General features: G+C 56.9%; 40 protein-coding genes and 1 rRNA gene. 19 read left to right on the plus strand and 22 right to left on the minus strand.

The features are described 5' to 3' along the window. Positions 1-85, minus strand: a 16S ribosomal RNA gene (locus tag IDH45_RS30940); the annotation flags it as partial. Positions 86-679: 594 nt separating this feature from the next. Then, positions 680-1,531 (minus strand): MurR/RpiR family transcriptional regulator, encoded by an 852-nt coding sequence (locus IDH45_RS30945; protein WP_190932053.1) that lies wholly within the window; start codon positions 1,529-1,531, stop codon positions 680-682. A gap of 281 nt (positions 1,532-1,812) precedes the next feature. Here IDH45_RS30945 and IDH45_RS30950 point away from each other — a divergent pair, with 281 nt between their 5' ends. Together IDH45_RS30950 and IDH45_RS30955 are read left to right on the plus strand one after the other, a co-directional pair. Further along, complete coding sequence (locus IDH45_RS30950; RefSeq protein ID WP_190932018.1) at positions 1,813-2,397, plus strand: sigma-70 family RNA polymerase sigma factor; 585 nt, start codon at positions 1,813-1,815, stop codon at positions 2,395-2,397. After that, on the plus strand, positions 2,384-3,382 hold the full coding sequence (locus tag IDH45_RS30955; protein ID WP_190932019.1) for a hypothetical protein: 999 nt from the start codon (positions 2,384-2,386) through the stop codon (positions 3,380-3,382). Before IDH45_RS30950 ends, IDH45_RS30955 begins: the two co-directional genes overlap by 14 nt. 59 nt (positions 3,383-3,441) lie before the next feature. On the opposite strand, the gene IDH45_RS30960 is transcribed toward IDH45_RS30955, so the two are convergent. After that, the gene (locus tag IDH45_RS30960; protein WP_190932020.1) at positions 3,442-4,296 is read right to left on the minus strand and encodes an EcsC family protein; all 855 of its coding nucleotides are present in this window, start codon (positions 4,294-4,296) and stop codon (positions 3,442-3,444) included. Positions 4,297-4,451: 155 nt separating this feature from the next. Between IDH45_RS30960 and IDH45_RS30965 the strand changes: the two genes are divergently transcribed. After that, positions 4,452-5,555 carry an NAD(P)H-dependent flavin oxidoreductase gene (locus IDH45_RS30965; RefSeq protein ID WP_223837176.1) on the plus strand — a complete coding sequence of 368 codons (1,104 nt, stop codon included), beginning with the start codon at positions 4,452-4,454 and terminating at the stop codon, positions 5,553-5,555. A 195-nt stretch (positions 5,556-5,750) separates the two neighbouring features. Here the strand turns inward: IDH45_RS30965 and hisJ are convergent, their stop codons facing one another. The 3 genes from hisJ to IDH45_RS30980 form a co-directional block, all read right to left on the minus strand. Next, complete coding sequence (gene hisJ / locus IDH45_RS30970; RefSeq protein ID WP_190932021.1) at positions 5,751-6,569, minus strand: histidinol-phosphatase HisJ; 819 nt, start codon at positions 6,567-6,569, stop codon at positions 5,751-5,753. A gap of 240 nt (positions 6,570-6,809) precedes the next feature. Beyond that, positions 6,810-9,158 (minus strand): RNA polymerase recycling motor HelD, encoded by a 2,349-nt coding sequence (gene helD, locus IDH45_RS30975; protein WP_190932022.1) that lies wholly within the window; start codon positions 9,156-9,158, stop codon positions 6,810-6,812. 925 nt (positions 9,159-10,083) lie between these two features. Next, positions 10,084-11,637: a L,D-transpeptidase family protein gene (locus IDH45_RS30980; protein WP_190932023.1), complete on the minus strand. Its 1,554-nt coding sequence runs from the start codon at positions 11,635-11,637 to the stop codon at positions 10,084-10,086. 300 nt (positions 11,638-11,937) lie between these two features. Between IDH45_RS30980 and IDH45_RS30985 the strand changes: the two genes are divergently transcribed. From IDH45_RS30985 to def, 3 genes are all read left to right on the plus strand, one after another. Then, positions 11,938-12,528 (plus strand): TetR/AcrR family transcriptional regulator, encoded by a 591-nt coding sequence (locus IDH45_RS30985; RefSeq protein ID WP_190932024.1) that lies wholly within the window; start codon positions 11,938-11,940, stop codon positions 12,526-12,528. Between the two features lie 65 nt (positions 12,529-12,593). Next, positions 12,594-13,850, plus strand: a complete 1,257-nt coding sequence (locus tag IDH45_RS30990; protein ID WP_190932025.1) for an MFS transporter — start codon at positions 12,594-12,596, stop codon at positions 13,848-13,850. A gap of 86 nt (positions 13,851-13,936) precedes the next feature. Beyond that, positions 13,937-14,464: a peptide deformylase gene (gene def / locus IDH45_RS30995; RefSeq protein ID WP_190932026.1), complete on the plus strand. Its 528-nt coding sequence runs from the start codon at positions 13,937-13,939 to the stop codon at positions 14,462-14,464. Between the two features lie 151 nt (positions 14,465-14,615). On the opposite strand, the gene IDH45_RS31000 is transcribed toward def, so the two are convergent. After that, positions 14,616-15,233, minus strand: a complete 618-nt coding sequence (locus tag IDH45_RS31000) for a L,D-transpeptidase family protein (protein WP_190932027.1) — start codon at positions 15,231-15,233, stop codon at positions 14,616-14,618. Between the two features lie 246 nt (positions 15,234-15,479). Between IDH45_RS31000 and IDH45_RS31005 the strand changes: the two genes are divergently transcribed. Both IDH45_RS31005 and IDH45_RS31010 read left to right on the plus strand, forming a co-directional pair. Continuing rightward, positions 15,480-17,054 (plus strand): FAD-dependent oxidoreductase, encoded by a 1,575-nt coding sequence (locus IDH45_RS31005; protein WP_190932055.1) that lies wholly within the window; start codon positions 15,480-15,482, stop codon positions 17,052-17,054. Positions 17,055-17,101: 47 nt separating this feature from the next. After that, entirely contained in the window at positions 17,102-18,163 is a 1,062-nt protein-coding gene (locus IDH45_RS31010; RefSeq protein ID WP_190932028.1) for a Gfo/Idh/MocA family protein, read from the plus strand. Positions 18,164-18,299: 136 nt separating this feature from the next. Here the strand turns inward: IDH45_RS31010 and IDH45_RS31015 are convergent, their stop codons facing one another. From IDH45_RS31015 to IDH45_RS31030, 4 genes are all read right to left on the minus strand, one after another. After that, positions 18,300-18,455, minus strand: coding sequence for a DUF1540 domain-containing protein (locus IDH45_RS31015; protein WP_190932056.1), 156 nt, complete (start codon positions 18,453-18,455; stop codon positions 18,300-18,302). Positions 18,456-18,694: 239 nt separating this feature from the next. Further along, on the minus strand, positions 18,695-20,200 hold the full coding sequence (locus tag IDH45_RS31020) for a type 2 periplasmic-binding domain-containing protein (RefSeq protein WP_190932029.1): 1,506 nt from the start codon (positions 20,198-20,200) through the stop codon (positions 18,695-18,697). Between the two features lie 124 nt (positions 20,201-20,324). Beyond that, complete coding sequence (locus tag IDH45_RS31025; protein WP_190932030.1) at positions 20,325-21,263, minus strand: carbohydrate ABC transporter permease; 939 nt, start codon at positions 21,261-21,263, stop codon at positions 20,325-20,327. Between the two features lie 23 nt (positions 21,264-21,286). After that, on the minus strand, positions 21,287-22,243 hold the full coding sequence (locus tag IDH45_RS31030) for an ABC transporter permease (RefSeq protein ID WP_190932031.1): 957 nt from the start codon (positions 22,241-22,243) through the stop codon (positions 21,287-21,289). 375 nt (positions 22,244-22,618) lie between these two features. Here IDH45_RS31030 and IDH45_RS31035 point away from each other — a divergent pair, with 375 nt between their 5' ends. After that, a complete protein-coding gene (locus IDH45_RS31035) occupies positions 22,619-23,788 on the plus strand; it encodes a protein kinase family protein (RefSeq protein ID WP_190932032.1) in 1,170 nt (389 codons plus the stop codon). A gap of 119 nt (positions 23,789-23,907) precedes the next feature. Here the strand turns inward: IDH45_RS31035 and IDH45_RS31040 are convergent, their stop codons facing one another. From IDH45_RS31040 to IDH45_RS31050, 3 genes are all read right to left on the minus strand, one after another. After that, entirely contained in the window at positions 23,908-25,503 is a 1,596-nt protein-coding gene (locus IDH45_RS31040) for a response regulator transcription factor (RefSeq protein ID WP_190932033.1), read from the minus strand. 21 nt (positions 25,504-25,524) lie between these two features. Next, positions 25,525-27,303: a cache domain-containing sensor histidine kinase gene (locus IDH45_RS31045; RefSeq protein ID WP_190932034.1), complete on the minus strand. Its 1,779-nt coding sequence runs from the start codon at positions 27,301-27,303 to the stop codon at positions 25,525-25,527. A gap of 93 nt (positions 27,304-27,396) precedes the next feature. After that, complete coding sequence (locus IDH45_RS31050) at positions 27,397-28,917, minus strand: extracellular solute-binding protein (protein WP_190932035.1); 1,521 nt, start codon at positions 28,915-28,917, stop codon at positions 27,397-27,399. A gap of 251 nt (positions 28,918-29,168) precedes the next feature. Here IDH45_RS31050 and IDH45_RS31055 point away from each other — a divergent pair, with 251 nt between their 5' ends. Further along, positions 29,169-29,606 (plus strand): GNAT family N-acetyltransferase, encoded by a 438-nt coding sequence (locus tag IDH45_RS31055; RefSeq protein ID WP_190932036.1) that lies wholly within the window; start codon positions 29,169-29,171, stop codon positions 29,604-29,606. A 65-nt stretch (positions 29,607-29,671) separates the two neighbouring features. After that, a complete protein-coding gene (locus tag IDH45_RS31060; protein WP_190932057.1) occupies positions 29,672-29,932 on the plus strand; it encodes a YqkE family protein in 261 nt (86 codons plus the stop codon). A 648-nt stretch (positions 29,933-30,580) separates the two neighbouring features. On the opposite strand, the gene IDH45_RS31065 is transcribed toward IDH45_RS31060, so the two are convergent. Together IDH45_RS31065 and IDH45_RS31070 are read right to left on the minus strand one after the other, a co-directional pair. Then, positions 30,581-31,765 (minus strand): hypothetical protein, encoded by a 1,185-nt coding sequence (locus tag IDH45_RS31065; protein ID WP_190932037.1) that lies wholly within the window; start codon positions 31,763-31,765, stop codon positions 30,581-30,583. A gap of 88 nt (positions 31,766-31,853) precedes the next feature. Next, complete coding sequence (locus tag IDH45_RS31070) at positions 31,854-32,504, minus strand: TetR/AcrR family transcriptional regulator (protein WP_223837178.1); 651 nt, start codon at positions 32,502-32,504, stop codon at positions 31,854-31,856. A 229-nt stretch (positions 32,505-32,733) separates the two neighbouring features. Here IDH45_RS31070 and IDH45_RS31075 point away from each other — a divergent pair, with 229 nt between their 5' ends. The 3 genes from IDH45_RS31075 to IDH45_RS31085 all read left to right on the plus strand — a co-directional run bounded on the left by IDH45_RS31075 (position 32,734) and on the right by IDH45_RS31085 (position 35,857). After that, complete coding sequence (locus IDH45_RS31075; protein ID WP_190932039.1) at positions 32,734-33,516, plus strand: ABC transporter ATP-binding protein; 783 nt, start codon at positions 32,734-32,736, stop codon at positions 33,514-33,516. A 320-nt stretch (positions 33,517-33,836) separates the two neighbouring features. Then, positions 33,837-34,415, plus strand: a complete 579-nt coding sequence (locus IDH45_RS31080; RefSeq protein WP_190932040.1) for a sigma-70 family RNA polymerase sigma factor — start codon at positions 33,837-33,839, stop codon at positions 34,413-34,415. Next, positions 34,412-35,857, plus strand: coding sequence for a hypothetical protein (locus tag IDH45_RS31085; RefSeq protein WP_190932041.1), 1,446 nt, complete (start codon positions 34,412-34,414; stop codon positions 35,855-35,857). Before IDH45_RS31080 ends, IDH45_RS31085 begins: the two co-directional genes overlap by 4 nt. 15 nt (positions 35,858-35,872) lie before the next feature. Here the strand turns inward: IDH45_RS31085 and IDH45_RS31090 are convergent, their stop codons facing one another. Further along, positions 35,873-37,672, minus strand: a complete 1,800-nt coding sequence (locus tag IDH45_RS31090) for an ATP-binding cassette domain-containing protein (RefSeq protein ID WP_190932042.1) — start codon at positions 37,670-37,672, stop codon at positions 35,873-35,875. After that, the gene (locus tag IDH45_RS31095; RefSeq protein WP_190932043.1) at positions 37,663-38,502 is read right to left on the minus strand and encodes an energy-coupling factor ABC transporter ATP-binding protein; all 840 of its coding nucleotides are present in this window, start codon (positions 38,500-38,502) and stop codon (positions 37,663-37,665) included. Before IDH45_RS31095 ends, IDH45_RS31090 begins: the two co-directional genes overlap by 10 nt. Positions 38,503-38,610: 108 nt before the next feature. Between IDH45_RS31095 and IDH45_RS31100 the strand changes: the two genes are divergently transcribed. Beyond that, entirely contained in the window at positions 38,611-39,174 is a 564-nt protein-coding gene (locus IDH45_RS31100) for a biotin transporter BioY (protein ID WP_190932044.1), read from the plus strand. Here the strand turns inward: IDH45_RS31100 and IDH45_RS31105 are convergent. The 3 genes from IDH45_RS31105 to IDH45_RS31115 are packed head-to-tail and all read right to left on the minus strand — an operon-like array spanning position 39,161 to position 42,908. Continuing rightward, positions 39,161-40,297: a Ger(x)C family spore germination protein gene (locus IDH45_RS31105; RefSeq protein ID WP_190932045.1), complete on the minus strand. Its 1,137-nt coding sequence runs from the start codon at positions 40,295-40,297 to the stop codon at positions 39,161-39,163. The two genes, IDH45_RS31100 and IDH45_RS31105, sit on opposite strands and share 14 nt — an antisense overlap. Further along, positions 40,294-41,835 (minus strand): spore germination protein, encoded by a 1,542-nt coding sequence (locus tag IDH45_RS31110; protein ID WP_190932046.1) that lies wholly within the window; start codon positions 41,833-41,835, stop codon positions 40,294-40,296. Before IDH45_RS31110 ends, IDH45_RS31105 begins: the two co-directional genes overlap by 4 nt. Continuing rightward, positions 41,832-42,908, minus strand: coding sequence for an endospore germination permease (locus IDH45_RS31115; protein WP_190932047.1), 1,077 nt, complete (start codon positions 42,906-42,908; stop codon positions 41,832-41,834). The genes IDH45_RS31110 and IDH45_RS31115 overlap by 4 nt, the downstream gene beginning before the upstream one ends. Positions 42,909-43,178: 270 nt before the next feature. On the opposite strand from IDH45_RS31115, the gene IDH45_RS31120 reads away from it, so the two are divergent. Further along, positions 43,179-43,565, plus strand: coding sequence for a DUF2188 domain-containing protein (locus IDH45_RS31120; RefSeq protein ID WP_190932048.1), 387 nt, complete (start codon positions 43,179-43,181; stop codon positions 43,563-43,565). 413 nt (positions 43,566-43,978) lie between these two features. Here IDH45_RS31120 and IDH45_RS31125 read toward each other — a convergent pair whose 3' ends face one another. After that, the gene (locus tag IDH45_RS31125; protein WP_190932049.1) at positions 43,979-45,448 is read right to left on the minus strand and encodes an extracellular solute-binding protein; all 1,470 of its coding nucleotides are present in this window, start codon (positions 45,446-45,448) and stop codon (positions 43,979-43,981) included. Positions 45,449-45,738: 290 nt separating this feature from the next. On the opposite strand from IDH45_RS31125, the gene IDH45_RS35135 reads away from it, so the two are divergent. The 3 genes from IDH45_RS35135 to IDH45_RS31140 all read left to right on the plus strand — a co-directional run bounded on the left by IDH45_RS35135 (position 45,739) and on the right by IDH45_RS31140 (position 51,341). Then, positions 45,739-49,887 (plus strand): S-layer homology domain-containing protein, encoded by a 4,149-nt coding sequence (locus IDH45_RS35135; RefSeq protein WP_190932050.1) that lies wholly within the window; start codon positions 45,739-45,741, stop codon positions 49,885-49,887. Positions 49,888-50,034: 147 nt separating this feature from the next. Next, positions 50,035-50,766, plus strand: a complete 732-nt coding sequence (locus tag IDH45_RS31135) for an MBL fold metallo-hydrolase (RefSeq protein ID WP_190932051.1) — start codon at positions 50,035-50,037, stop codon at positions 50,764-50,766. A gap of 5 nt (positions 50,767-50,771) precedes the next feature. Further along, a complete protein-coding gene (locus tag IDH45_RS31140; RefSeq protein WP_190932052.1) occupies positions 50,772-51,341 on the plus strand; it encodes a TetR-like C-terminal domain-containing protein in 570 nt (189 codons plus the stop codon). Positions 51,342-51,499 lie beyond the last annotated feature (158 nt).

Consider the following 51,499-nt stretch of genomic DNA (forward strand, 5'->3'; position numbering starts at 1 on the left):
GCTAGCCCCGAAGGACTCGCTCGACTTGCATGTATTAGGCACGCCGCCAGCGTTCGTCCTGAGCCAGGATCAAACTCTCCAATAAGGTGCCTGTCCGAAGACCGGCTATTGTTAGAGCTGATTGCTCAATCCGTACTGACTTGTTTCAAAATCACGCGATTTGCATCGACGTAACTTCGAAGTGTTTGCTTCTCACTCGTTTTGCAGTTTTCAAAGAGCAATTCATTTTGTTGCGACAGCGAGATTTACTATACCACATCTCGTTATCACTTTGCAACCTCTTTTTTTGAAGATCCAAGAAGTTGGTTCTCCTTGTCGCGATTGGCTTATCAGCCTCATGCGACAGGAATCTCATCTTAACATGTCCAGTTCCAAAACGCAACCTCAAGTTTTTCCAAGCCAAGGTGCAATACCAAAGGCACAGAACCGCTTATTCATTTTTGTTCCGGTAAGACAACGAAATGTAATATACCATATCCATTCGAAGGATGCAAATGTTTTTCAAAAAAAAAGAAAGCTTCGGATCGAAGCCTTCTGAATCGTCTATGCTATTCGGCCCTAAACCGCACTCTGCTCTTATAACCGGAATGTCCCTCCAAACCAACCCTTTAATGAAGCTAATATTTACTGCCATTCATCGAAGGCCGGACAGAGGCCCGCCCTGCATCCGCCACGACCCCTACGTCCGCTTCGTGCGCCCTACGGCCAGCCGCGTTTTTTCCAGCATCGGAATGACTTTGTTCTGCTGACGGCTCGCGATCGTAATGAACAATATATCGACTACATTCAGCTGAGCGATCCTGGACGCCATCGCGCCGCTTCGGATGCTCTGCTCCACCGAGCTCGTAAACAGGCGAATATCGCCCAGATCGGCGACAGGCGAAGACCCGAATTTGGTCAGTGTAATAATCGTAGCCCCTTGCTTCTTCGCCTCCGTGAGCGACTGGATGATCTCGTCCGTCTGACCGGAATAGGAAATCCCGAAAGCGACGTCTTTGTTCGTCAGCGTAACGGCCGATGTCAGTTGAGCATGGAAATCCGAATACGCCTGACACCACCAGTTAATCCGGCTAAGCTTCTGATAGACGTCCTGAGCAATGACCGCAGACGCACCCATGCCGTACACGTCAATCTTCCGGGCTTTGGACAACACTTCCGCCGCCTTGCCCACCTCTTCTGAGGAGAGAACGGCTGTCGTATCCTGGATCGACTGCTTATTGTTATTGCTGACCGCCTGAATGATCGCCTCGACCGAAGCGCCCATCTTGATTTCTTCATAAGTACCGGCAGGCAGGCTGGAGCTTAGATCACCGGCGATGCGCAGCTTCAGCTCCTGGAACCCCTTCATATTCATCGTTTTGGATAAGCGGATGATCGTCGCCTCCGAAACGCCGCTGAATTCCGCCAGTTTCTGCACGGATAGCTTGACTACTTCCTTCGGATGTTTCAGTATATAGTCCGCCACTTTGCGCTCGGACGGTTTCAATTGATCCAGTATCGCCTTTAAGGCTACAAGTCCGCCGTTCATCATGTCACTCACTCGTTTCCCAGCGTCTCCACAGGACTACTGAACAGGTTAAACGGGTAAAAGCCCGCTAGAGCCGATTTTTCCGGATTCCGGAACTTTTCCCTACGTCTAGCTTAACCGATCCCGACTGCCGCTGTAAATAAAATTCCAGCCTCGCGAATGATGCTTTTCGCTCGCTTCTCCTTCAAACCCATATGTAGATACGGCAACCCATCCTAATTGGGCGCGTTAGTGAACCTTTTGCAGATTCGGAACCAATATAGCGTGAAGGAGGCCGGCCCCTGATGAACCAACAACCCACATACAAGCTGCTTAAAATGGTATGCGATGGAGACACCGAGTCGTTCGGACAGTTATACGCCTTAACCCGTCTCGATGTATACCGGACTGTCTATTTCCTGCTGAATGACAAACAAGACACTCCTGACGTAGTGAGCGAAGTGTATATGGAATTGCTTCACTGCCTAAAGGATTATAAGGAAGACAAACCGTTCCGGTCGTGGCTAAACGGCTTAACCGTCCGGCAGGCGCGCAATTGGAACCGGAAGCTGTGGCGCAAGTTCCGGCTGTCTGAGCGCAACAAAACTCTGGAGATCCGTCTGCCGGAGGTAGACGCCGCCCACGAAGTGCTGCGCAGCGAAAGCCGCAACGAACTATGGACTCGCATCGAGCAGTTGCCTTTCAAGTTGAAAGCCGTTATCGTCCTGCGGTACTACCAGGATTGTCCGCTCGAGGAGATTGCCGATATTTTGGGTATCCCGACAGGCACCGTCAAGAGCAGGCATCATCTGGCGTTAAAAAAACTGAGGCTCGCACTGCGCGAGCGGCCTGAATTCGCGAAGGAGGAATCCGTACATGCAAACGGATAAAGAGTTAAAAGCAGCTTTTCGCAAACGGGCGCAAACCATTCTGCTCCCTGCCGGTCTGGATCGGCAAATTGCCGGTATCTATGAAAGTTTCGTCCAAACTCAGTCGAGGCATCCTTCACGGCCAGGCACCTTGAGCCGTCTAAGAAGCGCCGCCGGACGCCGAACCGCGATCATCGCACTATGCTTCTGTCTGTTCTCCGGTATCGCTTATGCATCTAATGCGCTCTATAAAGTAAACACAAGCAACCTCAAATACGAAATGACGATCGACCCTAATATCGAGCTCCCCTCTTCGACAGCGGAGCAGATCCGCAACGTATTCGACGGGGTCCGCTCATCGCTCGGGGAAGACGAGAAGGTGTTCGTATTCTTCAGCCTGCTCGATCGGGAGAAGCTACCGGCATTCGCAAGTGTCTCGAACCCGCGGATCTACACGGATTTGGCGCAATGGAAACAAGTGGTTGGATACGATGCCGACTGGAGCTTGCCGGGGCAGCTGCCGGACGGGTATTCGATAGCCGGAGGACGGACGCAGTTGCCGGTCGAGGGGGGCACGCTGGAGTGGATGAAGAGATATGAGCGCACCCTGAAGGAAGAGGCCAAGCGAACCGGACAGCCTGCAGCCTGGACCAAGATCGACGCTTCCGACAATGCCGGCTCCACAGGCGTGTACGTTCCGAATATGCTGGTAACCAAGGAAGGCGGAGCGGAAATTACCGCTAGCTGGCAAGTCATCCCGGAAGGAACAAACGTCGAGATCCACGGCAAGTCGGGGAACGGGACGATGTCCGAGAAGGTGACCGTATCCGGTAAAGAGGCTGCGTATATGTACAGCTCAGACAATTTCCTCAGCCGGACCGGCTACGTCCAGCATTTGTCATGGGCCGATGAAGTAAACGGCAAGTCGATCCTGTACCAGTTGTCTTCCGAATCTGCCGACGTATCCAAGGAAGATCTGCTGTATATCGCCAATCATATGAAATAAGACGACAAAACTTCATGAAGAACCGTGCCGCGCATCAGAGCGCAGTGCGGTTCTTCTGTTTAAGGCGAGTTCTCCAGCTCCTGCAGCCGATGTTGAATCCGGCGTTTCCGGTACAGCATCCTCCCGGTTTCCGCCACATCGCCCACGGTGCCTTTGTTAAGCAACGCGCCGAACAGCATGCCTGCGACCGGCACGAGTTGGAACAGCTTCTTCCAACCGAAATTATCCCGGTAAGTCGCCACTACTTCGCGCCAGCCTTGGAGCTGCGAGGCTAGTTGACGATCGCCGGACGCGCCGTCATATTCCGCCAGTTCCTCCAGCACCGCCCGCTTGCCGACGATATCCGACGAGCTGAACTGCAAGCACTTGACGATAAATACCCGCTCCCGGGGATCGTCCGGATCGAAGCCGTAGCACAGAGCCATCTCCTGAAGAACCTTAAGGGATAACCCCAGCAACGCCGGAATGTCTACCGCGAGTGTAAACAAACCTCCGAATCCTGTCGTCGCACCTTGTACCACAGCAAGCTTCTTGCGGCTGTCCGTCAGTCCGGCCGCCGCCGAATCCATGACCGCCAGAGGCAGCAGCCCCGCCTGCTTAACGTTCCCGAGTCCTTCGCCCTGCCAGCCGGCTTCGCGGGCTGTTCGTCCCAGTGTATCCAGCACGGACTTCTGCGACACGAGATAACGCCCGCCGGTCTGCAAGTAACTGCCGAGCTCGTCGATCGCTTGTCCGATTTTGTTCCGTATCCCTTTCGGCGTCAGTTTGTCGAGCAGCATAAATGGCAGCCGCCCGAGTTTCTCCCAAAACCATAAATCTTTCTGGTCCTTCTCCCAGCGGACGATCGCGCCAAGCTCCTTCTCCAGCTGTTCCTTCGTCTCTTCCGGAAACCCGGGGTTATGGGAATCGCTCATGCTTATCACTCCCGTATCTCAATAGTATGTTATACGGAGCGAAAAGCATTCGGATGCAAGAAGCGTTGAAACACCCGGTTTGTCCTTTTTATTGGAGACCGGCTCCGAGTATAATGGAGACATCAAGCCAATGAACCGGAACAGGAGGGATTCGTTTGAACCGATACGAAGATCCGCTGTACACCCCGCTATGTCGGCTGCTCGGCATCGAGCTGCCCATGATCCAGGCCGGGATGGCCGGAGGGCCGACGACGCCGGAGCTGGTTGCGGCCGTCTCCGAAGCCGGGGGGCTGGGCACGCTGGGAGCCGCCTACATGGAGCCGGAGGCGATTCGCGAAGCGGTGCGCTCGATCCGGCGCCTGACGGCGAAGCCGTTCAGCGTCAATTTGTTCGTCGCGCCGATGCGCGACGACTATTCGCGGCTCGCCGAGGTGCAGCCGGTGCTCGACCGGCTCGGCGCAGAGCTCGGCGTCGCCTCCGGAGCGGAGCCGGCGCCGACGCCCGACAGGCTGGAGCGGCAGTTCGCCGTGCTGATGGAGGAGCAGGTCCCGATCATCAGCACGGCGTTCGGGCCGCTCCCCGAGCCGCTCGGGCGTACGGCGAGCGAAGCGGGCCGGCTGGTGACGACGATGGTGACGACGGTGGAGGAGGCGCTGGCCGCCGAAGCGGCAGGCTGCGACGTCCTCGTCGCCCAAGGCAGCGACGCAGGGGGCCACCGGGGCACGTTCGACAGCGAACGGCACCGGGACGGCTCCCTGGTAGGCACGTTCTCGCTCGTTCCGCAGGTGGCGGACCGGGCGAAAGTGCCTGTTGTCGCTGCCGGGGGCGTCATGGACGGCCGCGGCCTGGCCGCCGCGCTGCTCCTTGGGGCGCAAGGCGTGCAGCTCGGGACGCGGTTTCTGACCGCGGCCGAATCTGGCGCCCATGCCGCCTACAAGGAGGCGCTGCTCGCGGGCACGGAGGACGACACCGTCGTCACCCGCTGGTTCTCCGGGCGCCCCGCCAGGGGGCTCCGCAATCGCTTCATCGAAGAGGCGGAGCGTTCCGGCGTGCAGCCGATGCCGTTCCCGAGCCATAACACGGCAACGGGACCGATTCGGCAAGCGGCGGCGAAGCAGCACGACGCCCGCTACATGTCGCTGTGGGCCGGGCAGGCGCTCCGCCTGCTTACGCGGGACACGCCGGCTGCGGATATCGTCCGCGGCGTGGCCGAGCAGGCCCGCGGGCTGCTTGCGGCCGGACCGGTTTACCGGGAGTAGACGCGCTGCGAATACGGACCGGTAGCGGGATACCCGCCAAGTTAAAAGCTGCGTCCCCGGTTTGGGCTGCGGCCGTGCTGCACTCAAGAAACACGGGCAAACAGCTTTGGGCACGCTTTGCTGCCTGTATATAACCAAAAAGGCTGGCCGGCGGCGAATGTATCTTCGCCGTCAGCCAGCCTTTTGGTTATCCCGCTACCCTTGCACCGCCCGCTCGAAATAATCCCAGCCGAAGCCGACATGGTCCGGCTTGTGCGAATCGGAGCCGTATACGCACTCAACGCCTGCTTCCGTACACTTGCGGATAAACCATTCCGGCACGTATGCCTTGCCGCATGTAGGAACCCGCAGGCCGGCCGTGTTCACGTCCACGCCTACGCCCGACTTGACTAACAGCGGCAGCACGCGCTCCAGCCGTTCATGGATTAACCCCTCGTTGACCGGCGGCAGCGCCTGACGGAACTTTTCGATCAGTTCCAGATGGCCGATCCGCTTTCGGCCGGGAAGCCGGACGGCCGTTTCGATCGCCAGCTCGACGTGATCGAAATATTCGTTTACCACTTTTTCCATCGTGCCGTAATAGTTCAGCAAATGAACCTGAAAATCATCCGGCTTGTAGTCGATGCAGCGCATCCCACCACGCCCCGGTAAATAATGAACGGAAACGACGCAATCCTCCAACACATCCGCCCAAGGTTCCGCGATCCGTTCGGTAAACGCGAAGTTTTCATGCAAATAGTCAAACTCCAGCCCAATTGCAACGTCCAGACGCCCTTCATATTTGTTCTTGTATTCGCGCACATAGCCGAAGTAAGCCGGCATCTCCTCAAAACCCATAGCCAGCTCTGCCATCAGCTTCGGATCGTCGATCAGCCCTTCCGGCAGCGGAGGATGCTCCGTCACCGAATACCGCTCGAACCCGAGTTCGACCGCCCGGTCCAAGTAACGCTCCAATTCGTCCGGATTGCCGTGCTTGCAAAATTTCGTATGCGAATGCCCATCCCATTTGATCATCGCCCGATGTTCCTCCTCTATTGGTCCCATCGCCGCCTCCTGATTCGTCAAGACGGCTGTCTGCTGATCCGACAGTTAAGACCATTGTAGCAGTTCCTCGGCTTGACCGGAATAGAGGCGGCGGCCGGAATGGGATAGATGCTTTAGCGCTTATCCCTTCCTCCCATACATAGGCCCCAAACCATGCCTCTGGCGGGACAACCGGCACACCTCAGTACGCTCATCACATGCTAAGCCGAATTAACGCACCTCATACGTCTGCGGGTCGGCATTATTCATAAGCGGAGTCAACTCCCCGGTATAGAGCAGGTGAAGTTCATGCATCGCCCGCGTGCAGGCGGTGTAGAACAGTCTTCTTTCGCTTTCGTGCCCGTACCGCTCCCGGGAAACGTCGTACAACAGCACCGCGTCGAACTCCACCCCTTTTGCCAGGTAGGAAGGAATGACGACAACGCCTTTCTCGAATGTGCCGGTCCCGGTGCTGATCAGGTGCAGAGACGGAATTTCTTCCTGCAGCGCTGCGAAAGCTTCGCGGCTCTCTCCAGCCGTCTTGCAAATAACCGCAATCGACCGGTGCCCTTCCTTCTGAAGCTGCCCGATCCGTTCCGTAATTTGCCGATGAAGCGCACCGGTATCCTCCGCCTGGGTCAAGGTCGGCTTGCTGCCGCCCCGGTTAAACAGCTCGATCGCTTCTCCGCCTTCCACCAGACCTCGCGTAAATTCGACGATTTCCCGCGTAGACCGGTAGCTTCGCGTCAGCATGATCGTCTCCGTCTCCTCCGCCTCAAACAGCTGCTGCAGCGCGGCGAATCCGTTCTCGGAGGCTGCATGCGCATAGATCGCCTGGTTCAGGTCGCCAAGCACCGTCATCCTGGCCCGCGGGAACAGCCGCTTCAAGACGGCAAACTGAAACGCCGAATAGTCCTGAGCCTCGTCGATGAACACATGCCGTACCGAGTTATTGGTCTGGAACCCTTCCAGCCGCTCGACCAAGTACAGATAAGGGGTAGCGTCCTCGTAAGAAAGCTCCTTCCGGTCCAGCCGCTCGGCGGTATCCGAGCAAATATCGTCCCATCGCTCGAGAAGCGGCTCTTCCCCGGCCAGCAAGGACGCCAATTCCGGGTTTGAGAACAGCTGCCGGTACACAGCCGGAGCATCTATAAAGGTGAGTTTTTTGGCCCTTTTTCGCAGCACCTTGAATTTCTCCTGAACGACCATCATCGACAGCTGCTCCTGTTCCCGGTCGAAATCGTCGAACGTATCCGCGGAAAAGGTTTTTTTCTTGTGCAACTGCTCCAGCGCCTCTTGATACGTTTCCTTGTCCAGCAGTTCGATTTCGTCCAGCACCCACGCCTCGTTCATTTCCTTTTTGGCGAGCCGCCGCAGTTCCTTGAGCAGCCATTCCGATAGAGCCACCATTCGGTTCGGGATCGTCATCAAGCCGCTCAGCGTATAAAACTGCTCCTTCAGCTGTTCTCCGGAAACCAGAACCCGGTCGCGGAACACAACATCCCGGAATACCATTCCCCGTTCGCTTAAATAGCCGGCATACCGGTCCAATAAACGGAGAAATACGGCGGACGCCTTGTACTGAATTCCCGCCACTCTCGCCTCGTAGCCCGGTTCACTCATCGCCGATAACGTATATTCCATCTGCCCGAACGGATCTTCCACCGCAAATTCCCGGCCGAGCCGGTGATCGAGATACTGCTGGAACGTCGTCTGCTGCATGTTTTCTTCCCCAAGCTCGGGAAGCACGGTGGATACATAGCTGTTAAACATCGGGTTCGGGGAAAATAAGACGATTTGCTCGGCTTTAAGCGTCTCGCGGTACCGGTACAGCAAATAAGCGACGCGCTGCAGCGCAGCCGACGTTTTGCCGCTGCCCGCGGCCCCCTGGACGACAAGCAGCCTCGCTGTCTCGTTGCGGATAATCCGGTTCTGCTCGCGCTGGATCGTCGCCACGATGCTTCGCATCTGCGCATCGGACTGTTTGCCGAGCACCTCCTGCAGCAGCTCGTCTCCGATCGTCACGCCGGTATCGAACAGGCTGCGGATGCGCCCGTCCCGGATGATGAACTGGCGTTTCAGCTCCATCATGCCGGATATCTCTCCCCCGGGCGTCGTGTACCGGGCCGGCCCGGGGCCGTAATCGTAGTACAGGCTGGACACGGGAGCCCGCCAGTCGTATACGAGAAAGTCGAAACCGCTGTTGTCCATCAGGGAACTGGTGCCGATGTAGATGCTGGAGTGATCCCGCTCCCCGTCTTCCAGGAAGTCGATCCGTCCGAAATACGGCGTCTGCTTCAAGCGCAGCAGAGACTTGAGCTGACGCAACGCATGGCGGTGGTTACGCTCCCGCTCCGACATGACCTCCGCCTGCTGCTTCATGCTGGCATAGGTCTCGATCAGTTCGTCGGCATCCTCCAAGTTAACGGTCACGTCGTCCCAGAACGTATTACGGATGCTTACGATCTCCGACCTCAGAGTCCCGACCTGGCCCTCCACAACCTCAAGCCGCTCCTCGACTATGGAGATTACCTCATCTACCCTACGCTGCTCTTCCGGCCATCTTTGTTTCACGCTCATGCCACCGCTCCTTTTGGGTCCTTTTGGTTTCGATGATCCGATCGGCTTTGGCGTATTCCCTCCTCGTTCTGCAGCCGATCGGAAGCTGGATGAATACGAGTTGACAAACGTCTCGCCCTTGTGATATTATTGTTTTAGGAAAAGTTTAATATTAAAATCACATTTTTTGGGCGATGAAAATCACTCTTTATTTTAACATGGATTCTTATAGGATTCAACCGGTAACGCGAAGTATGGCTTTTGAAGCCTGCTTGGTGTTTTTTTGTTTTCTAACTTAAGTTGAGCCCCTGATAAGGCGATTTCGATTCCTCATTCCTCCGGAGCTTAAAGCTTCAAATTTTTGGGTTTGGGGTTTGAGTTGGTTCGGAATGATGAGATTGGCGGATGCTCCGAAATATTTCTGATGGAAGATCTTTCCGAGGCTAGCTTTCTGGTGGCCCCGGTTGGTCAAAAGCGCTTGCGCTTGAGGCCGGGTAATCATGCAGTCGTGGGTAATACATTTCAAACACCGGAACCCCTTGGGGCACAAGGGTTTCGGCGTTCTCATCTCCAGTAAGCAGGAAACTCCACTCCCGTCAACGCCTCCATTCTGAACGAAATGGGCCTGCCTTTCGCGTAATAAGGGTTGCTGGCAGTTTGCTGGCGGCTCTTTTTGCACGCTTCCCAGCCGTTTCATGCTCGATCGGCTGAAATAAGAGCTAGCAATCACCTCTATTTCCGCGAAGCGGGCTACTTTTGGCGGAATAAGAGTTCCCAGCAGCTCTTATTTGCACGATTCCCAGCCGTTTCACGCTCGACCGGCTGAAATAAGAGCTAGCAATCCCCTCTATTTCGACGAAATGGCTACTTTTGGCGGAATAAGAGTTCCCGGCCGCTCTTATATGCGCTCTTCACCGCCGTTTCGGGCCCGGTGCGACGCTAGTGCTCACCCCAGCCAGGCAAAGGTACGGTCCGCCGCTTCCCCGATTCCCGGCTTGGATGCGGGGACCAGCCTATGCAGCTCGACTGGCTCGGCCGCTCCTTCGGCGCCGGCGGCTTCTGCCGAGATCCGGACGCCCGTTCCTTTGGGCACGAACGGAAACAACTCGAGCACGTCCCCGTTGTCCATGCGGATGCAGCCGAGCGAGCGGTCCGCGCCGATGGAGGACGTATCGTCAGTGCCGTGAATCGCGATCTCCCCCAGTCCGAGGGCGCCGTCCCCGTAGGCCCGTGGGGCCGCTCCTTTCGGATCGAGCACCCGGTCCGCAACGACGAACTCGCCTTCCGGCGTCCGTCCGTTTTTGCCCAGTCCTACCGTCTTCGACGCGAGAACGACCGGACCGCTAACTACCTCCAGCATACGGTCTTGCTTGGAAATACGTACCGCAACCGGCTCGAAGGCGACATCGACCTCAGGCACATTGGGATAAAACATCCGTTCCGCCGTCGAAGCCGCCGCGTCGTAAACCCACCCGCCCTTGCCGTCAAACGACTGCGCCACCCCGTTGGATCTGGTATACGCTTCATTGGGCACGAAGCTGATATAGTTGGCGGGATAGTTCCCGAGCAGATCCGACAGCCGCTCCGGCGCTGTCCCCTTCTCGGCGATGTAAGCGCCAAGCGCGGTACGCACTACGTTCGCCGCGGCGTAGGTGAGCGAAAAGGCTCCCGCAGGGGGAGCCTTCTCGCTGTCCGTCCGAAAAAAGCGGATGCGCACCGCGGTGTCCGTGGACGGATTGTATTCGGCGGAAACAAACGACAGCTTCTTCTTCTCCTCTTCCGCTTCTGCGGAAAGAGGAACGAGCTTGCCGTAAGACGCCGGGTCCGCCGTGGAGATTCCGAACAGCGTTACCGTTTGCCGGCCGTCGCCGCCCGTCTCGACAGCCTTTTTGCGCAGCATCTCTTCGATTACCGGATTGCTGGCGTCGTAAGGGAGATAGAGGAGGTACGAGCGGCCGGTCGTCTCGTACACGACTTGCTTGCCTACGGAGCCGTTTCCGAGTTTGGCTACGAGCGTTTGGACCGGCTCGGCGGCGGCCATGCCGAGCAGAACGGCGGCAGCCAGCAGCATAGCGAGCGTCCAGAGCATCATCCGGTTGCGGAGGACATCCTGTCCGCTTCCGCCGCCCGACGTTGCGCCCGCTTCCCCCGCCGCTGCTGCTGCACCCGGTCTCCCCCCTCGCCCTCCCGCGCCGACGGCCCCTCTGATCCCGGGCTTCCCCGGCTCCAATCGCCGAATTCCGGCTTGCGCTTTCGAGTATTGGGGAGACGGATAGATTCGCGCCGCTTGGCGGTAATGATCGAGTGCCTTCTCCTGCTTGCCGAGCTCCTCGAACTTCTGGCCCAGCTTCAGATGGACCGCCGGCGAGGCGCTGTCGCCGTATCGGAGCATTTTCTCATAGGCGCTCGGATCGCTGGAGCTGACGTACAGATTTTTGTCCACTTTCACGAGATGACGGTGCAAATGATGGGGATACCGGCCCGGCTTGTCCGAATTCATTACGAAATTCTCCCTTCGCGTGGACCTTTTTTGATCCATTTTGTATCAATAACCTCAAACCTCTCTCCTGCCGTATGTTTTCTACAGCTTTTTTTTAAGCATTCATTTGACACCACTGTTGGAGAACCTAATCAACAAAATGATACTTTTTGTATCATTAATACTACAGGATTATGCCCGTTTTTTCAAGCTTGGCTTTACGCGGGAAGGACGCTGCCCGCCGCTATTGCAGTCCGCACCGGAATCAAGTATAGTGGATTTAATTAGACCGATTAGTCGGATTAAAAAAGGGGTGCCTGTATGAATCGCCGTCGCGGAGAAGCGGAGCAGACGAAAACGCAGATCGCCAGGAAGGCCAAAGATTTATTTTGCCTGAAAGGGTACGCCGCAACTTCGATGGACGATATTTGCAGGGCAGCCGAGGCGAGTAAAGGAAGTTTGTATTACCATTTCAAAAATAAAGAAGCGTTGTTCGTTTATATCCTGGAAACTCAAATGCACGAATGGATCGAACGCTGGGAGGTCCTCTCTCTTGATTGCGGCAGCGCCACCGAGAAGCTGTATAAGCTGGCCGAACATTATGCTTCCGACTTCCAAAGCCCGCTTACGAAAGTAAGCGAGGAATTTGCCGGCAGCCAGACGAGCGCGCCCGAGATGCTGGAGAAGCTGCTGGAGCTTACCCGGATGCACTATCCGATCTTCGAAGGGGTGCTGCAGGAAGGAATGGACAGCGGAGAATTTCGAAAAGGCGACGTTCAGGAGATGACGCTTATTGTAGCCGGCCTGCTGGGCGGTCTGGGTATTTCCTATTACGAGGTGGAGATGGAGAAGCTGTTCGAATTGTACCGGAAAGCGGTGCAGCTGCTGCTGGAGGGGCTTCAGACCCGTTAATTTTTTTTACTCATTAATTAAACCGGTCGGTCGGTTTAAGAGAAAAAGGATCAGGAGGAGCGCTTATGAAAAGTATATTTCGCAATCGCGTCATCTGGCTGCTGATCGGTAACGACATGCTGGACAATATGGCGATCTGGGTCCGCAATATGGCGATTTTGTTTTATGTGATGGAGCAGACAAACGGTGATCCGATTGCCGTCTCGCTGATTACGGTAGCGGAATACGTCCCGATCTTCCTCTTCTCGATGATCGGAGGCACGCTGGCCGACCGCTGGGAACCGCGGAGAACGATGCTGCTGGGCGGCGTGCTGAGCGCGGCCTCCGTTGCCGCAATCGGGTTTGCGATTATGCTCGGGGCGTGGGAAGCCGTCTTCTTCGCTACCGTCGTATCCGCCGTAGTCAGTCAATTCTCGCAGCCCTCCTCCTTCGTCATCATCAAGCGGCATCTGAAAGATGATGAAGTCGCCGCCGCAACCGGCCTCGCTCAAAGCATCGCCGCCCTGTTCCTGATCGGGGGACCGGTTCTCGGGACGTTCGTGTACTCCAAGCTCGGGATGGCAACGTCGCTGTTCGTGATAACCGCCTTGTTCTCGCTATCCACCCTGCTCGTCGCCTTCCTGCCGAAGGTGCAGCGTCAGCCGGATACGTCGCACCACGGCTTATGGAGCGAGATGGGTGAAGGCATCCGCTTCGTCTTCCGCGATGCGCGCCTGAAGACGCTGCTGCTCCTGTTCGCCTTGCTGGGCATCGGAATCGGCATTACGCAGCCGCTGGATATTTTTATCGTGACGGAACGATTGCAGCTGGAGAAGGAGCATACGCAATGGTTTCTGCTTGCCTCCGGCGTCGGGATGCTGGGAGGCGGCGTGCTGGCGGCAACCGTCGTATCGAAGACAAAGGAGCGAACGAACTGGGTGATTGCCCGAGGTCTCGCCTTTCTCGCCGTATCGCTGGTCGTGGAAGCCTGGTCCGTCTGGGTGCCGCTTACACTGCTGTTCCGGTTTCTCGTCGGCATCGCCATGGCCTTCATGCAAGCCGCTCTGTCCGCCATGATGATCCGGATGGTCGACGAAAATTACGTCGGCCGGATTAACGGGACGATTATGCCGATTATGACCGGCACGCTGCTGATCGGCACCGGAATGGCCGGACCGCTTATGAAATCGACCTCGCTGCTGACCGCCTACTTCCTGGCCGCATGTATCGTCATGGCCGCCGCCCTGATCGGTTCGCGGCTCCGGTCCGGCGGCTCGCCCGCGATGCCCGAGGGTGGTCCGCGCCAGCCTGCGCCGTCCGCCTCCGGGGACACGCACGCCTAGTCTGCGCCGATGGTTCAACTTCCGGCTCCCAAGTGATATATTGATTTTATACCGATTACTTCAAGATGACCTTGGGAGGGTAACGAATGACAGAGCGTTTGATACGAAAAATAGGCGACCCGGTCCTGAGGGAGAAATGCCAGCCGGTTCGCGAAGTGACGCCGAACATCGCAAGGCTGCTGGACGACTTGGCCGCAACGATCTATGGCGGCGACAACCGGGCCGGACTGGCCGCGCCCCAGGTCGGGATCGCGAAGCGGGTAGCGGTGCTCGATTATGACGGCTCCGGTCTGATCGAGCTGATCAACCCGGTCATCGTGGAACGCAGCGGCAAACAAAGCGGCCACGAGTCGTGCTTATCGATACCGGGCGCTTACGGGCTCGTGAAACGGTCGCAATATGTGAAGGTGATGACGTGGGACCGCCAAGGCAAAGAAACATTCGTCGAGGGCCGGGGCGATCTCGCCATCTGCCTGCAGCATGAGATCGACCATCTCGACGGTGTGCTGTATATCGACCACGTGAAGCCGGGAGAGCTGTTCAGCGAGCATGACAGCAAGCCGATGGACGTCTTCCAGATGATCCGTCTGTCCCGCTCCGGAAGCGGCCGTTAAACGGAATGCTTCTCCAGTTGATCCAACTTCCAGCTCTATAGCCCGATCCGCTGCCTGTAACGTCAAGCCGGCGCAAGCTGCCCCGAAGGCGGCCACGCCGGCTTTTCTTAACGACGATCCGCGTATCGTCCTAAGCGACACACACTACTTTTTACTGTACAGCAAACGGAGCCAGCCGGGTCAGCTCATACCGCGTCCCGATCGCGATAACGGGCTCCGCCTCCGGCTTCAGCCATTCCAGCACGCGGACTACATGTTCCTCCGCCACCGTTACACAGCCTGCCGAACCGATTCCCGGACCGCTCCATATATGAAAAAAGATCGCGCTGCCCCGCCCTTTGACCACCGGTTCCTCGTTGTACCGGATCACGGCGGCTTTCCGGTACAGCGGGATGTCGAGCCGCTCGTACGACTTCCACCGTCCCGCCGGATCTCCCGTATACCGGACCCACAAGTTGTACTCGGGCGATTCCGCATCGTCGACCCAATAATCGTCCCCGTCCGCGATCCGGTACGGCCACGAACCCGCCGGCGCGGGAGATTGACCGAAACCGGTCCCCATCCGGAAACGGCCCGCCGGCGTCTTCCCGTCCCCTTCCCGCTTCAGCACGGATAACCCGGCGCGTCCGATCGCTGCAGGGAACGCTTCCAACCGTCTCCAGCCATCCTGCTCCGCTTCCCATATAGTGAGAACCGAGCGTACGGAAGAGTAGTCTGCCGCCTCGAGGACCAGCATCTGACGGGTACGGTTGATTGTGCATGCTTCCAATTCCCATCTCTCCTTCTCCGCGTTTGCCGAATTGCATAATCCATCCATTATACGCATTTTTGTACCAAGGAAGAAGTCCTATCGCTCAAAAGACGTTCAAAGTACCAAAAAAGGTCATCGAGTTACATAGGATTCAAGCTCTACATTCTTTACAATAGACCTATCTATGCCTATCGCATATAGATATAATAGATTTTGTGGAGGGACAACATGGCAGACACATTTATCAACAAAGGAGTCGAACCGATGGACCGTCATCTTCATGCGGATATTGTTATTATCGGAGGGGGAACCGGCGGTACCGCCGCCGCGCTGGCCGCCGCCAAGATGGGCCGCACCGTCATTATGACCGAGGAAACCGATTGGATCGGCGGTCAATTAACGAGCCAGGCCGTGCCTCCGGACGAGCATCCGTGGATCGAGCAGTTTGGCTGCACCCGCAGCTATCGCCAGTTCCGCAATGGCGTACGCGCCTACTATCGCGATCATTTCCCGATGACGCCTGCCGCCCGTGCCAATGAGCGTCTGAACCCGGGAAGCGGCGGAGTAAGCCGGCTCTGTCATGAGCCTCGCACCGCGCTGGCCGTACTGAACCAGATGCTGGCCCCGTACGTGCACAGCGGCTTGCTGACGATCCTGAACCGTCATGCCGTCGAATCGACGGAAACCGAAGGCGACCGGATCGTGTCGGCCGTTGTCCTGAACCGCGACAACGGATCGCGCGTAACCTTAACGGCTCCTTACTTCCTGGATGCTACCGAGTGCGGCGACGTGCTTCCGCTTGCGGGAGTCGAGTACGTAACGGGCGCCGAATCCAAGGCGCAGACGGGCGAGCCTAACGCGCTGGACGGCGAAGCCGATCCGCTCGACATGCAAGGAATCACATATTGCTTCGCAATGGAGTATCTGGAAGGCGAAGACCATACTATCGAACGCCCGGAGCAATACGACTTCTGGCGCAACTATAAAGCCGACTTCTGGCCGGACAAAATGCTCAGCTGGTTCGGGGTTCGCCCGCATACGCTGGAGACCGTCCAGTATGAAATGTTCCCGGGAACGGACCGTTACTCGCTGTTCCATTACCGGCAAATCGTCGACAAGTCGCACTTCGAGCCGGGCACGTTCCGCGGCGATGTAACGCTCGTCAACTGGCCGCAAAATGACTACTGGCTCGGGCCTATATTCGGGGTAAGCGACGAAGAGCGCGAGAAGCACCTGGAAGGCGCTAGGCAGCTCAGCTTGTCTCTGCTGTACTGGCTCCAGACGGAAGCGCCTCGCCCGGACGGAGGCACAGGCTATCCGGGGCTGAAGCTGCGCAAAGATATCGTCGGCACCGAGGACGGCCTGGCCATGTATCCGTACATCCGCGAATCGCGCCGCATTCAAGCGGAATTCACCGTACTGGAGCAGCATGTGGCTACCGCATGCCGCCCGGACGGCAAAGCGGAAACGTTCGAGGATTCCGTCGGTATCGGCTGCTACCGGATCGACCTGCATCCGAGCACAAGCAACCGCCATTATATTGATATTTCGTCGCTGCCGTTCCAGATTCCGCTCGGCGCGCTGATCCCGGTTCGTGTGGACAACCTGCTCCCTGCATGTAAAAATCTCGGCGTCACCCACATTACGAACGGCTGCTACCGACTGCATCCGGTCGAGTGGAACATCGGGGAGGCCGCCGGTTATTTGGCCGCGTACTGCATCGAGCATGGCCTCACGCCGCGTGCCGTCCGCAACACGAAGTCCGAGCTGGAGAAATTCCAGCAGTTGCTTGTCCGTGAAGGCATCGAGCTTTCCTGGCCGGTTACCCGCCCTGTGTAAGGGCCAAACAGGCTTCCATCCCATAACAAATAGACGAGGTGTAATCGATGAGCAAAACGATCAAAATCGGCGTCGTCGGCGCCGGGTCCATTTCCGAAAGCCATCTGCGCTCCTATAAAGAAAACAGCCAGGCCGAGCTGTACGCCATCTGCGATCTGAACGAGGAACGGGCACGCGCAAAAGCGGAAAAGTACGGAATTCCGCACATCTATACCGACTACAACGAAATGCTGAAGGATGCGGCGATCGATGCCGTCAGCATCTGCACCTGGAACAATACGCACGCTCCGATCAGCATCGCGGCGCTGAACGCCGGCAAAAACGTGCTTTGCGAAAAGCCTTTGTGCAAAACGGTTGAGGAAGCGCTGGCCGTCGAAGAAGCGGTCCGCAAAAGCGGCAAGACGCTTCAGGTCGGCTTCGTCCGCCGTTATGCGTCGAACACCCGCATCGTCAAGCAGTTTATCGACAACGGCGACTTCGGCGAGATCTACTACGCGAAGGCCTCCTGCATTCGCCGTGTAGGCAATCCGGGCGGCTGGTTCTCCGATATCGAGCGCTCGGGCGGCGGTCCGCTGATCGACGTAGGCGTACACGTCATCGATCTGTGCTGGTACTTGATGGGACGCCCGAAAGTAAAAAGCGTCAGCGGCAATACGTACCGCAAGCTCGGCAATCGTTCCAACGTCAAAAACTTCGCCTTCTACCGGGCGGCCGACTATGACGCCAACCATAACGACGTAGAGGATATGGCCAATGCGGTCATCCGCTTCGAGAACGGCGCCTCCCTGGTCGTCGATGCGAGCTTCACCCTGCATGCCAAGAAGGAAGAACTGACGGTCAAGCTGTTCGGCGAAAAAGGCGGCATCGAGGTAGAGCCCGAGCTGTCGATCATTACCGAGAAGTATGACACGATCTTGAATGTGACTCCGCAAATCAACAACCTGTCGTTCGACTTCGTCAAAGGGTTCCAGGACGAGATCGACCATTTCGTAGGCGTCTGCCTCGGTGAGCGCGAGACGCTGAGCCCGGTCGAAGACGGCGTAGAGATGATGAAAATTCTTTGCGGCATTTACGAATCCGCGGAGAAGGGCGAAGAAATTCGCTTCTAATGTACAAAGGGGCTGTCCGAAATTCGGACAACCTCTTTTTTACATGTTGATTGATAATAATTATCATTCTTGGCAACAATAAAGAAGGTAGACATACGAAGAAGGGAGATTGCAGCTCCCCTCTTGTAGACAAACCTTAAATTTTTGCTTCAAACGTCTTGCAGTCTGTCTCTTCGGAATTTCTCGCGTGATTGCCGCGGTGGCTGACCACATAAATCGAAGAAGCGTTGCATTTGTTGCCGTTAGCCCAATATTTGCACGAATTAACCTCGCACAATACGTCCTTTGCCATGCTCATCTCACCTCCCTTCCTCCTATTAAGGGTCGGCCTAACGAGCATGGTTTTATACTCGTTCCGGCGTTTTTTTCTTGTGCGCTCCGCAAATACATCGCACCATACCAATAACAGCCTGATCCTTCCTATATCCTCGGACAGCGCCCGATTCCGGACACGAAAAAACCGCCGTCGCATACGCGAACAGCGGTTTTTTTCGATTCTCCTTCTCCTGCTACCCTTATTAAAGCTGTTTCTTATTTCTTGTTAGCTGCGTACCACTCGTTAGCCGCTTTCGTCATATCGTCGCCGCCTTCTGCTTTCCATTGAGTGACGAATTTGTCGAAGTTGGCAACCGGCTCGGCACCAGTAATGTACTTGATAAGCGTATCTTCCATCAGCTTGTTCAGCTTTTGAGCATTTTTGGCGATAGCATCGATCGGCGGTGCGAACGCCAGCGGATCGGTTACCATGCTGCCTTTGGCATTCTCTTGTAGCTTGGTGAAGGCGTTGGTCAGGATAGGGTCCTTACGAACGCGGGCTTGCCAGTAGATCGGATAGTTTTTCTCGTCAACGCCGGTCAGGAAGGAGCTTGCATTGTTCCACTCGTCGTTGAATTTAGGCAGAATCGGAATATAGTTACCGTTTTCCAATTTGTGGTGAACGCCTTCTTCACCGATAGCCGCACCTTTGAAAATGTCTTTCTCCAGCTTCAGATCCAGATACTTCAGCACTTCTTCCTTGTTCTCCGCCCACTTCGGAATCGCTGCATAATAAGCGATGGAAGCGGAGCCTACTGCTGCGGCTTTGCCGTTGTCGCCTTTAACCAGCGGCAAGATATCCATCTTGGCGTTCGGGAAGTTTTTGAGCAGCGCGTTTTGGATCGATGGCGCATTGTAGTATCCGTTCGGCATCATAGCCGCTTTACCGCTCGTGAAGTTCTCGATGACTTTGTTCGATTGGTTGATGGACCATTCGGTATCGATCAGCTTCTCGTCATAGAGCTTTTTCATGAACTCTACATAAGCCTTCATATTCGGATGCTCGGCCATATGCGTGACTTTGCCGTTTGCTTCGTTCCAGGTCGTCGTAATGCCGAACGTTGTAGCGATTTGCTCAACCATCGGAGCTTTACCGCCAGTGAGCGGGATGACGTTCTTTTTCTCTCTAATCGTCTTCAAGAACGTATACAGCTCGTCACGGTTCGTCGGAGCTTTCAAGCCGAGCTCGTCAACCCAGTCCTGACGTACGAACAGACCGAGGTTGGCGATGACGCCGGAGCCTGTTTGCGGGATACCGAACGTTTTTCCGTTCAGCTTCGCACCGTTCCAGGAAGCTTGGCTGATGACGCTTTTCAGGTTCGTTCCGTTTTTGGCAACCATCTCGTCGATCGGTTCCAATGCGCCGGAAGCGGCAAGCTTCGCATATTGAGTCGCATTCAGAATGAGGAACGAGTACGGCTCTTTGTTAGCCATAAGCAGGTTCAGCTTCTCGTCGGCGTTCTCAACCGGAAGCATTTCGTACGTTACTTTGTAACCAGTTTTTTCGTTCAAATATTTGGCAACCGGCTCAGCATTCGGATCGAAGCGGCCGTATTGGATCAGCGCTTTGAATTCCGGCTTCGGTTTGTTAGCGTCAACTTTATTTCCTTCTGCCGGAGCCGGCGTGCTGCCCCCGGACGTTTTTGGATCTCCGCCGCCGCAAGCCGCCAGCGAGACCGCCAAAGTGGCGATGGATACAACGGACAATGTTTTTTTGAACATGGATGAACCTCCCTTTTAGCTGTGCAAATCCGTTATCGATTCATGCAATACCTCATGATAATGCCTTCAGAGCCCATTTCCGTTTTCCCCAACCACCCCCCTTCATATACAGAGCACCTGCTTGTTATCCCTTGACGGAGCCGACAAGAACGCCCTTCACGAAATACTTTTGCAGGAACGGGTATACGATTAGGATCGGCAGCGTAGCCAGTATGATCGAAGCGGCCTGGATCGCTTGAGGCGATGCGTTCATCGCGGCGTCGATATTAATATCTTGACCCGAACGAAGGAAGGTGTCGCTGGAAGACACGAACAGCTCTTTCAAGTACAGCTGCAGCGGCTTCAGATTCGCCGAGTTGATATAGATGAGTGACGCGAAGTAATCGTTCCAGAACGCTACCGCATAGAACAGTGCGATCGTAGCCAGAACCGGCATAGACAGCGGAAGCATAATCCGGAACAAAATCGTCAGGTTGCTCGCTCCGTCCAGCTTGGCCGATTCCTCCAGGCTGTCCGGCAGACTCTCAAAGTAGTTTTTGATAATAAGCATGTTATAAACGCTGACCATCGACGGAAGGAACAACACCCACAACGTGTTGATCAAGTTCAGCTTCTGCATAAGCAGGTAGGTCGGAATGAGACCGCCGCTGAACAACATCGTGAAGATAAACATCAGGATGAACCATTTGCGCCCGCGGAGCCTCGGCTTCGACAGCGGATAAGCGACCAGTGTCGTCATAAACAGACCGAGCGCCGTACCGACAACCGTTACGGTTATCGACACTTTAAAAGCATTCATGAACAACGAATTTTGAACGACGTACTTATACGTTCCGATCTGGAAGTCGACCGGCCACAACGATACGATACCCGAGACGACAGCCGCCTCGCTGCTGAATGATTTCGCGATCAGATTAAGAAACGGAAAGATCGTCGTAATCGCAAGCAGTACAAAAAAGGTATGGTTGAATACGGAAAACACTTTCTCGCCAAATGATGCTTTGATGCCGCCGCCGGACTTTTTGGGTGCCTTCGCGACGTTAGACGCTTCGCTAGTAGTCATAGCTGATCCCCCTTCATAATCCGTCACCAGATCCCACGCTGCAAATATTTTCGGCTTAGCGCGTTACCCGAGATAATCAGGACGAAGGCGATAACCGAATCGAACAAGCCTACAGCGGTGGAGAAGCTGTAATCCTGATCGCCTAACCCGATCCGGTACACGTAGGTGCCGATAACGTCAGAGACGTTGTAGACGCTCGGATTGTACATAACGAGAATTTGCTCGGTGCCGGCCTCCAGAATGTTGCCGAGACGAAGAATGAACATGAGCAAAATAATAGGAATAAGTCCCGGAAGCGTAATGTGCAGCACCTGCTGCCACTTGCTCGCTCCGTCGATTTTCGCAGCCTCATACAGCTGCGGATCGATGCTGGTTAATGCCGCCAAGTATACGATCGTACTCCAGCCGACCTCTTTCCAACCGGCCGACGAGATCAGGACGGAACGGAATATATCGCTGTCGAGGAAGAAGCGGATCGGCTCTCCTCCAAGCGCGACGATCATCCGGTTGACGATACCGCCGTTCGTGGACAAAATGTCGATGAACAAACCGCTGACGATTACCCAGGACAAAAAGTGCGGCAAGTAAATGATCGTCTGAATACTCCGCTTGAACACCATGTGTCTTAGCTCGTTCAGCAGGATGGCGACGATAATCGGAAGCGGGAACAGGAATACGATCTTATAGACGGAAATAATAAGCGTATTCTGAAACACCTGCCAGAAATTTTCGTTGACGAGCAGTTTCTCGAAATGCCTCAGGCCTACCCACGGGCTGGCCGCCATGCCTTCGAAGATGTTGAAATCCTTAAACGCAATAACGATCCCGTACATGGGCGTGTACTTAAATAGCAAAATGAATGCGAGTCCCGGAATAAGCGCTACGTATAAGTCCCAATCTTTGCGGATGTCGGTCCATAACGTCTTAGCATACGATTTCCGGGGTGAGGAAGCAGTTGCTCCATTTGTTGCAGGCTCCATCTTGTTGTCGTCCCCCTTCTGATTCTGTCGAGAACGGCGCCTTAGAGCTTTCTTTCGCCCGGCGAATCCGTTGTTGTTCCAAGTGTAGCAAACCGGGGGGCCGTTTGTACCGGACTACTTTTACGTCTTTTGGTACTTTCGTGACAACTCCCGGGATGCAAGCTCCAAGTTGCCTTAACCGCGCGCCTCACACAAAAAGCACAACTATGAAAGCGATTCCAAAGAGAGGAACCGAATGTCGTAATTTGTCTGAAAATACTTCTCGGCAGGCGCGTCGTCTTCCCTTGTCCGGCGAACGTATGTGCGTTATAATCGCGGTACAGCATGGTTTGGAGAACGGATATCTTTATGCCCGAAGAAGGGAGGAAACAGCCGATGCCGCAGCCGATTGCCGTAAGAAGCGTACACGAGGAGTTCGACGAGCAGGTGATGCTTGGATGCGTACACAAGCTGCTCGGCAGGTCCGATGCAGCGATCGAGTCTTGGACGTGCGCGACGATCGACTACCGGACTCCGAATTTCGTGAACGGCGGACTGTTTCGTCTGCATGGCACAGCCACGGTTGACCGAAGCTTCGTCCCGTGGTCCTTGATCGTCAAAATTACAAATCCCGATGCCGACAGGGCAGCGGGGACGCATTACAACTATTGGAAACGCGAAGCGTTCGCCTATCGTTCGGACCTTCGGGGAATCTTGCCGGAAGGTATAGCCGTTCCGGACTGTTATGCCGTGGAGGAGAAGCCGGACGGGCGGCTGTGGCTGTGGCTGGAGGAAATTCCGGGGAATACGGACAGCGTATGGTCCGATGACGAGTACGGATACGCCGCGTGGCAGATCGGACGATTCCATGCGGCTTATTTGAACGGGCTGCCTATTCCGGAAGAAGACTGGTTATGCCGGTCCTGGCTCCGCTCTTGGGTAGCCGAGTGCAGCAAATATACGGTCAACGTGCGGGAAGCGGACTGGCACCACGCCTCCGCCGACGAGCAGCGGATTCGGTCCGTTCTGGACCGGTACGAGGACTTGCTCCTCCATATGCCGCATCTGATCGATGGGGTGGAGCGGCTGCCTCGCGTGCTCGCCCACCAGGATATATGGCGCAAAAATATGTATATCCGCCAGGAGCCGAACCGGGATATACGTCTGGTGCTTATCGATTGGCAGTTTGCCAGCGTATCCGGCGTAGGCGAGGAACTGGGGCGGTTTTACGGCTTGACGATGAGCAAGCGGTATATCCGGCCCGAGCGGTATGCAGCGTACGATCGACTGCTGTTCGGCCGGTATACGGACGGGCTGAGCGGCTCCGGATGGGGCGGGGACGTCCGTCTGGCGCGATACGGCTTCTGCACGGCGGTCGCCGCCCGCAGCATCTGGGAAGTGCCCAAGATGATCGAACTGCTGGCAGCCAGCCGCAGTTCGGAAGGCGCCAAGCGGGAAGCGCAGGAGGAGAGAGCCCGCCTCTTGCTGTCGATTACGGAGGTCCACATGCAACTGCTGGAGGAAGCCAAGCGGCTCCACAAGGAGTTTGGGGGCATGCCAAACTAGCCGCGGAACGCCCCCGGCTAGTAGTGCCATCTATAGCTGTACGTCGGGCGGCGCTCCCTCCATCCCCTATGCCCGGAGACAGACAGGCAAGGGCTGGGGTTGGGATCGGGAAGCGCTGCTTAGGGCCGTACTTCCCCCGGCGTTACACCCCAGTACTTGCGGAATACGCGGGTAAAGTAGCTGCCGTCGTGATAGCCGACGAGACTGGCCGCTTCGCTGATTTTGGCACCGTCGAGAAGCGCCGCCTTGGCGCGCTCCATCTTGCGCTCGATCACATAAGCGGAGAACGATTTGCCCGTCTCCTGCTTGAACAGACGGCTCAAGTACGAGGAATTGACGAACAGCCGGTCCGCCACCTGATGGAGCGATATTTCCTGATCCATCTCCTCTTCGACGATGCTGAGCAACTGCTTTACGATCTGATGGCTGACCGACATCCGCTGCTTCTGCACATATACAGCCGCGCGGCGCACGATCCGCAGCAGCATCGCATGGATTTGCTCCTTATGGCCCAGCGCCTGCGGATTAAAGAAGTGGACATAGTCGTCCCCGGCAAAATCTTTGAACGGCCATCCCTGCTTCTGCATAATTCGGATCAGCAGCGCGCCGAAAAACATCACGTTCTCCTGCACGTCGTCCATCGATTCAGCCGTTACGATGCCGCTCACCGACCAGAGCCTGTCGAGCGTATCTGCCGCCTTCTCCTCGTCCCCCGTCTGAAGAGCGATCTCCAGCGCCTTCTCCAGATTCGGGTCCGACGGAAGCACCGGCTTGTCCCCCGACTCCTCGCGGAACGGGATGGCGATATTGCCTCCGTAGATGATCCGGTTCTGCAGCGCCCGCATCGACTGCCGGTACAGCTCCGGCACCTCGTCCCGCCCCCCGGTCGTCCGGCAGATTCCCGCGCTTGCGGTCAGCTTCAGACACTCTTTTACGGTAGACAGCAGCCGGGTAATATCGGTATTGACCTGCAGCATCACGACGCCGTCGTCTTTGTCCGCCGGCGCTTTCCATATAAGCGCCGTTGCCCCTCCCGGGTCGGAGCATACCCAATACTCCGGCAGCAGTTCCTTGGCAATCCCGCTTAAAGCAAACTGCAAAACCGGCATGTCCTGCTGCGTAAACCGGGTTTCCTCCTCCGACACAGGGTCCATATCCAGCGCAGCGACCACGTACCTGGCATCATGCTCCAGCTCCAGCTGCACATCCTGGCTGCGTCTCGTAATTTCCCACTCTACAAATTTCCCGTTCAGCCAATTCACGAAGAAATTGTTCTGCAGATGCGGCAAGTTATGACGCCACTTCTCCTGCAGCGCATCCTGGCTATGCTTCAGCTCCAGCTCCCTGCGAAGCTGCTGGGCGGCCCCCAGCACGGCATCGAGAATTTCCGAATCGCCTGCCGGCTTCAGCAAATATTTGGACACCCCGAACTCCAGCGCCTTCTGGGCATAGGTGAAATTGTCGTGTCCGCTCAGGATGATCGTCTTCGTCATCAGCCCCTGCTCCGCCACTTTGCGCGCCACCGTCAGCCCGTCCACGCCAGGAATCTGAATGTCGAGCAGCATCAGGTCCGGTTTCTTCCTCTCGATCAGTTCAAGGGCATCCATTCCGTTATGAGCCATCCCGACGATATCGATCCCGTGCTGCTCCCAAGGAATGTTATTAGCCAAACTGTTGCATAGTCGAATCTCGTCTTCCACGATCAGCAAATTCATCCCGATGTTCGCTCCTTTCGCTTAATCTGGTTCCGTCTGTTCGGGAGAAAGCTGGAACGTCTCCTTGCATCGGTCAAGCGGCAGACGAACCGTCACCGCCGTCCCCTCCCCTTGCCGGCTCTCCACTTCTATAACGGATTGTTTGCCGTATACCATACGGATTCGGGAAGCCACGTTGCGTAGCCCGTACAAATCTTTGTTCGACTCCCACGGCGGCAGCGACAATCCGGACTTGTCCGGACCGAAGATGTGCTCCAGTTCCCCGCGGATATAATCGAGCCTCTCCGGGGTCATCCCTACCCCGTTGTCCGCAACGATCATATACAGAAAACCGCCCTCCGTATACGTCCGTACCGTCAACTGTCCTCCGCGCTCCCTTTGTTCCAGACCGTGAAGAATCGCATTTTCCACAAGCGGCTGCAGCAGCAGCTTCATCACTGGAACCGGCTTGCTCGCTTCGTCGACGTCGTAGGCGACCGAGAACTTGTCCAAGAAACGCAGCTGCTGCACCCGGACGTAGTAGTGCAGATGAGAAATCGTCTCCTCCACCGTGAACGTGTCCGTGCCTTTGCTCAGGCTGAGCCGGAAAAACCGCGACAAGTTCAGCACCATCTCGCTGATTTCGTCCGCCTCATAGTTTTTGGCCGCCCAATAGATCGAATCCAGCGTATTGTACAAAAAGTGCGGATTGATCTGGGTCTGCAAAAATTTCAGTTCGGTGAGCGCCAGGCGCAATTGCTGTTCGTAGCCGTGCTGGATCAGATGTTTCTGGTCGTAGATCATCTGGTTAAACGCCTGGGTCAAATAACCGAGCTCGTCCTGCCGGTGGTTGTCCAGCTTGACGTTGAAGTTACCGCTGCCGGCCCGCTTCATGCCCTGCATCAGCTTCTGAATCGGAGAAGCGATGCTGCTGTATACCGCCCAGGAGATCCAGAGCGCGAGCAGGACGCTAATTGCGATAATGATATACGTATACGCCTGAATCTGCTTCGTCTTGGCGAACACTTCGCTTTGCGGCTGCATGAGCAGCAGCGACCATTTGTAATATTTGGAGCCGATCTCGACTTGAAACGTATCTTTGTCGGCCATCCGCTTCTCCAGGCTCGCCTCGGTAATGTCGCCCGTCCCCGTAATCGGCTTGCGCTCGTCCGTCAGCAGAACGATTTGCGCATTCTCGGACGGGAGCAGCGAGCGGATCAGGTCAAGCAGCTTCGTCTGGTTCAGCGTGACGACGAGCAGATTGGGCTGCCGGCCCGGATTGTTCAGATCCATCGCGCGCACCAGCGAGATTCCGTCCGCTCCGATAATTTGGCCGAACGTCTTGCCGTCGGGCGTAGGCTCGTCAGGCAGTGTGTACATAATCCCGCTTCCCCCGAAACGGGCCAGCAGTTGGAGCCAGGATTGCTGCGTCTGGCTGGAAATATGCCGGCTGCCGGTCGTCGTTGACACGGCTACATTGGACAAAGAATGGTACACCGATATTTGCGAGATCATATGATTGATCGACGTAATATTGGACAGCTGCTTCAGCACCTCGGTGAAGTTGGCGACGTCTTGCGGCGACAGATCCGCCCCGGACTGATCGAGCAGCCGGAGCATATTCGTATCGGTTGCGATTAAGGTCGAGATCTCCTCGACGTTCTGCAGCGTTACGTCGATATAGTCCATTGAGGACGTAAGCGCCGCCCTCGTACGCTCGGTCGTCTGGTCGAGCAGCATCTGCCTCGACTGAAAGTTCGAGAACAAGCTGACGGCCACAAGCGGCAGCAAAATAAACAAAAAATATACGGTCAGCCTCATCTGAATATTTTGATGATACAGCCGGTTAAACCAACGGAGCGGATATATGCGGAAAACCTCCGTTTCTGTTAGAGTAAACAAGGACGTTGCGGATTAGTCCAGAGAGGCCCGGTACCATTCATTGACCTCGCGCGTTATTTCGTCTCCGCCCTCCAGCCTCCACCGGCTAACGTATTGATCGAAATCGTCCAGAGAAGCTACGCCCAGCACGATCTTAATAAACTGCTCCTCCATCGAAGAGAGCTTCATCATATATTTGCCCATGGCCGGAGTCGGAAGCCCGGTGAACCGGTTCACGATCAGGTTGTTTTCGACTCTTTTCTGGTTTTCGTATAACCGGAAATGCTCCCCGAGCGAATCCAGACGCTGCTTATCCAGCTCAGGCTCGATGACTTCCACAAGTGCGGAATAGATGCCCCGGTACTTGTGCTTGTCGTGCTCCGGGAAGTTGGTTACCATCTTGCCGTCCTTCATCGACCAGATCTCGTTCTCGAAACCGAGCTTCAGGTTGCTGTGGCCTTCGCCCGCGATAAAATTGAGCAGCCGGATGACGTCCGCTCCGTTCGGGCTGCCGGCGGGCACGATACTGTATCCTCGAACGAGCGATGTGGAGTAGGTCCCCTTCTCGCCTCGCGGCCCTGTCGGATATTCGAGCGGAATCCATTCCGCTTTCGGATCGCGCTGCTTGTTCTGATCGATCGGCCCCCGGGTATCGTACCAGGCGGCGGAGAAAATCCCGACTTTGCCTGACGCCACTTTTTCTTCGAGCGTTTTCGTCCGGTTCAGCGGAAATTCCGGATCGATCAGCCTCTCCGCATACAATCGGCGCAAAAAGGCCAGCGCTTCCTTCGTCTCAGGCAGCGTATTGGAATAGACCAGCTTCCCGTCCCGCTCCAGCCAGCTGTCGAGCTGGGTGCCGAACGCGCCGAAGAACGGAGCGCTTCTCCCGAGCTTCTCCGTCAGCAGCAATCCGATCGTGTCGTGAACCCCGTTGCCGTCCGGATCGCCGAAGGTGAACGCACGGATTACTTCATAATATTCGTCCAGCGTTCGCGGCGGCTTCAGCCCGAGCCGGTCGAGCCAATCTTTGCGGGCGTACATCAGCTCGACGCCCTTCACCTCATTCATGCTCGGCACGGCGTAGATCATCCCGTTAAATGTCACCTGATCCCAGGCTTCCTTCGGAATTTTCCTCTTCAGATCGGGGCCGTACTGGTCGATCAGCTCGTCGAGCGGCTGCAGCTTGTGCTCCTGCACTTTGTTGGACAGCCATACATCGTCGACCGCATACAGCATATCCGGCAAAGCGGTGGACGATAAGACGATGTTTAATTTCTCATGATAGCTTTCGTTCGGCGGCAAACTCACGTTGATGTTGAGCTTCGTATTCCGCTCGATATAGTCCAGATACGGATTATGGTTTTCATCCATCCCCGGAGGAAAAGATGTTCCAAGAGAAGTAACAACGATGGAAATTTCCTTCTTTTGGCTTTTTTCGATCCCCGTCTTTTCGCCTGCGGACGACAATACCGCCCATACGGACAACCCCGCCGCTATCGCAGCCGTTCCCGCCGCCGCAAGAAGCACTCTTTGTCTCTTTGTCGTGTTTCCCATTCGCGTCTTCCTTTCCGACCGCTTGCTAGCGGATGCGAACTTACGCGATACCCCCTGAAAACGGAACCGCTTTCAGCTTTCTTTCAAGAAATATTTTATCATTCCGGGGGGGAAAAAGAAACTCGTGGACCGCGAAGCGGCGCGTTTCGTGGCGAAATGAGCCACCCTTTCCGCTATATCCAATCTTTCCCTTGCCTTTTGGCAAACGATGCAAGTATGGTTAATACCAAAAAGCCATATGGAGGCTCCTCATGACCGATAATCTTTCCTTGGTCCGCGCCGATCAAGGCCAAATCGAGTATGTCAGACAAAAGCTGATCGAGTATAACGCCCGCCATGTCGCCGATGAACTGAAATCCGTTTACGAGCCGATCCATCTGATCCTCAAAAACGAGCAAGGGGACATCGTCGCAGGACTGCTTAGCTGCCTATGCTGGAATTGGGTGGAAGTCGACATCTTGTGGGTAGACGAGCCGTATCGCCATCAAGGATACGGCACCCGGCTGCTGCAAGCGATCGAGGACACGGCCCGCTCCAAAGGCGCCGACTTCCTAAAGCTGAATACATTCGGCTTCCAGGCTCCCGAATTTTACAAAAAGCACGGCTTCCAGCTTCTGTTCGAGATCGACAACGCGCCGCGAGGCAGCCGGCATTACTACTTCATGAAGCCGCTGCGGCCGGTAGAGTGAGGCGGCCGATCCTGCTATAATGAAGACAAACTGGCGGATACAAGGAAGAAATCGAGGTGAACGTGATGGCCAAGAAAAAAGGACCAGCTCCCGCTCCATCCCCTACGGCAGGCGACCAGCCGGCGACCCTAAAAGATTTACTGAATCCCGACGTCATCCAGAAGCTCAAGGCCACAGGCGATGACCTGAAAGCTGCGGAAGAGAAACGCAGGGAAGATCTGCGCAAGCAAGCGGAGCATGCGCGCAAAGCGGAGCAGAAACGGCTCGAGAACGACTTTGGTCACCTGCTCGAGCAAAGCGGGATGGACTGGCGGAAGTATAAATAACCGGACGATTGGTCCGGGTTGATGTGGAAAAGCCGATGCTGGTTGTAGCGTCGGCTTTTGGTTTTGGGGGTTGGGGTTGCTCTTATTTCGGCGCTTGGAGCCCAATTTGCGTCTGATCCACGCAAATAAGAGCTGCCAGCACCTCTTATTCGGCCGATAATCGTCGATTTCGACCAAATAGAGGCGGTTCGCAGCTCTTATTTCGGCGCTTGGAGCCCAATTTGCGTCTGATCCACGCAAATAAGAGCTGCCAGCACCTCTTATTCGGCCGATAATCGTCGATTTCGACCAAATAGAGGCGGTTCGCAGCTCTTATTTCGGCGCTTGGAGCCCGATTTGCGTCTGTTCCACGCAAATAAGAGCTGCCAGCACCTCTTATTCGGCCGATAATCGTTGATTTCGACCAAATAGAGGCGGTTCGCAGCTCTTATTTCGGCGCTTGGAGCCCGATTTGCGTCTGTTCCACGCAAATAAGAGCTGCCAGCACCTCTTATTCGGCCGATAATCGTCGATTTCGACCAAATAGAGGCGGTTCGCAGCTCTTATTTCGGCGCATGGAGCGCGATTTGCGCTTATTTCGGCGCGCAAAAGCCCAAATGCGCCTATACCTATCATGATCCGCGGGCACCAGGAGCTACCATGCTCCGCTTACTCGGCAGGCTTCGCCTTGACCCATTCCGTTTCTCCCGGAGCCAGGTTATACCAGACCGTTCCGTCGGCGGCCGTCCATTTCTCATAAGCGCGCACCTTCTGCTCGGAGTAATGTCCCTTGCCATGAAGCCGTTCTCCGCCGACCGGGAAGTAGTAGCTCTCCGTTTTCGCATCGACCTCTACTTCTTCCTCCGTAGTCACGATCTGCTGCGGATCGTCCAGCAGCGCTCTCAGATTGATCCATCTTGGGCCGTCGTCCGATTGGAGCCGCACCCATTCTCCGGTCGCTTCGACCGTCTGGTAAGTTCCGGGAGCCAGCAGGCGGTCCTCCCCGGTAGCGTACGAGTAAGGTTTGTCGGAATAGTATACGTCCGGTCCGATCTCGAGCACCTTATCCATCGTCCGGTAATACTTGAGCGCCTCGTGCTTGGGCGTGATCCAGCGTGTGCCGCCCTTCCATTCGATCTGATACCAGTACGGCGACCACGGTCCTTTGCCTTCCCATCCGAAGGCGACCACTTGGACGACTCCGGCGGCAACCTTCTCGCCTTTTCCTTCCGTTTCGTAAGGAACCGGATAGGCGGTCTCGTCACCGGTCAGCTTCATCGCATACGACTTCTTCCATACCGGCACATGTTCCAATATCGCCGGGTCCTTGATCCACTTCTCTCCGAGCCACGTCTTCACCCGGTACCACGTGCCGCTGCCCGCACTGAACTGACGGGCGGTATCGGCATATTTGGGACTGTATGCGACGGTTCCCGTCACGTGAAGCTGCTGCGGCCCGATGGAAGCTCCGGTTTTCCTGGCGGGGTCCGGCCCGTCATACAGCGCCACGGTGTTCAGTAAAGTCACTTCCTTCCGCTCTTCTGCATATCCCCCATACAACACCGAGGCGTCGTCCCGAATCCATTTCGCGCCAAGCCATGTCTTTACCCGAATCCAGTTGCCGAGCTGAGCCGGATCTTCGCGACCGGTCCAATCGACCTCCAAAGACTGAAAAGCCGCAAGCGCCCCGACCGGTGTCCCGCCTTCTTCCGGACGATCGAACAGTTCCGTCTGTTCCGAGATCGTAACCGATGCCGAAAGAGTAGATCCGGCCTCCGCCTTCTCAGACGCCCAGACCGGTCCCAGCAGAATAGCCGCAGAAACAAGGATAGCGAGCCTGCGTTTTCTTGTCATACCGCCTGTCCCTCCCAACATTCTTGGATATATCCGTTTAGACGAGTGCGCGGTTCATTAGTTGCGGTGCCCTCTTGCCGCGTCCGTCTTAGACGATGATTTTGCTGACGAAATAATCGACGTGTTCGCGCATCCCCGTCTCGATATCCCACGTGCTGCTTCCGTCCACCCTGAGCAAAACATAAACGCCGATCATCGCAAACAACGGGTATTGATACTCCGCCGCCAAGATGCGCGCGTCGGCTGGCTGGATGCGCCCGGCAGCGATCCAGATCGAAAACACCTTTTCCAGCGACTTCAACATGTTCCCGACTATGTCGTTTAAATAAATATCCCGAACCACCCGGTCCCGGTATTGTTCGAGATACATCATCCGCCACACTTTGGCCATGACCGGGTCGTCGATATGTTTCATCAAGCCCGCCAAGCTTTGCTTCAGGAAAAGCTCCGGACTCACGGACTGCAGCATACCGCCAAGATGGTCCTCCTGCGGTAAAATCCGCGAGATGGAACGCCGGAAATTAAAGAAAATCGTGGAGAGCAGTTCCTCCTTGCTGCGGAAATGGTTGTACAGCGAGCTCTCCTTAATGCCGACTTCCTTCGTAATATCGCGGATCGATACGCCGGTGAACCCTTTGCGGGAAAAAAGCTCGATGGAAATATCCATAATTTTGATCTTATTCGGACTTTCAATCGGTTTCCCGTCCATATCCTGGTAGAAGATCGAATCGGTTGTCATCGCCACTAGGCTGCACTCCTTTGCAAGTCGATTTAGAAGTGTTCATACGCTGCGGAGGGCACAAACAGTCAGGACGGGCACGCACTCGCGCGTTATGCAACGACCTGTATTATTTATAATGCTAACTAACGCCCGTTACCCTGTCAACTTTTCCCTTGCTTTGTATTCCGGCTTTCTGCCTTTGTGGTACAATCAAGTTTATTAGAAATCATCCGGGGAGTGAAGCGGCATGAGTCTTGTTATAGATGTACGCAATATCACGTGGAACCGCGATAATAAAACCGTACTGAACCATATCGATTGGCAGGTAGCGAACGGCGAGAATTGGGCGATTCTGGGGTTAAACGGCTCGGGCAAAACGACGCTGCTTAATATGATTACAGGTTATATCTGGCCGACGGAAGGTCAAGTCTCGGTGCTGGGGCATCTGTACGGAACAGTAGATTTGCGCGAGCTGCGCAAATCGATCGGCTGGGTCAGCTCTTCGCTCCAGGAGAAGCTGCACATGAACGACCGGACCCAGCATGTCGTGCTGAGCGGAAAGTACGCAACCATCGGCCTGTACGACAAACCGTCCGAAGAAGACGCCCAGCGGGCCGAACAGCTGATGAAGCAGCTCGGCGTCTGGCATCTGTACGACCGTCACTATCATTCCTGCTCGCAAGGCGAGAAGCAGAAGCTGCTCATCGCCAGAGCGCTGATGGCCTCTCCGCGCCTGCTTATTCTGGACGAGCCGTGCAACGGCCTCGACGTGTTCTCGCGGGAACAGCTGCTGTCGAGCATACAGGAGCTCGTCTCCAGTCCCGACGCGCCGACGCTCATTTACGTCACGCATCATATCGAGGAAATCGTACCGGCGTTCACGAAGGCGCTGCTGATCCGCTCTGGCGAGGTTTATCAGGCCGGCCCTACGCGAGATGTACTGACCTCGGATTACTTAACCGACTTTTTCCAGGCTCCGGTAGAGGTGGAGTGGCGGTACGACCGCGCTTGGCTCAAAGTGATTTCTTGATATAAAGCGTCTGCTCTACAATAGTTCGTCCTATTAATAGGTAACCCGACTAAGCTTCCCGCGCCAGCTCAGCGTTCTTCCTCCGCCGATTGGCGGGGCGGGACGCTTTTTGGCATTCCCCTGTCCTTCGCTTTCGCCGTCTGGCATACGGTCTGATCGCCGCCGCTCGCTGCCTTGCTGCTCCGCTGTCCGTTCCGTCAGCCGCTTCTTTTCAGCGGCGAACCTAAATGCGATATTGCGGCGGGGGATTTTCTCCGGAGCTTGCGTAGTACTCTATAAAGGTCATCATTTCATCTCACAAAGGGGAGCTTCGAGCGCTTATGGAACCTAGAAACGACGATCGGCTGGCCGAGCGGCTCAAGCGGAAGGATACCGAAGCGCTGGCACAGCTCATCGAGTCGTATGCCGACAGTCTGTACCGGCTGGCCGAACGGATTCTGTCCCCTGACCCTAGAAAGGAAGACGTCGAGGAATGCATAAGCGACGTATTCCTGACCGCATGGGACAAAATCGGGCAATTCGATCCGGCAAAAGGAACGCTGCAAGTATGGCTGTTCATGCTGACCAAATACAAGTCGCTGGACTATCGCCGGAAGCTCGCCTCATGGCGGGACCGGGCAGAAGCGGAATCAGGAGCGAAGGAGCCGGCCGATCGCGGACAAGGGACGGAGGAACGGGTGCTGGCTAAGGAAACATGGGAAGAGGTGATGCGGATCGCCGATTCTCTCGAACCGCTGAACCGAACTCTTTTTGTCAAACGGTATCTGTACTACGAACCGGTCGACACGATTGCGGGAAGCACGGGATTGACGCCCAAAGCGGTGGAGCGCAGACTGGCGAGGATTCGCAGCCTGTTCCGGCAGCGGATGCCGGACCGGATGGAGGAGGAGAGCTTATGAACGCTAACGAGGAAAAAATGTTGTTCCGTCTGGCCGATTCCATCGAGCCGGAAGCCGCAGCGGACCGCTTCGGCGACGTGGAGCCCTCCCGGGAGGAAGCCCGTCTGGATGCCCAGACGCTCAGCCGCATCCGGTCCAGAACGTTCGCCAAGCTCGGCCTGGCAGCGAACCCGGCCCTCTCTCCCGGAAGCGACACGGCAGCCGTCCCCGATACGCCCGCAGCAGCAGAAGCCCTGTTGTCCGCGGAAGCGGTACAGCGCCGATCGCCCCTCCGCAGACGTCTGCTGGCCGCCGCCGTGGCGGGATTATGCCTTATAGCAGGCGCGCTGGCCTTGTATGCGTCGCCGGATGTCCGCGCACAGGTCCGCAAGATGCTGCAATTCATACCCGGCTACGGAACCGTCCAATCCAGCGAGGATCATGAGATCCTCTACATTTTGCCCGCACCGGTTACGCATCTCGACGGAACGGACCGGATCGATATTCGCGGATTCTCGATCGGCAGCACTCATTCTTCCGCAGCTTTAACGGGGACAGCTGCCCCTGTCAAGACGATGGAACTGATTAACGCAGACGGCAACCGGTACGAGTTCAAAGCCAGCATGATCGCCAGCGCCGGAGATTGGACCGGGGGCTTCTATTACACAGGGCCTATTAAGGTGACAGAGGAGATGTCCGTATCGTTTGACGGCACGCCTTCCGATATGAAGATCCGCCTAACCCCTCCGGAAAAGGTGGACCGCGTCGAGGATCTGGGCGTAACCGACGTTCGAAGCGGGATTACTTTGACGGCGGTGGCGACCGCTCAACAGAACGGGCAGATGAGAGTCACACTCGTGCCGCAGCTTCCGCCCGCGAGCCGAATCGAATCGTTCGGCCTCGGTTCTTATGAGAATATAGCGGCGCCGACGCTTACCGGGCCGTCAGGAGAGCCGATCCCTTATATTCGGGATGAGAACTTCCCGAATCCGAATGAATTGATGTTCGCACCCAACGAGCGGGAGCTCTCCGGCTACAAGCTGCATATTCCGGAGCTTGCGCTTGTCCGGCGTGCGGAGCAGCCGGTAAAGATGACGATGCCGCTCCCGCAGTCGGGAGTTCTGGAGCTGAACCGGCAGTGGAACCTGCTAGGTTTCCCGGTCAAGGTAAAACGCGTGGAGCGGCTCGCTTACGATTCCTACGTACCGGGATCGATGCGGATCGAATTCGACCTAGAGCATGACGATACGGAGATGGAATCGCTGCTCCATTTCTTTCCTGACTTTTCGGTAAAAGGCCAAAGCGGAGGAGCATCCTCCCGGCTGAACGAAGTCACCCGAGCCATGGAGGATATGACGCTGGAGGCGGAGCCGGACCAGCAGGAGCTTACGATCTACGTGACGGAAATCCGCACGGTCGTGCGCGGTCCGTGGGAGTTCGAACTGAAAACCGCCGCCAAGTAAAATACAGCCGTCGCCTCATCCGATCGCGACGGCTGCCAGTGTTGCGGCTACGACTGCCGCGGCCGCCACCACGGCCCAGTCCCGGCGGCTCATGACGAGCTGCACGGCGGAGGTGCGGCGCTGCCCCGTCCGGGTGTAGCCGCGCGCTTCCATCGAGACGGTCAGGTCCGTCGCCATCTGCAGCAGCGACATCAGCAGCGGCACGATCATCGCAGGCAGGTCCCGCAGCCGGGTCGCTCCGCTGCGCCTCACCCGCTTGCCGCGCGAGCGGGCGATCCGGTTGAACTTGACGGCTTCCCGCCGCAGCACCGGGATGAAGCGGAGCAGCAAGGAGCCGGTCAGCGCCACCGCTTCGACCGGAAAGCGGATATAGCGCAGCGGGAGCAGCACATACTCGATCGCCCGCTTCATCTCGAAAGGTGTCGTCGTTGCCGACAGCAGGATGCCCGCGACCATGACGCAGCCGATCTTCAACAGCTCGAACGACGTAACCCCGGCCGCAGCCGCCGAGAACGTAAAGACGCCAAAACGGATCGGAGCTTCGGTTGCACTGCCTCCCGCCCCCGGCTCCCATGCGCCGCCGGAAGAGCTTGCAGCCGGACCCGCCTCCCCGATTCCGAGGCCGGATACGGCGACAGAGGCCGCGGCAAACCATAGAAACGGCCGCATCAGCGGCACGATATGCCGCGCCGGCACCCGGCACAGCAGCAGAAGCGCCGCAGCCGTTATAGCGCCCAGTCCGAACCCGGTCCAGTCGCGCTGGATCAGTACGCCGATCGAGAAGGTCATCATAAACAGCCATTTGGCACGCGGATCGAGCGATTCGACGAATCGTTTCGGCGAGCCCGCTATACGCCCGCTGCCCCGGTCCCGATCTGGTCCCGGCTCCCGGTCCCGCTCAAGCGCGGCTCCCGGTTGCGTCGCCACCCCTTCCCCGGGCGCTTCCCCATAAGCGTCCGTCTCCAAGAACGGACGCCGCCCGGCAGCCCGCAACCGGCCCGCAATCAGATCGGCCGCTTCCTCCGGCGCAAGAAACTTCGCCGGAACCGGCAGCCCCAGCAATCGCAGCTGCCCGGCCAGCTCGGCGGATGCCGGTCTGCCGATGCTGGCGCGGTCCCATACGTCCGGGCGCAAGGCCAGCTCGGACGCGGGCATGTCCGCGATCACGCCGCCTTCGCGCAGCACGACAACACGGTCAGCCGCCGGCAGCAGCAGGTCGAGATCGTGTGTGGCGGCGATGATGCCGCCGGACGGCCTTCCCTTCCGGCTGAGCAGTGCGCTTACGAGCCTCGAAGCCGCTTCCGGGTCCAGCCCGGCCGTCGGCTCGTCAAGCAGCAGCCAGTCCGGATCGGCGGCCAGCGTGGTGGCGATCGCGACTCTCCGTTTCTCCCCGCCGCTGAGCACCAGCGGCGATTCCGCCTTGAGCGAATCCGCCAACCCCATCTCACTCATCGCACGGTCCGTGCGGGTCCGGTTCTCATCGTCCGGCAGCTTCATGTAACCGAGCGAATAGTCGAATTCCTTCTGAACCGTCGCAGCGAACAGCTGCAACTCGGGATACTGGAACTGGCGGCCGATCCGGTAAGCCGCCTCCCGGTTGAGCCGACGCCCGTCCCGGATCGGTACCCCGTCCAGCTCTACCGTTCCTTCGCAGGCGGTTAGTCCGGACAACACATCGAGCAGCGTCGATTTCCCGGCTCCATTCGCTCCGACGAGCAGGGTCAGCTCTCCGCTGCCGAACGTGCAGCTCACCTCGCTCAGCAGCCGGCGGCCATCCTCGGCGACGACCGTTGCCTTCTCCGTCCTTATCGGCATAGTTCCGTCACCGCTCTTCTCAGCTGCCCGTCAAGCATCGGACATTCGCCCAGCTCTATGCCAATCTGAAGCAACCGGTGCGCCACCTGGATCGCATAAGGCGGCCGGAACCCGAGTGACAGGCAAGGCGTCTCCGCCGGATCGAACATCCTGCCGTTCCCGGCCGATCCGTAGAAGAACCGCTCGGGCGTGCCGTCGTACGCGATGCCCCCATTCACGAGCGCAATGACCCGGGTTGCGGGGACGAGTTCATCCATCGATTGCGTCGCCCATACGATCGTGGCGCCGCGTTCATGCAGCTCGCGGGCAATCCGGAGCACGGCCGATCTGGTGTCCAGGTCGAGCATGGACGCCGGCTCGTCGAGCAGCAGCGACTGCGCTCCGGTGACCATAGCCCCCGCAATGCACAGCAGTTGCTTCTGGCCGCCGGACAGACGTTCTACCGGCGTGTCCGGATGAACGTCCATACCCGCCGCCGCCATCGCCCGGCGGAACCTTTCGGCCATCTCCACCAGCGGAACGCCCCGATTCTCCATGCCGAAGCATACTTCCTCGTACACCGTTTCACCTACGATTTGAGCGTCCGGATTTTGAAAGACATACCCGGGCTGCCGACCCGACTCCCCATCCGCCGTCAAGGAGCCTCCGGACAACGGGCATAACCCTCCGAGCACCCGCAGCAGCGTGCTTTTCCCGCTTCCGTTACGTCCGACGACCGCGATATATTCACCCTCTCCGACAGCCAGGTTCAGCCCCTGCAGCACCTTTCTCGGTCCGCTTGCAGCCTGAACCGTCACTTCCGCGTTATCCAACCTCCACAATGGCCGCACCGGCATAGGCCCCTTTCCGAATCCGCATTGACAGGCTTATGCCTATCCTGTAACTTCGAATATGGTACCATAACCGGTCGCTTTCGAGAAAGAGAGGAGTTAACCACGATGAAATCGGGCCGCACGCCGCTAACTGTGAAAGGCATCGTATTCAGCGCCCTGTTCGGCGCCCTACTGGTCGCCATGAGTTATATTCAGATTCGTTTTTCCTTCTCTCCGGTGCAGATCACACTGGAAAATATGGCCGTCATGCTGGCCGGAGCTTTGCTTGGGGCTTATTACGGCTTCTTCAGCATGTTTACCGTTGTCCTGCTGCTGGCGCTCGGACTCCCGCTGCTTCACGGACAAGGGGGGCTGGGACTGCTGCTCGGTCCGACCGGAGGATTTATCTGGATGTTTCCGGTCAGCGCCATGCTGATCGGCTGGTTCGTCAACCTGATTAAAGGAACAGGCTGGGCCGCTTATGTCGCGATATTCCTCGTCATCGAACTGTTCGGCTCCCTGCTCCTGTATGTAACGGGCGTCCCCTGGCTGATGTACAAGCTGAACGTGCCGCTGGGCAAGGCAATGCTGCTCGGCTGCTATCCGTACTTGCCGTTCGACGCGCTCAAGGCCGTTGCCGCTACTTTTATCGTCATTCAGCTTCGGCGTGTATTCCCTAAGTTCCTCTAGTCATCCCCGTATGGCGGATCCGGACCGACACTTCAACATCGGTGATCGAGTCCTTCCGCAGCGGAAATCCCTTTGCCCCCATCCTCTTCCAATCCTTGTAGCGGCTCTTGTAAGTGTGGTATTCGAGCTGGTACAAGTCGGCCTTCATCGCGATTCCGCTGCGGAACGTACGTTCAATCTCTTCCCGGATCAGCTTCTCTGCTATCTCTTTCAGCTTCTCCTCGTCCGATGACGCGACTTGTTCGACCAGATTGGCTTCGATGGACAGTTTAATCTTGTAGAAATAGCGCCCGTTCTCTTTATAATCATTCACATGAATGCGCGGGTCCTCCATAGACAGCACGGCGAGCAGCTCCCCCTCTTCCTCGATGAGCAGAGGAGTCCGCGAGGTTTGGGAGGTCATCCAGCGCAGCCCGGACAACCGGTCGTTATCGACCCAGCCCAGCAGTTTTTCCCGGTGAATCGCAAATACTCCGTCTATATACATTTTGGTTTCGGGCTTTCCGTTTTTTTTCCATTGGTCGGGCATTATGTCGAGACTCGGCAGGATCATCGTCTTACTCGGCTCCCGAAGGTCCGACAGCATTGTCACATACCGGACGGGAACGACCCGGGAATGCTGATTGTACGTCTCTTTCGGGTTATGAGATAACGTGGAGAGCGGAGTCAGCTCGAAAAAGGCCGGAACGACGAACAGCTCCTCAATCGGCATCTTTGTCCCGAACATCCAGGGAGTAAAGCGGATTTCCCGGTAGCGGCTAATCGCATCCTTAAACGTGGAGATCCCCTGCTTCAGCACGTTCTCTCCAAGTACGATCAGCGTAAGCTGGCTCCACATGATCCGCCCCTGTGCCGTTTTGTACAAATCGTTCATCGCCAAGTTTAAAGTTTTGCCCTTCCCTTTCCCTACCCACACTAGCGTCGGCCCGGGCTTCCGCCCTCCTTCCTGCTTGGCGATCGAAGCGAAATCGATCAATTGGGCGTATGCCGTAAACTCCCCCTTCTCGTAATCGACCCCTAGAGCGGTCACGTAGCTGATATTCTGAATCTCATGCATATCCCAGCAGCCTCCGGCCAGCAGCAGAAGAGGCACAAGCATCAGCCTCACCAAAGTTCTCTTCACAATCTGCTCCCCTCCTGATCGGAATGAGGGTCCTTGCTCAGCATATTCGGAATTTCCCGCTGTTTCTTCAGAGGCGGCTTCAGCAAGGCCGGGATGAGATCGCGGAAAGAGACCGGGGATAACGGCTCCAGATAACCGACTCCGAACGACCTCAGGCCCGATAAATAGATAACGATCGTAAACATGCTAATAAAAAAACCGAACATGCCCAGCAGGGACGAGCACAGCAAGGTAAACAGGCGCATCAGGCTGACGGTGCCGCTGAGCGATTGATTGACCAGAATAAACGTGGACACTCCCGTAGCGGCGGCCACGAACAGCATCGTCGGCGATGTCAGTCCGGCGCGGATCGCGGCATCGCCGATGATAAGCCCGCCCACTACCGCGATTGTTTGTCCCAGTCCTTTGGCAAGCCGCAGCCCGGCCTCCCGAAAAATCTCAAACAGCATAAGCATGAGAATAATCTCCATGGGAGCGGACAAGGGCAGACCGGACCGCGAGTTGGAGATCGTCGCCATTAACGGAAACGGAAGCTGGTCGATATTGAAGGAGATCAATGCGATCAGAAAACCCGGCGTCAAGATCGATACAAGCAGTCCCGTCACGCGAAGGAAAACTTCGAACGTAACAAAATAAAATGGAAAATGCAGATCCTCCGGCGATTTCAACTGCGCCGTTATATTTGTGGGAGCGATCAGCGCCATCGGAGAGCCGTCCACCAAGATGGCAAGCCTGCCCTTCAGCAGAACTTGTGCGATAAAATCGGGCCTGCCTATATAATCGAGAAGCGGGAAAAGCGAATAGGAGGAGTCCGAGATCCCTTCCTCCAGCTGTGCGCTGCTGAGCAGGGCGTCAATCTCGAAATGATTCAGCCGTCTGCGCGCCTCCTCCACCAGATCGGGTTTGGTAACTCCTTGCAGATACAGCAGCGATACCGCCGTCTGGCTCTCCGTTCCGATCACGAATACCTCGTTGTGCAGCTTGGTCGTTCTCAGCCGTTTGCGGACCAGCGCGACGTTGGTGGCAAGCTCCTCCGTGAAGCCGTCGCGGGGACCTTTGATCGAGATTTCCGTCGTCGATTCTTCGGGAGCGCGCTGCGGCACGTCGCAAATATGGAGCGTGTACATCAGATCCGCTCCGCTCAGCCGTACGATCAGTTCTCCGCTTAACAGACGTCTCATCCATTCCCGGTCACTGGTAGCTTCGCTCAGCTGCAGCTTATTTTTCAGCTCGGCCGCTATTCGCGCAGGCTCCTCCTCGCGGTTCATCACCTCATCAAAGGCAGGCAGCACAAAATCGGTGATTTGCGTCCGGCTCGCCAATCCCTCGCAAAACACCAGCACGATCTTTTTATCGCCCCGTTCGCCGTAAACGTACGACTGAACCACAATATCCGCCGACAGTTTGAAGTAGTCGCGCAAGCTCGCTTCATCCCAATCGGAAAGGCGGCCAAGGCCCGGTTCCTCCTCCAGATCGCGAAGTATATCCGGTACGGGCCGTCGGTGCCGGGTTAACCATTTTTTCCACTGCGGTTTCATTGGGATTCCCCCTTCTTGCGTGCTTGGATGTATACGATCAGGAAGAGAAGCAGGGACAACGCGAGCAAATACCAGAACACCGTGGTATAGTACCCCGTCAACAGCTTAAGAAATCCGGTATCGCTTAGCGGCGCGACAACGAGCACGAGAAGCAGCCCGCATAGTCCGAATTGGAATCCGTTTTTTTGGCGCGGCGCCTTGATCCGCCATACTTCGGAGATGAGCAGTACCATGAGCGAAATACGCACGAACGCTCCGGACAACCATTGGTAGATGGACAAAAAATCGACATGGGCAATGTAGCTTCCGATCGTAACCAGTCTCCACTGCTCATAAGACGGATAGCGCAGCTGCACCGATTCCAGCCCAAACGTCGCAATCGCCCCCATCAGCGGACCGATCGTCAGACCGCCCATGACAAGCACCAGGACGAACAAGTGAGTCCGTTTCAAGGAAGAATGCTGGAGAATCAGCAGGACGAGCAGCTCCATAATACTTGCCGCGACGTACTGCGCCGATTTCACTACAGGCATGACGCCATTTATAAAAGGGGGAGACAGCAGCTCGTACCGCTTGAACTGAAAGTTGCTCCCCATAACGAAATAGCCGAACGCGAGAACGGCCGGCAGCAACAAACCGGATGCGATCGCCAGCGATTTTATGCCTTTCCTGGACGAATAGTAACATAAAGAAAGCAGTACGCTGCCTGTGACGGTGATCGGCGTCTGCGGTAAAAACGTGACTTGAATCCACATTATGGTTTCTTTGAACGTAATATAGGCATTGGCAAACAAATACAGGGAGAACAGAGCGGCGATGAGACTGGACAGCCACAAGCTGGTACGGTCGCGCAGCCAGCCCATGAAGTTCCGCTGATGCGTCGCTTTGGCGATATAGGCGATCAGCAGCATCCAGAGCAGCAGCGGACCCAGCGACAGGAGCACGCCCATCCAGGCGTCTTTGGCGGATGCTTGAAGCAGCAGCGGTATAATCGTTACGTGGTTTACTAGACCGACAACCAGGATGAGCATGAAGTAGATCTGCAATGGCGATAGCTTGTCTGTCCGAAGCACGGCCCACCCATCCTCCCTTAGTTCCAATCTGCCGGGGCGTACGATAGCCATTGTTGCCATAAGACCGGCCCGTTAGACACGAAAAGAAGGGGTTTTCCCCTCCCGCCGGGCGCAGCGCTTGCCGGCATTCGGTTTTCTCCTCGGCCGGGATTCGCCGGGCTTACTGCGGCAAAGCGAAGATCGTCCCGTTGTTTGGACCACTCCCGCACCGGGTAAGTGATGTACGATACCGGGCTTCCGGACTTGATAAGCTAAAGGAGGCGCACAGCTATGCCATGGACGAAACGCAATTATCCGCCGTCGCTGAAAAATTTCGAACCCCGCGTCCGCGGAAAAGCGGTCGAAATTGCCAACGCTTTGCTGGAAGAAGGTTATGAGGCGGGACGAGCGATCGCGATCGCAACGTCCCAGGCCAAGGAGTGGAACGAGAACCATCCGGAGCAAGAAGCCGCTTCCGGCACTGCGGTCAATCTCCGGGTAGTCCCGCATGAAGGAAGCTGGGCGATCAAGCGGCAAGGCTCCCGGCAGCCGGAGGCAGTCGCCCCCACCAAGGAGGCGGCGGAAAATAAAGCGAAGCAGATCGCCTCCGACGAGAACATCTGCGTTATCGTACACAGGAGAGACGGAACAGTGGAGAAGTCCTTCAATTATCGGTAGTTCCGTCCCGTCCGTCTGTCCGGGATGCGCCGGCCAGCCTGCTCTCGTCCAGGCCCCCCTCCCGTACAACGGAGTGGCAGAAACAGCGGGCGGGGTTCCGCGGCAGGTCGGCGGTCGATCGACTCCAATAAGAGTCTTTGGCCCCCTCTATTTTCGGCGGAGTCGGGCAACCGAAGCGGATAGAGGCGGTTTGTACCCCTTATTTCAACCAATTGAGGGGGGCTGAACCGTTTTCGCGGATTTTAGGAGCTTCAAACCGCTCTTATTTTCCCATCCAAGCGGGTTCCGGAGGAAATAAAAGCTGCAAACCAGTCTTATTCGCTGCATTACAGCCCATCAAATCATCCTTTTCCTAGAGCAACGAAAAAGAAGTCTCCGCTCCACCGGGACGATGGATGCAGAGACTTCTTTCCTTACCGAAGCAGCGAATCCAGCCGCTCGCTGGCCTCTACCTCGTCCTCGAGCCGGGACCAGTAGCTCTTCAGCTCCTCGCGGATCGCCTCGAGCACTCCTACGCCGAGCCGCAGATCGCCGTACAGCTTGCAGCGGGACCACATCGAGCCGGATTCTTCCTCGCGGCCGGGCCGGTTGCCTTCCAGCCCGGCATGAAGCGCCAGCGCTGCGGGGTGGGCAGGCAGCGACAACGTGCGGCGGCGGATCTGAAGCTGCGACCGCTCTCCGCACAGGAAGCGGACCAGCTTCTGCGCCTCGGCGGGCTGCCGGGCGCCGCTGCTTACCGCAAGTCCGGTCACGAGCAGCAGCGTGTCGCTCGTCCTCAGCGATGGTAAAGGCGCGACGCCGTAGTCCAATTCTGTACCGATCAGCCGGTTCAAGCCGAAGTAGGTCGTCATAATCATCGAGACTTTCCCTTCGACGAACCAGCGTTCGATATCCGAATCGCTTTCAGCCCACAACGGCTGCGGCCGGCCTTGCTGATGGATAAGATCGCGGGCGATGCGCAAGCTTTCCCACAGGGCCGGATCTTCGGATGTGCGTTTTCCCTCGTCCGCAGAGAACCGGAAGCCGTTCTGCAGCAAGAAGACGAGCCACCGGTTCAGCGATTGGATGTGAGCGGCAAACCCCCATATGTCCGATCGCCGGGCGAGTATGCGTGCGGTCTTGAGAAGCGTATACCAGGTCCAGTCCCCACAGGGCTCTTCCAGGCCGTTGGTCCGAAAATGCTCGCGATTGTAACACAATACGATCGGGGAGAACAAAAACGGGGCCGCCTTGCTGTTCCCTTCCGCATCTTCAAACGCAGCCCGCAGCAGCGGGTGTGCCGCCTCGGTATCCGGAGCTTTCCCGATTATCGCCAGCTCCGGGTCCCGCTCCTTCAGCTTCAGCGCATCCCACGCGCTCACGGTGAACACGTCCGCCATCCCGTGCTCCGCGTAATCGTGGGGAAACGGAGTCGGCATCAGGTGCACGCGCAGCCCGGGGTTCTCCTGCTCGAACGACGCTACCATAGACGACAGCTTCGCTTCGTCTTCCAGTGGTGCATAATAAGCAAGCCGCAGGACGACGGACGCAGCAGCCGTAACCTCGGCCGGTTCCTTCCTGCTCGCGGCTGGCATCGAACCGTCTCCGGCTGCTGCAGCGGACGCGCCGGCCGGGGTCTGCTCACGCTCCGCACCCCGGACAGCCGCAGGCACGCCGACGACCCGGTTGCCCACCCGCCGGACTTTGACGATATACCCCTCGCTAACGAGCGTATCCAGCGCTTTCCTTACCGACTCTTTGCTAAGCTGAAACGTCTGTCCGAGCTCCACCTCGGAAGGCAGATAGTCCCCCGGCTTCAGTATGTTCTCCGCCATATCGCTCCGCAGGCGATCCGTCAGCTGTTGGAGACGCTCCGTAAATTGACTGCGGCTTGGTCGTGCCATATCCGTTCACCTTCTACTCTTCTGATCTTGTTTCGCCAGCCTTTCAGGCTTTTCCGTCACGTAATGGTAGTTGAAGTATTATATCATAATCTGGCGCAAAGATCAGGGGTTGCAGCCATATGTAGGCGATAAATATTTTTTTAGATCACATAGTCAGAGTCATTGACAGCGCATTCATTCACTTGTAGGCTATAAATAACACGATAATATATCGCCTAGCGAATGTTGTCACTGAATTTTTTTTACCTCCACGCGATTTCTAGGCGATATAATTCAAAGGAGGAACTACAGTGAATTGGAAACGTGTTGCTGCAGCGGCGCTTTGCTTCATGCTGACCGTGCCGGCTTTCACTCCGTCATCCGGGGCGGCAGCGGCTCATTCGACTACGTATATCCCTCAGCTTGTGCACAATGCCGGTTTCGAAGAGCCGATGCAAGGGGGAACGATTCCGGGGTGGACGACACTGCCCGCCGCCGGAGATCTGGGTACGGCTTTACTGGCCGAAGCGTCGCCAGAGAATGCCTTTTCCGGCAGAGCCAGCTTGAAGATGGCCGATCACGACCCGGGCCGTTCTCTGGAAGTGTTCAGCAGTCCGATTCCGGTTAATGAGGAGCAGACGTACCGCCTTCGGACGCAAGTATTCGTGGAAGCCAAAAGCGTGCGCATTTATGTCCGCTTCTTCAGCGGGCCCGACACCAAAACCGATCTGACGGGAGGAACTGTTAATGTTCTGGCCAATACAGCAGGGGCGTGGAATCCGATCGAGTTGGAAACGGCCGTTCCCAAAGGGGCGAAGTACGCGCAAGTTACGTTCTACTACGGCGCGGCGGGCACGGGGACGATCGCTTATCTCGACGACGTGCAGTTCGACATGAAGCAGCAGCCGATCAGCGAGTTGAATCCGCCTTACGTCTCCACCGGTCTCGATCTGGGGGAACCGGTCAAGATCGGCTTGTCGCAAGCTGCTTTATTCGGGAGCGGCCCGAACGGCGAACAGGAGCAGTACATAACGACGACCGGTTCTCCGATCGCCTTTACGGTTAACGATCCGGTGACCGGGCAGCAGACATTTTCCGAGCGGGTTACGGGCGCTACCGATCCGGTCTGGGGGATGGCGCGGGGCTCGGACGGCAACGTTTATTTCGCTTCGACAGGCAAGCTGTTCCGCTACCTTACCGCCGAGAAGCGGATCGAGAACCTCGGCACGAACCCGACCGGCAATACGACGATGTATGACGTAAAAGCGAGCTCCGACGGGAAAATATACGGCAGCACGTTTCATTCGTCCAACTGGGGGAAAGTGTTCGAATACGATATCGCCACAGGCACCTTCAAAGATCTGGGCGCCGTCAAAGACAAGGAAGCCTACGCGCGCGGGCTCGGCGTAACCGACCAATACGTATACGTCGGGACGGGCTCGAATGCAAGCCTGATCCGGATCGAACGGGCGACCGGGGCCAAAACGGAAATTAACATCCCCGGATACAGCGGGGAAAAGGGCAAAACGCTGACCGAAGTCGACGTATATAACGGGTTCTTGTTCGTTAACGCGACCAACAAGCTCCACATCTTGAAGGACGGCACCTACGAGTACGTTCAATCGATTCCGATCCAGTCCAAAATATCGCCGCCCTCCCCGCTCCAGCCGAATCTGATCTACTACAAGCTCGGGGAAGAGCTATACAGCTACGATATGGCGGCGAACCAAGTTACGAAGCTTTCCGGCATTACGCAACCTTTGCCGGATACCGCCTTTAAGATACACGCCTGGATCACGGCAAGCAGCGGGCGTTTTGCCGGGAAGCCTGCGCTCTACAGCATGGCCGCCTATGGCGAGACGTTCGTATACGAGCCCGTAAGCGGAGAGTATGCTACCCACAACGCCGCCCTTTCCGTCATTGGAACTCCGGTTAACGTGATGGAGCATAATAACGGTCTGCTGTATATGGGCGGCTTCCAGCGCGGCATGAGCATCTTCGATACGGTTACCGGACAGCTGAAGTACGACTACCCGTCGTTCCATCAGCCCGAGGGTATCGGCTTTTACGGCAGCACGGCTTACTTCGGAACCTACACCGGCGCGAAAATGTACCGGATGGATCCGGCGCAGCCGATCGATTTCAACGATTACGGCTGGGGCAATCCCGGCATTGCGGCGGATATCGAGGACGGCCAGAACCGGCCGTTCAGCATGACGAGCGGCGGCGGCCAAATTTTCGTCGGCACGTTCCCGGTCAGCGGCTTCGAAGGCGCGCTGACTGTGATGGAGGAAGTGAAGGACGGCAGCGGAACCGTGACAAGCGTAACGTACGAGACGTTCCGCAACATCATGCCGAACCAGTCGATCATCGGGCTCGCCTACAAGGACGGCAAAGTATACGGGAGCACGACGGTATACAGCGGCAGCGGATCGGTGAACCCGGCGCCGCTGAAAGCCGAGGCCGAAGTGTTTATCTTCAACCCGGTTACGAAGCGGATCGAGAAATCGCTGACGCCCAAAGTTGACGGGGTAGCAGGCGAAGTCAAAATAATCGGAGAGCTGGAAGTCGGGCCGAATGGCCTGATCTGGGGCGTGCAGGATGCCTTTGTAAGTACCGCTGCCGGCTATGACGCATCCATCTTCGCTCTCGATCCGGATACGCTCGAGGTAGTCAAGTCCAGGAAAATTACCCAATCTCCTTACAGCACGAGCAAATACCGGCCTTATTTTATTCGTTTCGGCAGCGACGGCCTGATCTATTCCACGATCGGAAGACAGCTGTTCGCCATAGATCCGGATACGCTGGAAGCGAAAAACATGCTGCCCGGCAAAGCGATTAACATGATGACGCTGGCGGATAACGGCGACATGTATTATATCGACGGCACGAAGCTGTTCAAGCTTCCGGTCGCGCTGCTCGTATCGGCGCCGGTCCTTTCGAAGCCGAATCTCGCTGCAGGGCAATCCGCCGACGTCTCGACTCCGATTCGCATGGCCAACCACTCCCAGCGCGATTGGAGCAAAGTGGTCACTACGTACACGTCGAGCAATCCGGCAGTTGCAGCCGTACAAGGCAGCACCGTAACTGCCGTCGCCCCCGGAACCGCGGCGCTCACAGCTTCCGTTCACTTCGAAGGACAGACGGTGGCGAGCGAGCCTCTAATGATTACGGTTAGGGAAGCCCAGCCGGAAGAGAACGGCGGCAGCGGCGGGAACAATGGGAATGGCAACAATAGCGGCAGCAGCAACAACAGTAATAACGGCAATAACTCCAATAACGGCAGCAGCAGCGACGACTTTATTATTCCGGCAGGAAGCACTAATCAACCGATCGACTCGGATACGCTGAAAGAAGCGCTAGCATCAGACAGCGATGTCACGATTCAAACCGTGCGGGAAGCACTGCTGCCCGCAGCGGCGTTGGCCGGGGCCAAATCGTCGTCGACGCTCTCGATCCGCAGCGGTCAGGCAACCGTCGTTCTGGAACCCGCCAAGCTGCCGATGTCGGATTGGGCCGCACAGTTGGGCGTGCCGGCAAGCGAGCTGAATATCCGCTTTACAATCGAGCCGGCTCTTGACGAAGTACAGAATCACGCAAAACAAACGGCGCACGAAATCGGGGTTGGGCTCCTTTCGCCAATGTACGAGTTCCGGGTGGAGATCGAATCGGCTGGAGCTCAGCGGCTTCCGATAACCGACTTCGGCAACCTGTATATGGAACGTAAATTAACACTGCCTCAGCCCGCCTCCAGCGGGGCCTTCGTAGCGCTGTACGATCCTGTTTCGGGTTCGATGCGATTTGTGCCAAGCGTTGTGAACAGCAGCGAAGCTTCGTTTTGGCGGACCGGCAGCAGTTTGTATGTCGTCGCGAAGACCGAACGGGCCTTCCAGGATACGGCCGGCCATTGGGCGGACCGGACGATCAGGGAACTGGCCGGACGATTCATCGTTACCGGGACGTCAAGCGATGATTTTGCGCCGGAGCGCGGCGTGACAAGGGCGGAATTCGCGTCCATGCTGAATCGCGCACTCGGCCTGTCCACCGCCGATACCTCCCGGACGGCCGGCTTCAGCGACGTAACGGCAAACGACTGGTTCGCCGGCGAGATCGGCTCCGCAGCCAGAGCCGGACTCATCGACGGCTACGAGGACGGCTCGTTCCAGCCGACCCGGATGATGAGCCGCACGGAGGCGGCTGCCATGGCGGTACGGGCAGCCGGTTTTGCCGGCATACCGACAAGCCTGAAGGGCGACGAAGCGGACGTATGGCTTCGCCCGTTCGCCGATGCGAATGACGTACCGTGGGCAAGAGAGGTGCTCGCAAGCGCGGTGAAGGAAGGACTTCTCGCAGGCAGCGCACCCGGGGAGCTTCAGCCTTCCAAGTCCATTACCCGAGCGGAAGCGGCGGCGATCGTCCACCGAATACTCGTCCGCGCCGGATTTATATCTGCTCCTTAACAACACGCCTGACCGGATTTCGGGCTGCTTCCAAGCAGTTTGAAGTCCGGTTTTTTTTCATAAAAAATAAAGAGTTGCAAAAACTAATATCATTAGTTATAGTAAAACTAACATCATTAGTTTCAAACCAAAAAGGAGTTCCGGACTATGAAAACAACACAAATTGGGACCCTACACCAATTAACCTTTATACCGCGCTTGTTCCCTGTCAACTGTTATCTGGTCGAGGAGGAGGACGGCTTGACGCTGATCGACGCCGCGCTGCCTTACAGCGCATCGGCTATCCTGCAGGCTGCCGACAAGATCGGCAAGCCGATCGCGCGAATCGTGCTGACGCACGCCCACGACGATCATGTCGGCGCGCTGGACGCGCTCAAGGAAGCGCTGCCCGGCGTGCCGGTCCATATCTCATCCAGAGACGCCCGGCTGCTGGCCGGAGACGTCTCGCTCGACCCGGACGAGCCGAATTCGCCGATACGCGGCGGCGTTCCCAAGAAACTGAAGACACGCGCCGACATCCTGCTGCAGGACGGCGACCGGGTCGGCTCGCTGCTGGCGGTATCGGTTCCGGGGCACACGCCCGGCTCGATGGCGTTCCTCGATACCCGCAGCCGCTTCCTGATCGCCGGCGATGCCATGCAGACTAGGGGCGGAGTCGCCGTCTCGGGGCAAGTACAGCCGCTGTTTCCGTTCCCGGCCCTCGCCACCTGGAACAAACAGGCGGCGCTGGATAGCACGAGGAAGCTGGCGGCGCTCTCCCCCGCTCTGCTGGCTGTCGGCCATGGCAGGATGCTGCGCGAGCCGCTGGCCGACATAAACCGCGCTATCGCCAAAGCCGAAACCAAACTGCGCCCGAACACGCCGGAAAGGACGGTATAACCGCCATGTCACCAAGAATCGGACTCGATCAGACGACAATCCTGATGGCCGCTGCGGATATCGCCGATACGCAGGGCATCGACGAGCTGTCGCTGGCCGCGGTGGCCAAGAAGCTGAATATCCGCACCCCGTCGCTATATAACCACATCGATGGCCTGCCCGGACTGCGCATGAAGCTGTCCGTCTACGGACTCGAACAATTATACGCCACGGCCCATAGCGCCGTAACGGATATGACCGGTGACGACGCGATCCGTGCGATGAGCGCCGCTTATCTGGCTTTCGCCCGTGCGCGACCTGGCGTATACGAGCTGACACTGCGCGCCCCGGATCCCGGACACCCGGAGGTTGTCGAAGCCGGCGGCAAACTCGTCCGGCTGCTCGTCGCTCTTTTCGAAGATTATAATATGACGGAGGATGCAGCGCTCCATGCGGTTCGTTGCCTGCGCAGCGTGCTGCACGGTTTTGCCTCGCTGGAGCAGAAGGGGGCCTTCGGCTTGCCTCTTGATCTGGACGTCACCTTTCGTCTGCTGGTGGATACGTTTATTGCCGGACTCCAAACGATCCGGACCTAATCCCATGAATGAGGTGCCGCCATGTCCATCGTCTCCATGCTTATATTAGCCGTCCGTTTTCTGCTCGAACTAGTACCCCATCAATCCTTAAATTGTGGGTAAAGGCGTTTTAATTTGATCCTTGCATCATCAGTAGTAAATTGCCAATCTACGCCCTT

It is taken from the genome of Paenibacillus oceani, from assembly GCF_014705615.1.
Taxonomy (GTDB): Bacteria; Bacillota; Bacilli; order Paenibacillales; family NBRC-103111; genus Paenibacillus_AB; species Paenibacillus_AB oceani.

What these genes read in the sequence shown, in the direction of transcription:
- IDH45_RS30945 (WP_190932053.1), bottom strand. Translation starts at nt 1,531, where the DNA reads ATGATGAACGGCGGACTTGTAGCCTTAAAGGCGATACTGGATCAATTG.
- IDH45_RS31125 (WP_190932049.1), bottom strand. Translation starts at nt 45,448, where the DNA reads ATGGCACGACCAAGCCGCAGTCAATTTACGGAGCGTCTCCAACAGCTG.
- IDH45_RS30985 (WP_190932024.1), top strand. Translation starts at nt 11,938, where the DNA reads ATGAATCGCCGTCGCGGAGAAGCGGAGCAGACGAAAACGCAGATCGCC.
- IDH45_RS31075 (WP_190932039.1), top strand. Translation starts at nt 32,734, where the DNA reads ATGAGTCTTGTTATAGATGTACGCAATATCACGTGGAACCGCGATAAT.
- IDH45_RS31080 (WP_190932040.1), top strand. Translation starts at nt 33,837, where the DNA reads ATGGAACCTAGAAACGACGATCGGCTGGCCGAGCGGCTCAAGCGGAAG.
- IDH45_RS31045 (WP_190932034.1), bottom strand. Translation starts at nt 27,303, where the DNA reads ATGAGGCTGACCGTATATTTTTTGTTTATTTTGCTGCCGCTTGTGGCC.
- helD (WP_190932022.1), bottom strand. Translation starts at nt 9,158, where the DNA reads ATGAGCGTGAAACAAAGATGGCCGGAAGAGCAGCGTAGGGTAGATGAG.
- IDH45_RS31070 (WP_223837178.1), bottom strand. Translation starts at nt 32,504, where the DNA reads ATGACAACCGATTCGATCTTCTACCAGGATATGGACGGGAAACCGATT.
- IDH45_RS30990 (WP_190932025.1), top strand. Translation starts at nt 12,594, where the DNA reads ATGAAAAGTATATTTCGCAATCGCGTCATCTGGCTGCTGATCGGTAAC.
- IDH45_RS31100 (WP_190932044.1), top strand. Translation starts at nt 38,611, where the DNA reads ATGAAATCGGGCCGCACGCCGCTAACTGTGAAAGGCATCGTATTCAGC.
- IDH45_RS31085 (WP_190932041.1), top strand. Translation starts at nt 34,412, where the DNA reads ATGAACGCTAACGAGGAAAAAATGTTGTTCCGTCTGGCCGATTCCATC.
- IDH45_RS31010 (WP_190932028.1), top strand. Translation starts at nt 17,102, where the DNA reads ATGAGCAAAACGATCAAAATCGGCGTCGTCGGCGCCGGGTCCATTTCC.
- IDH45_RS31135 (WP_190932051.1), top strand. Translation starts at nt 50,035, where the DNA reads ATGAAAACAACACAAATTGGGACCCTACACCAATTAACCTTTATACCG.
- IDH45_RS31050 (WP_190932035.1), bottom strand. Translation starts at nt 28,917, where the DNA reads ATGGGAAACACGACAAAGAGACAAAGAGTGCTTCTTGCGGCGGCGGGA.
- IDH45_RS31090 (WP_190932042.1), bottom strand. Translation starts at nt 37,672, where the DNA reads ATGCCGATAAGGACGGAGAAGGCAACGGTCGTCGCCGAGGATGGCCGC.
- IDH45_RS30955 (WP_190932019.1), top strand. Translation starts at nt 2,384, where the DNA reads ATGCAAACGGATAAAGAGTTAAAAGCAGCTTTTCGCAAACGGGCGCAA.
- IDH45_RS30980 (WP_190932023.1), bottom strand. Translation starts at nt 11,637, where the DNA reads ATGAATTCGGACAAGCCGGGCCGGTATCCCCATCATTTGCACCGTCAT.
- IDH45_RS31025 (WP_190932030.1), bottom strand. Translation starts at nt 21,263, where the DNA reads ATGACTACTAGCGAAGCGTCTAACGTCGCGAAGGCACCCAAAAAGTCC.
- IDH45_RS31120 (WP_190932048.1), top strand. Translation starts at nt 43,179, where the DNA reads ATGCCATGGACGAAACGCAATTATCCGCCGTCGCTGAAAAATTTCGAA.
- IDH45_RS31055 (WP_190932036.1), top strand. Translation starts at nt 29,169, where the DNA reads ATGACCGATAATCTTTCCTTGGTCCGCGCCGATCAAGGCCAAATCGAG.
- hisJ (WP_190932021.1), bottom strand. Translation starts at nt 6,569, where the DNA reads ATGATCAAATGGGATGGGCATTCGCATACGAAATTTTGCAAGCACGGC.
- IDH45_RS31035 (WP_190932032.1), top strand. Translation starts at nt 22,619, where the DNA reads ATGCCGCAGCCGATTGCCGTAAGAAGCGTACACGAGGAGTTCGACGAG.
- IDH45_RS31030 (WP_190932031.1), bottom strand. Translation starts at nt 22,243, where the DNA reads ATGGAGCCTGCAACAAATGGAGCAACTGCTTCCTCACCCCGGAAATCG.
- IDH45_RS30960 (WP_190932020.1), bottom strand. Translation starts at nt 4,296, where the DNA reads ATGAGCGATTCCCATAACCCCGGGTTTCCGGAAGAGACGAAGGAACAG.
- IDH45_RS31110 (WP_190932046.1), bottom strand. Translation starts at nt 41,835, where the DNA reads ATGAAACCGCAGTGGAAAAAATGGTTAACCCGGCACCGACGGCCCGTA.
- IDH45_RS31065 (WP_190932037.1), bottom strand. Translation starts at nt 31,765, where the DNA reads ATGACAAGAAAACGCAGGCTCGCTATCCTTGTTTCTGCGGCTATTCTG.
- IDH45_RS31005 (WP_190932055.1), top strand. Translation starts at nt 15,480, where the DNA reads ATGGACCGTCATCTTCATGCGGATATTGTTATTATCGGAGGGGGAACC.
- IDH45_RS31040 (WP_190932033.1), bottom strand. Translation starts at nt 25,503, where the DNA reads ATGAATTTGCTGATCGTGGAAGACGAGATTCGACTATGCAACAGTTTG.
- IDH45_RS31060 (WP_190932057.1), top strand. Translation starts at nt 29,672, where the DNA reads ATGGCCAAGAAAAAAGGACCAGCTCCCGCTCCATCCCCTACGGCAGGC.
- IDH45_RS31015 (WP_190932056.1), bottom strand. Translation starts at nt 18,455, where the DNA reads ATGGCAAAGGACGTATTGTGCGAGGTTAATTCGTGCAAATATTGGGCT.
- IDH45_RS31140 (WP_190932052.1), top strand. Translation starts at nt 50,772, where the DNA reads ATGTCACCAAGAATCGGACTCGATCAGACGACAATCCTGATGGCCGCT.
- IDH45_RS30950 (WP_190932018.1), top strand. Translation starts at nt 1,813, where the DNA reads ATGAACCAACAACCCACATACAAGCTGCTTAAAATGGTATGCGATGGA.
- def (WP_190932026.1), top strand. Translation starts at nt 13,937, where the DNA reads ATGACAGAGCGTTTGATACGAAAAATAGGCGACCCGGTCCTGAGGGAG.
- IDH45_RS31020 (WP_190932029.1), bottom strand. Translation starts at nt 20,200, where the DNA reads ATGTTCAAAAAAACATTGTCCGTTGTATCCATCGCCACTTTGGCGGTC.